We start from the raw sequence: 50,216 nt of genomic DNA, 5'->3' as shown, positions 1-50,216 counted from the left end.
TGCGAGTACTTCCTCGGTGCGGCCATGGTCAGAGTTCCTCTCATGAACCCCATCTGACCCGATGTCAGCAACCTCCGCATCTCGGGGGAACCTCAGGTCTGAGCGGTCACCGCGTCCAAGGCCCCCTCAACGCCGCCGCTGTCCTTGCAGGGCAGGGTGAGACGTACGCCCACCAGTGCGTTTCCCACCGAGGTCGCTTGATCGCGGCCGCGTACGGAGAGCGGCACGGTGACAGGCATCGGCGGATGCCCCTGGTGTGTGCCTTCCCGGTGGCGGCGCTGCACCGCTTCGGACAAGGCGGCCAGGTACACGTCGTTGACCGTGGCCCCGCGGGCCCGTGCGGCCCCGCGCAGCAGAGCCATGGGGAGGTCCCGGTGGAACAGCTGTGGAGTGCCGGACTGCGCGCCGGCGAACGCGGGGGCCGGAGTCAGGGGGAGCATGGCCCTGGTGCTCTGGCCGAGGACTGCGACGAGTCCGCGGAGCCCGGTGCGCGCCGAGGCCGGAGAGCGCGGCGACCATCCCACCGGCTCGTCCTCGATGAGCAGGCGAAGGATGGTGACTGCGGCGATCCCGTCCCGCAGGCAGTGGTCGGAGCGGAAACACACGGTGAAGGACTCCTCCGCGCACCGGATCAGCCAGACGTCCCACGGCGGACGGTCTTTGGGCAGCGGGCGGGTGAGCATCTGCCGCCGGGCCGCGTCGAACTGCTCGCGGCGTGGGACGGGCAACTGGAAGACGTGCGCCCTCGGTTCGAAGTCCCGGGCTGCGTACGCCATCCTGTCGCCTCTCCCGGCGCGATAGCGCAGCGACGGAATGTGGTGGGCGCGCGCGGCAATCCGCGCCCGCAGAGAGGTCAGGGGAGGCGCCGCGCCGTCGAAGTCGAACATGACGCCCATGGTGAGCGGGCCGCCCGCTGCCCTGCGGAACGAGAGGTCGACAGCGCGCAGCGGGACCGGAGGAGGGCAAGGGGCACCGGTGGGGCAGGCCGCAAGCACAAGGGCACCTCTCGCTCTGTCTGCAGGCCGGTGATGGACGGCGTTGCGCGCGCGGCATACGGACGCGCGAGGATCAGCCGTCCCGCGCGGTTTTCCACATACCCCGATCCGTGGCCACGCACTGCCTTGTCCCTGTATGGCGCAACCAATTCATTCCATCGGCGGCGTCGCTCGGTTACACCGGGCGCTGTACGGAGGGGCTCGCATCGGCGCTCACCCGGATGACCGGCGCGCCTTGCAGGCCGTGAGGGGAGACCGCAGGGTCTGAAGGGCACTCAGTCCTTCGCACCCGTTCGTCCCGACCCGTGTCACGCCCGGCCAGCGTCCCGGCTGAGTTGCGGGCGCACGCCCTGCCTTCCCGCAGGAACCCCTGCAGGTTTTCCCCCGGACGAAAGGTCGCTCGCATATGTCGACCGCCACGTACGACATGCTCGTCACGAAGATGACGGAGAACCTCGGTGTGGACGCCTCGCGCGTCCGTCCCGACGCCACCTTTGCGGACCTTGAACTGGACTCCCTGGCCGCTCTGGAGTTGGGGGTCATCCTCGAGGAGGACCTCGGGTTGACCTTCGACCTCGATGAACTGAGGCGCGAAGAGATGACGTTCGGCCAGTTCAGCGCACATGTCGAGCGTCTCCTCGCGGAGAAGCGGTCCGCAGCGGTGGACGCCGTATGAGCGCCTCCGACGTCGCCGTCACCGGCCTCGGACTGGTGACTCCGGCCGGACTCGGCGTGGCGGCCACGTGGGAGGGCCTCTGCGCGGGCGTACCGACGGCAGAGACGGACCCCAAGCTCTCCGGGCTGCCGGTCGACTTCTCGTGCCGTCTGCCCGGGTTCGACCCGGTCGCCGAACTCGGCAGGAGACTCACCTGGCGCATCGACCTGTTCACCGAGATGGCACTGGTCGCCGCCCGCGAGGCCGTGGCCGACGCGGGCCTGGACCCAGGGACCTGGGACGGTGCACGCGTCGGCGTGGTGATCGGCAACGGCAGCGGCGGGAACGTCAGCCTGGAAGCCGAGTACGGCAAGCTCCGCGACAACCGCATCAGCGCGATCTCGCCCCTGACCATCCCGCGCTCCGTGCCCAACATGGTAGCCGGGGAGATCGCCATCGACATGCAGGCGCTCGGGCCGAACCTGGTCACCGCGACCGCCTGCGCGTCCGGGGCAACGGCCCTCGGCACGGCGCGCGACCTCCTGCGGCTCAACGCCTGCGACATCGTCATCGCAGGCGGCAGCGAGAGTGTCTGCTCTCGCATCGCCAGCGCCGGATTCAGCCAGGCGGGGGCGCTCTCCTCCCGGACCCACGACCCGGCGGGCTCCTCCCGGCCCTTCGACGCAGAGCGCGACGGATTCGTGCTCGGCGAAGGCGCCGGCATCCTCGTCCTGGAGCGCGCCGAGCACGCACGGGCACGCGGCGCACGAGTCCAGGCCCACTTCTCCGGCTACGGCGCCACGGCAGACGGCCACCATCCCACCGCGCCCGACCCGGCAGGCGGCGGCGTCCGCCGAGCGATCTCCGCCGCACTGGCCGACGCCGGGCTCGGCGTCGCCGACATCGACCACGTCAACGCCCACGGCACCTCGACCGAGAAGAACGACCTGGCCGAGGGGCGGGTCCTGCGGACAGTGTTCGGCAGCCCACCTCCCGTCACGGCGAACAAGAGCATCATCGGGCACTGCATCGGGGCCGCCGGCGCGATCGAGGCCGCAGTGACTGTACTGACTCTGCGCCACCAGCTGATCCCTCCCACGGCCAACCTGCACCGTCTCGACCCCGAGATCGACCTGGACGTCGTGACCAAGACCGCCCGGCCCCACCGCATGCGGGCGGCGCTGTCCAACTCGTTCGCCTTTGGCGGGCAGAACGCGGTCCTTGTGTTCAAAGCGGCGTGACCCGGCCCCTACACGCCCCCTCTCCTCCGCGCCACGGACGCCCCCTCCCCCCTCCGCGCCCCATGACCGCCCCCGACAGCTCCGCGCCCCCTATGAAGGAACAGAACATGACCGCGTTCGAATCGCTTTCCGACCACGAGGCCGCGGCCGCAGTCCCCCTGGACGTCGAGGACCTTGTCTGTGTCTCGCGGCCCTACTTCGCTCTGGAGGATCTGCGGCGCATCGGCCCCGGCCGGGTCGTCGCCACCGTTCCCATCGAGTCCGACCCCGGGCGACAGGCGGCGGTCATCGGCGTCGGGGAGGTCGGCCGCCACCTCGCCATCCTGGGCCTGTGCGCCGCGTCCACCGTCAACCGCCGACCCGGCCGTTTCGCCTACCTCGCCCGCGGCGCGCGCGTCGAGTGGCTCGCCGACCCGACCCTCGCCCCGCAGGAAAGCCCGCTGATCGGCCACGCGAAAGCCGCCTTCACCACCTCACGCAAGGCCACCGCGGACGCCCGACTTACCGACGCCTTCTCCGGCGAGATCCTCGCCCGTATGTCCGTCTCCTACGACGTCCTCCCGCACCGGCTCCTCACCCGCCTGCTCGAGGCCCCCGTCCCTGGGGAAACCTCGACATTGCCCGCGGCCGCCCCCTCCCGCGGGGCCGTTCCGCCCGCCCGTCCGTACGGCGAGCCGGTCCCCCTGGAAAAGTTCCGTCTCGAACCGGCCACCGGCATCCTCTCCGCCGAACTGCCCGTCACTGCCGCGCTCTGTCCCGGGCACTTCGACGGCCATCCGGTCCTCCCCGTCGCCATTGCTGCGACCGCGATGACCACCCTGGTCGACCGGGGCGTCGCCGAGCTCTACCCGCACGCCCGCTGGCTGGCCGGACCGCTCACCCTCACGGCGGACGCATTCGCGCGCGCGGGCGAGACCGTGACTTTCACAGCGACGCCCACCCAGGCAATGACGTACCAGTGCGTCGCCCGTACAGAGAGCCGGACCGTCGCGTCCGTCAACATCCAGCTGGTCCTGGTGGATCCCCGCACGCTCACCCAGTCCGTGCCGCCCGTCGCCGCCGCGACCCGGTGACGGTTCCGACGCACACCCATGCCCCTAACCCTGGTGACCGGCGCCACCGCCGGAACCGGCCGCGCCGTTGCTGACCGACTCGCCCGCGACGGCTACAACCTCGTCCTCGCCGCCCGCACCGGTGATCAGTGCCAGAGGTGCCTTCGCCCAGCCCTTGGGCGGGTTGTGCGTCTCCTGCGGGCCAGCCCGGACATACTCTCGGCGGTCGGAGCCTCACCCGGGTTCGGCTTCGGTCTCACGGTGGACTGATGCCCCTTTCCACTTGCTGAAGGTGCTTGGGTTCGGCCTGGCTGACAGTGGGGTGATCGATGCCACTCTCGTTCGTTCGCTCCTCGTTCCCGCGTGCATGTGCTTGGCGGGTCGGGCCAACTGGTGGGCGCCCCTGCGGCGGCTCCACTCCCGGGCCGCCAAACGAAGGAGGCACCGGCTGCACGCCTGATGATTGCCGAGTCCGAAGTGAGGTTCCACCATGCCGAGGTATCCCGTACGGGGCAGAACCGCCCTTGTCACCGGAGGCGGTGGAGGTATCGGTGCGGCCACCGGGCGGGCGCTGCATGCCCGGGGCGCGAACGTGGTCCTGGCCGGCCGGAGGCTGGAGGCGGTGAGCGCCGTGGCACGGGAACTCGGCCGCGAGCGGGCCATGGCAGTGAGCGCGGACGTCACCGACCGGGCGGCGCTGGACGACTTGGTGGCGCGTACGGTCGAACGGTTCGGCGCCCTGGACATCGTCTTCGCCAACGCGGGCATCGCTGCACCGGGCACCATCGCAGGGATCGATCCGCAGGCCTTCGAAGAGGTCGTCGAGGTCAACCTGCTGGGCGTATGGCGAACCGTTCGCGCAGCACTGCCGCAGGTGATCGCCGCGCACGGTCATGTCCTGGTCTGCGGCTCGGTCTACAGCTACGTCAACGGCTTCGCCAACGCGCCCTATGCAGCATCCAAGGCTGCGATCGAGCAATTCGCCCGGGCTCTGCGCGTCGAACTGGCCGGTCACGGCGCCAGCGCCGGCGTCCTCTATCCGGGGTGGGTCGACACGCCCATGACGCGCCCCGTGTTCGGCGGCGACGACATCCTCACCAGGATGCGCGAAACGGCCTGCCCGAAAAGGATGCGCGGGGCCGTCCTGCCCCAGCACGTGGCATCCCGGGCCGTTGACGGTATCGAAAGACGTGCGGCCGCCGTCACCGTCCCCGGCCGCTGGCAGATCCTTGCAGCCCTGCGCGGCGTCATCAACCCTCTATCCGATCGCCACTTGGCCCAGCACACCGAACTCCGCTCTCTCCTGCGGCAACTCGAAGCCACCGGCAGGTAAGGAACCCTGCGACCGCGACGCCAACACCTCACTCAGCCGGCCTCGCGGAATCTCGTGGCAACCGCGTCGCCGAGCTCCGCCAGGGCCTCCAGCCCTAGCTGAGACAGAGCCTCAGCGCCAGGCAGCACCCGATCGTGCACGACCGCACACCGGGCACATCACCGACTCGGGCGTAACAGAGCAGATCCTGTTCCAAGTTGCCCTGGCGGTGCGGGGCACGGTCATCTCCACACCGGGCCCACATCAAGGCGCACGATCCTGGCGAGGGTGCCGTTGCGTGCGTTGCCGCCGTTCCTCCCGACTGGATCGTCCCTGCCGTAGCCGAGGTATGTGGTGATCCCACCGACGTGCCGGTGGGTGATGAGGCAGGTGCGGCAGACCGCCGCCGGACGACCCGGGCCGGATGGGACACCGCCGGAACCACACCCGGAGCCCTTGGAACCGTCGTGATTGCCGGACACGTCGACACCCACGCAGGACCCGCAGTCTTCTACCCGCTGGGCTCCCTGGAAAAGGGCACCACCATCACAGTGGTCCGCGAAGACGGCATCATCGCAGAGTTCACCGTCGACGCCGTCGAGGAGTACCCGAAGAACGACTTCCCCTCCACGGCCAACGATGCCGCCCCGAACTACGCCTCATCACCTGCGGCGGCGCGTACTCCAAGACAGACGGCTACACCGGCAATGTCGTCGTCTACGCACCTCACCCACGGAGCCTGAAATGTGCACCCGGCCGCAAGCGAAGGGCTGCCCACCACGGCAGGAGAGGTCCTGCGCCAAGACGCGGATCGCGAACTCCGCCATCTGAAAACCTGTTGGGGCAGGAAGACCACACGGGTATGACCCGCGCGGGCCACCGCCCGCACAATCCTCCCCCTCACCACCTCGGCCCGGCGGACTTCCTGCTCTACCTGACCGCGACCCCGCGCATCCTCGCCGCGGCCCGCCCACAACGGGGCATGGAAGGCCAGGAGGCGGAACTCGCGACCATGACCGACGAGCCGGAGGGCACGTACGGCACGTGGCTCTCGGAGCTCGGGCTGTCGGAGGTGATTGAGCGGGAGATCCTCGCGGGGTTCGAGATCGACGTGCTGGAGATCCGCGACCCCTCCCCCGTCCGCGGGGAGTCCGAGGAGGCGCGGCGGGGCAGGCGCCTCGCACTGCTGCAGACCGCGCTCCTGGAGCACGCCGCCGCGTGGAATCTGCGGACGGTCATGACGTTCCACCAGAAGGTCGAGGAAGCCGCCGCGTTCGCGGAGAAGCTGCCGCAGACCGCTGCCGAGCTGTATGGCGACGCGCCTCGGACGCCGATCTGGCGGCCGCGGGCCGACTCCCCGCGTCGTCGATCGACGCGGAGTTCTACGAGCTGGAAACCGGCCGCCACGTGCCCCCGGACGGGGTGTGGTCGGCGTGGCTGTGCGGCGAGCACCTCGTGTCCGAGCGGCGTGAGGTGCTGCGGCAGTTCGCCAACGGCATCGACGCCAACGACCGCCGGGTCCACCGGGCGTTCCTCGCCAGTGTTCGGGTGCTCGGGGAAGGGGTGGACATCTCCGGCGAGCGGGGAGTCGAAGCGGTCTGCTTCGCGGACACCCGCAGCTCGCAGATGGAGATCGTGCAGAACATCGGCCGCGCGCTGAGGCTCAACAAAGACGGCAGCACGCAGGTGGCCAGGATCATCGTGCCGGTGTTCCTGGAACCCTGCGAAGACCCCACCGACATGGTCGCCAGCGCCTCGTTCCGCCCCCTTGTAGCGGTCCTCCAGGGTCTTCGTTCGCATGACGAACGTCTGGTCGAACAGCTCGCCTCCCACGCGCTGACGAGCGGGAAGCGCAAAGTCCACGTCCGGCGTGACGAGGACGGGAGAATCGTCGCGGCCAGCGGTGAGGGTGACGGCAAGGTCCAGGAGGACGGCGCCACGCAGGCCGCCTCCGAAGCGGCCCTGCTCCACTTCTCCAGCCCACGGGACGCGGCGACCATCGCCGCGTTCCTGCGCACGCGGGTCTACCGGCCCGAGTCACTGGTGTGGCTGGAGGACTACCAAGCCCTCATCCGGTGGCGGAAGGAGAACGAGATTACCGGCGTCCACGCCGTCCCGTACGACACCGAGGTCGAGGTGGGGGTCACAAAGGACTTCCCCGCTTGGCCGGTGGGTGCATCAGCAGCGGAACGCGTTGCGGGCCGGGGAGCTGGAGGAACGGCGCAAGACCCTGCTCGACGCCCCGGAGGCCGGGATGGTCTGGGAGCCGGGCGAGGAGGCGTGGGAGACCAAGCTCGCCGCGCTGCGGTCCTACCGGCGGGTCTCGGGGCATCTTGCGCCGCGTCAGGACGCGGTGTGGGGCGAGGGCGAGGCGATGGTGCCCGTCGGGCAGCACATGGCGAACCTGCGCCGGAAGGGCGGCCTGGGCAAGGACGCGGAGCGGGCAGCTCAGCGCGCGCAGCAGCTGACGGCGATCGACGAGGACTGGAACTGCCCCTGGCCGCTGGACTGGCAACGCCACTACCGCGTGCTCGCGGACCTGGTCGACGCTGACGGCACCCTGCCAGCGATCGCACCGGGGGTGTTGTTCGAAGGCGACGACCTGGGCAAGTGGCTCCAGCGGCAGAAGAACCCGGGCACCTGGGCGCAGCTGTCGACCGAGCAGCAAAAGCGGCTGTCGAAGCTGGGCGTACAGCCCGACCCGGCCCCGGCGGCCACGCGCGCGACGAAGGGCCCGAACAAGGCTGTGCTCACGGAACAGGTCACTGGTGGAGATGTGTTCAATCGACAGATGCTCGGTGAGAGACGCACTGCTTGCGTGCCCTTGCCAGCTCCGGGCAGCCCGATGAGGAGGATACGCATCGATGAGGTGTCCCTTCGTCATGCGTGGCCTTCACGCCGACCCAACCCCAGGATCGCCGTGCACCAACGTCCTAGACCATCTGGCAGGCCACCCTCTGAGGGTAGGGATAGCCCCCTGAGAGCTCGTCACACGATCTTGCTGCAACGTCACGCACTGATTCAACGAGGGAGCCAGGAACGGGACCAGGCCTTGCACACGAAGAGACACCGCGCAGCTGCGCGGTGTGCGGGCCGCGGCTGGGCGGTGTGGCGGGGAGGCCGTCGCTACAGCGGGTCCACGGCATCGCGGTGCGCGCGAGAGAGTGCCGGGCATCGGATGCTCGACATCGTGGTGCGCGTGCGAGTGCCGGGCGTCGTCGGGAGGCGGTGGCAGTGGCGGCCATGGCCGCGGCGTGCGCCGCCGGCGTCAGCACGAACACGTCCCCGTGCTTCAGGACGTGCAGGATCTGGTCGATCTGCCAGGAGGCCATCTCGTTCGTGCGACGCGAGCCCGGTCGCGGTGAGCTTGGCCCGTTGGATGTCCCCCGCCCCATGCGTCGCGATTCCGAGCGTCCACCCCGCGCTACACGGCGCTTCGAGCCCTTGCCGCACCCCTGGGAAGCAACGTACCGACCGCGCGACGCCGTCGACGTACTCGCGCGAGAGGTCGCCGGGGTCGTCGCTGAGCCCGAGCGCCTCCCGCAGATGGACGAAGTCCGCCGGATAGGCTCGCTCTCGGAGCTGTTCACAGATGCCGGACTCCGAGCCCTCAGGCAATACCCGCGACCACGCGAAGTCACGGGCCCAGTTCTCTAGGCCCGCGCGTCGATCGATCAGGGTGTTGTCGAGGTCGAAGAGTGCCAGCACACAGCGACGCTACGCGACCGCTGTGCAGCGGTAGTGGGCGCTGCCCAAAAAGGATCAGGGAATGGTCTCAGTTGTCCCTCGTTCCGCCGTCATCCGCTAGAGTCCGCCGGGGTCCGGAAGCCCCTCTGACCAGGCATGAAGCACGTTTCGTGGACGCCCACGGACGCCTCCGGGCCAAGATCGGACAACCCGTAATGCGTAGGTCTCGGGTTCGAATCCCGAAGGCGGCTCGGATCAGCTCCAGGACTCACTCGCCGTGACCTGGGGCTTTTTCATGCCCGGAATCGTCTTGGCAGCGGGGGGACGGCGCCTGCGTTCGTGCCGGGAAGGCCGCAGGGGGCGCGGGCCGTCGCGTACTCTGGCCGGCTGGGAGGGGGTGGGGTCGTGAACGGTGCAGGCAGCAGCGGGTACTTCGGCCAGGCGAGCTGGTCGTGTGCCGAGAGCTCGACAGGCGTGAGTGGCCGGCCCGTCCGGTGACAGTGACCGTCGTGGCAGACAGCCCAGGTCCGCGCGCGGTTCGTCCGGTGCAGGGGAGCCCCTGACCTTCGGCACCGGTGGCGACCCTGCGGCATATGGGTCTCGCCGGGGCGGCGGCCGGCGGACCGGTCCTCGCCTCTCCCGACTGCAGTCTGCTCTTCACCTTCATGGGGCTGGGCGGCCTCGCTGCCCGGGCGGTCGTGCGCTGCACCCCAAAGAGAGCGAAGCCGCTCCCAGCGATCACGCACCCCGACCGGTGCGAACAGCCGAGCCAAACAGGCCCTCCCGTCCAGACCGAGGAATCAGACCATGAACCACCCCATCCTCAACCGCAGGCGTCCCGCCACCCGCCGCTCCCAGCAGCGGATCGGCGACGATCAAAGGATCACCGGTGCAGCGGGGACGGCAGGGATGCGGGCCGCTGCTTCGATGGCCGCGAACCGCACGCCCGCAAAGGCAGGAAGTGCACGCAGCGGTCTCCGGAGCGACGACTTGCGAACACACTTCCTGACCGTGCTGCGCGGGGTCGCCCAGGTCTTCTTCCTCCCCAGCGCCATGGCCGGCGCCCTTTTCGCGGGGGCTCTCTTCATCGGCGACTGGCGGCTCGGCTTCTACGGCATGGGCGGTGCAGCCGTGGCAGGGGCCACCGCGCACCTGCTGGGCCTCGACGCCGACCGCACGCGCCGCGGACTGGAAGGCGTGAACGGCTGCCTGGTGGCCATCGGCCTGGCCGCCGCTCTGGGGCCCGAGCACCGGTCCACCATGGTGGTGACCCTGATGGGCAGCGCGATGGTGGTCATCGTCACGAACGCCCTGGCCCAGGTTCTGGGCACCTGGGGTCTCCCGCCCCTGACCGCACCATTCTGCACCGTGGTGGGCGTCGTGGTCGCCGCTGCCCCCGGACTGCCGTGGCTCCAGCGCCAAGGGCTACCGGTCTCCCCGCAACCTGCGTCCACGGCGACGGTGTTGACCTGGGGCGATCTGGCCCAGGGCTTCCTCGCCAACATCAGCCAGGTCGTCTTCATGCCTCAGTGGTACATCGGTCTGCTCCTGCTCATCGGTATCCTCGCAGCCGACCGGCTTGCGGGCGTGATGGCCTGCGTGGGCAGCCTCACCGCGCTCGTGGTCGCCGCTACGACCGGCATACCCGCCACCGCCGTGCGACAGGGCCTCACCGGCTACAACGCGGTACTGGTGGCCATGGCCCTGGGCGCCGTGTTCCTCACCCCCGGCCGACGGAGCGCGCTCTACGGGACCGCGGGGGCGGCGGTCGCGACGGTGCTCGCAGTGGCGTGCGGCCGGCTCTTCCCCGCCCAGGTCCTCACGTGGCCGTTCGTACTCACGACCATGGTGTTCCTGGCGGCCGCACCCATGTGCCACCACCTGACGCCCAGGCACCTGCTTCCCTCCTCGGGGCCTACGCCTGAGGGAACAGGACATACAGCTGAGGGGTGGGCGAGGAAACCCGGGGACTGACACGGCAGTTGGGGAGGCGGGGGCGATCTTTGCGTGCCCGGGTCGGCAACCCGGCCGAGCCCGGACGGCTGTTCCGTTGCCCGGTGTTATCCCTGTGCCGTCGCGTCCTGTGGGTACCAGCGCAGCTCGACCGTGTTGCCGTCCGGGTCCTGTACGTAGATCGACTGGGCGTCGCCGCGGGCGTCGAAGCGGGGGACCGGGCCTTCCAGGACCGTGAACCGGCCCGAGTCGATCACCTCTTGCCGGGTCGACGACCAGGCAGATGTGGTCGACGTTCGACTCGCCGCGGGGGCGGCTGAACAGGCCGATTATGGTCGAGGGGGTGACCCGGACCGAGGGGAACGGGACCTTGCCGGCCCGCCACTCCTCCACCCGGACGGGTTCGAGGCCAGCTCGCTCAGTCACATCTGCGGGTGAGGTGGCAACGCGCCCGCTGGCGTCCAGTACTCGAACACGCATGCGATCTGGGGTGTGGCCACCTACGACTTCCCCGCCGACCTCCTCGACGCCCAGACCAAGCTCCACCAGGCCTGGGCCGACCTCTCCCATGAGGGTGCGGAGACGTTCCACCTCGGCGGCCTGCTCTTCGGTGTAGCCGGGGCTGTCCGGGAACACCTTGGCGCTGTCCGGGCAGGTCCGCGGGCACGCCTTCTGGGATTCCCTCGCCGGGACCGGTGACCTCGTCACGGCCCGCTCCGCCCTGAAGGCCGTCACCCGCGACGGCGTCGGAGCGGCCTGAGCGTCATGTCCCGTCCGGCACCCCGCGGCCCCGGCGCACCCCGCCGCGGCCCCTCCCCCGGTGGCAATGGGCCGTTGCCGGAGATACGGGTGCGGCTGCCCGACGGCCAGGAGGTCACCGGCCGGCTCATCCGCCGGTGGCACACCAGCACGGGGCAGTGGGCGTACCGGGTCGGCCTCAGCGCGTGGGGCAGCAGCGCCCGCACCGGGTACGACGTCCTGGAGGCGCAGGTCGCCGAATTCGACGTACCGGCCTCCCAGGTCCAGCCCGTCCCCGGCGCCCGGTACGACATGGTCCCCGCCCTGCGATCCAGGCCCCCTGCAACACCGGGCGTGTCCGGTGCGGCCCCGGCTGCCACGCCCGGCAGCGCCAGGCCAGGTGCGGAGACCGTCACCGTCGTCCCGCCTCGCGACGCGGAGGCGGGGTGGACCGCCGAGCGCGTCCGACAGGTCGGCGGACCCTTCCCACGCTTCCACGCGCCCGGCTGCTGGATCGTGCAGGGGCCCATTGGCGGCACCCTCTCCACGGGCGATGCCTGCCGGATGATCGCAGCCGGGGATGCGGAGGCGTGTGACGTGTGTGCCGCCGAGCGGGAGCTGACACAGCCGGACAAGAGCACGGACACGGACGCGGTGGCGTAGCCCCGCAGGCAGCAGAGGAGTCGACAGCCTCCCCACCGGCCCCGGCCTCGCCGGCTCTGCTGCGTTTCGGCAGCCTCCCGTCCGCGCACGCGCCACCGACGTTTCCGGGAGCCCAGGTACGGCTCCAAGGCCCGGGCAGCCAAGCTGGCGCAGAGTTCCTGCCCGACAGGTCAGGACAGTGGTCCCCGCACCCCACAGCGGGTACGGGGACCACTTACCAACTCACCGCTGAGCGGCGAGTTGGCTGATCAGGCAGGCCGGACCTGCACTTGTTCTACTTTCCGGGCCCGCCTTTCCCCTTCTTGGCGTTGTTGCTTCGCCAAATGCCGATCCCGCCCGTGATGAGGAGGATGACGACAATCATTACGGCGCCGGTGGGCCAGAAGCCGGTCTTCTCCTGAGCGGCGAGATAGAGGAGTTCCACAGTTTCTCCCTTTGGTATCTGTGGGTGATCAGGTCCAGTCCCAGCCACCGATAGCGGCGCCGCCGACGTAGCTTCCCACTTCGTAGGCCGCGTCGGTGGCGAAGCCGGTCTTTCCGGCTACTCCTGCGGCTTTCATCGCTACGCCTGTTCCGCCGCTGGCTGCGCTAAGGATTCCCGTGGCCGCAATCTGGCCGGCCGAATCGCCCTCCAGAACGCCTCCAGCAACGCCAAGGCCGGTGCTCAGTGCGGCTGCTCCGACAGCGAGCCCCACTCCGCCGACAGGCGCCAGGGCGGCCGCACCGACGACTGTGCCTGCGATGCCCAGGGCGTTGCCCCAGCCCTTCTTGTCCAGGCCGAGGAAGGCCAGACCGCTGGGGTCGATGTGGTTGACCGGGTCACCTGCGGCGTAGAGGTAGGGGTTCTGTTCCTGGCCTGAGGGGTCCTGGCTGGTGAAGCGGCCGATGTTGGGGTCGTAGTAGCGGGCTCCGAGGTGGTACATGCCGGTGGGGTCCTGGTGGCCGCCGGCGAACCGGTAGGGCTGGGAGACGCCGGTCTTCTCGGTGATCGTGCGGTTTACGCCGCGGGGGCTGTAGGAGTACGTGTTCACTTTCGTGCCGGTGTCGTCGGCGAGCGCGACGACGGAGCCGAGGGCGTCGGTGAGGTAGTAGTACGCCTTGCCGGCACGGGTCATGGAGTTCAGTGTGCCCTGTGCTTCGCGGACGAATCCGGTGTCGACGCCGGCGGTGGTTTCGGCGGCGAGGCCGATGGGGCCGTGGTGGAAGTAGGTGTCGCCCAGACGGTGACGTTCGCTGGAGTCGGTGGAGCCGTACTCACCGGCGTACGTCTTGCCGCCGACGGTGGTGGAGGTGAGTTGGGAGAAGTCCGACCAGGTGCCGCCGGTGCGGGTGCCTTCGGGGGTGGAGGCACCGGCGAGTTCGTGGCCTTCCTTGTCGTAGGACCAGTTGGCGGTGGAGCCGTTCTTCGAGGTGACCTGCTGGGCGTCGTTGTAGGTGTAGGTGGTGCCGCGCGGGCAGCCGGGGTCGACGCCCTGGGAGGTGAGGTTGCCTGCCAGGTCGTAGCAGTACTGCCAGGAGGAGTTCAGGGTGGTGCCCTTCTCCTCCTTGGTGTAGGAGGAGCGGCCCTCGGTGTCGTAGCTGTAGGTCGTCTTCATCCCGGAGACGGCATCGGCGGAGGTGCGGATCTTGGATCCGTCCTTGCCGGTGCCGTAGGCGTAGGTGTAGGTGAGGCTGGTCAGGGTGCCCTTGGGGGAGGTGGCTTTGATGGCCTTGGGACGCCCGGAGGCATCCGGTGTCATTGCCTGGACGGTGCCGCCGGGGTAGGTGGTCTTCGTCCGTACGTCGTTGTTGTTGTACTCGTACGACGTGGTGCGGCCGGCCTGGTCCTTGAGGGACTTCAGGTTGTTGGCGGCGTCGTAGGTGTAGTCAATAGTGCCGCTGGGGTCCCTGAATGTGTCGACGTTGCCGGCGGGGGTGTAGGCGAGGACGGTCTGGGAGCCGTCCTGGAGGGTCCGGACGGTCTCGCGGGACAGCGGGTCGAAGTCGTACTTGATCGTCCCGATGTCGTCCACGCGCTGCTTGAGGTTGCCATCCCCGTCGTAGAGGTAGGTGACGGTGGTGTTCGTCGTGGAGACTTCCCTGATGCGGTCGCGGTTGTCGTAGGTGTAGATGCTCTGGATGCCGCGCCCGTCGGTGGTCATCGCGGTGCGGCCCAGGGCGTCGTAGGTGTACGTGGTGGCACCCAGCGGGGCGGGCGGGGTTGCCTTGACCAGGTTGCCCTTGGAGTCGTAGGTGAAGGAGGTGTTCACCGACTTGGTCGCGGTGAGCTTGGTGATGGCCTTGCAGCGCTGGCCCTCGAACCCGCCGCAGGTCGGGGTGGCCTTGTTGTACTCGAAGGATTGGTTGCCGCCGCCGGTGCCTTCGGTGGCCACCGACAGGGTGTTCCCCGCCGTGTCGTACTTCATGGTGGTGGTCTGGTCGTCGGCGTTCTTCATCGTGTTGGGCAGTTCGATGCCCGCGATGCTCTGGTAGCCGGCGGTCGAGCTGGCCCCGGTGGGCAGGGTGGCGGAGGTGGGGTTGCTCTTGGTGTCCCACCCGTACTCGGTAACTTCTCCGAGGCCGCCGGGACCGCCCACGCCTGCCGCGTCGGTAGCGGTAGCGACGTTGTTGTTCGCATCGTAGGTGCGCGACCGCGAGTGGTTCAGCGGGCCGGTGACCTTGGAGACCTTGCCCTTGGCGTCATGGACGTACTTCGTGGCGTGGGTCTCGGGGTCGGTGACCGTAGTCGTGCCGGCCGCCTTGGGATCGGTGGCGCTGTAGGCGTAGCGGTAGGTGGGCCCGGTGTGGGCTCCGTTGAACTGGGTGGCGCGCAGCATGCTGGTAACGCGGTTGGCGGCGTCGTAGGTGAAGACGGTGACGCGCCCCTCAGGCGTAGTGATCTTGGTGAGGCGGCGTGAGGTGTCGTACTCGAACGCGGTGGCTTTGCCTTCAGTGTCGGTGGTCTTCGTGAGGTCGCCGGCCGGGTTGAGGTCGAAGACGGCGGTGCGGCCCATATGGTCCTTGGCCTGCCACTGCGACGGGTTCGTCTTCACCAGGTCCACCCACCGGCCCGAGCGGGTCTCGGTGACCTTGAAGCCCTTGTTCTCACCGCCCTCGTCGTGCTGGTCGACGGTGATGACGCCCTTGTTCTTGTCCGTCACCTTCGTCAGCGTGCCGTACTGGTTGTAGGTGTCCTTCGATCCCGACTTACGGTCGGTCAGCGTGAAGGAGTAGTCAGCGTTCTCCTTCAGATCCTTGGAATACCCGGCAGGTGTCTTGAAGTTGCCGCCTGCGTCCTTGCCGAATGTCCAGGAGGCGCCGGTGGAGTCGTAGAGGACGAACTCGGTGTCGCTGATCTGCGCGTAGCGCTCGTAGGTCTGCCACCACCTCTGGGAGACCTTGCCCCAGGGCGCGTCCATCGAGTTGTACGTCCGGGCCAGGGTGATGCTCTGCCCCACTCCGCCGACGGCGAAGTCCGTACCGGCCAGCAACAGGTTCCCGGTGGAGTAGTTGACACTCGCCACGAGGGAGTCGGTGATCCGGAAATCAGAGCTCTGGTGCCACGGCACCTTGCCCTGCCCCTCAGGCACATACGCGGCCAGGGCCACCTCGTCCACAGCCGCGCCGGCGGCCACCGAACGCCGCGCCCCTGGTGTGGCGGTGGCGCGCTGCTCCTGCGCCATGCGCCACTGCGCGCGCTCGGGGGAAAGCTTCGCTTCCGGGGCCGGGGTGGCCGGCTTCGTCGCGCCGACCTTCACCTCCGGCATCTCCTGGGCCGTTCCACCCGAACCCCACACGGAGACCGGCCTCGGATCGGCGGGGTCGGCCGGGCCAGCGAAGGCCGGAACCGCGGTTGCGGTTAGCGACAGAACAGCGAGCGAGGCCACCAGACCATGTCTGGCACGGAAACGGGCATGACGATGCGCATCAGAACGCGGCATTTTCCCCCCAGGGAACGTGAAGCTCAGTGACCACTCGGCCACCAGGTGCGCACATCCTTCACCACGGCCCCATGGAAAGCGACAGCGTTCCCTCGAACAAAATTTTCACTCCTGGGAAGTTCAGGGACCTCCCAGGGCATATGCACACCCATAGGGCCCGGAGCGTTGCCAGCCGTCCTCACGAGCTGCCGGACGCAGCAGCCCGCGCTACGTAGTCGAGCATCCGGCGTCGCGGTTCAATCCTGGCGAAGCAAGTTCCGGCTCGCAGGCACAAGTTCTCGATTCCATGCACCAGATGCTCGTAGGCACCTCATTGCTCACAGCCACCGACTACTCGATTCGCTGCCACTACATACTGCGTGGTCACACCTCTACGGGACGGCTCGCCAAGACCCCCCAGCACCCCAACCCACCCCGCTACACCCCTCACTCCCATGCCGCTGACCAGCAGCAATGGAGAACAACTGAGAACTAACCCCCCATAATGCACAGCGGCCAGCCGCGCAGTCCTCACCGGATGGGCGGGGAGCGCGACCGTGCCGGGTCGGTGAGAAGTCACAGTCAGCAGGAGTGCGACGCTTCGCCGGGCTGACCCCGGAGCGGGTGGAACAGCTGTCCGCGATCGGGATGCAGTGGTCGTGATGGCCGTCGTCGTCACCGTGGTCGCACCCGCGGGCTCCCCGCAAGCCCGAGGACGCCGCCGAGACGGGCCCCCCTCCAGGCCGTGCCGGAACCGCCCGCCACGAAGGACGAGGAGCCCCCGCGCCGAGGCCGGCACCTGCACGTGGCGTGAGGCCCCCTGCGGATCCTGAAGCCGTCGGGGCCGCGCAGGCAGACTTCAGCGCGCTGCGCCAGCGGTCGGCAACCACGCCCACCAGCGCCTGCCGGAGCCGCTACTCACGCGCGGTTCACGTGCGCTTCGACGACGGTATGACCGAGGAGGTCCTGCCGGTCCTGTGGTCAGTGATCCCGGAAGCGGAGCGGGGGCATACCCGGCCCCCCGGCTGGAGGAGTTCGTGGACGCCTCTACCTGGCACGTCGGCAAAGTGCTGTGACCAGTGCGATCCGCACGGGTCGTCATGGAGCAGGGGCAGAATCAACCCATGGACAACGGCATCCCACGCCCGGAGACCGCAGTGATCACCCGTACCGACTGTCCCTGCTGCGGCGCCCGGGTCGAGGGGCTCGACGGCCGCTACGCCTGCGCACTGTGCGGGTGGGTCAACCACTGGACCCAGGGACACCACGAACTTCACCATGCAGAAGAGAACACGGAACAGCGGCCCGCCCCACCCCTGACCTCCAGCGGCGGAGCACCATAAGGAAGACGGGGCATCTGTGACAGGGCGGGCGTCCGCTCACCGGCCGCGCGGATCCCGCACGCACTTGCGAGGCAACGCCGGAAGGAAGGGCAACCTGACAACACCGCTCCGTGTTCGGGCGAACGGGCATACGCTCAGAGGCACTTGCCACGCGCGAATGCCGCAAGGCCAGTGTGTCAGGTCAGATCAGAGAGGGCGGCACTGTGGGGACTTTCGGTGAGGAGTGGGGCGGACAGGCTAAGAGGGCGTTTTCTCCCGTTGTTTCATCCCTGATTGCCTAATTGTGGGCGGTTCATGTGCCGCGCCAGCTCGGGGTGGTTTCGGCGGTGATTCTGCGGGTCATGAGGTTGATCATCGCGAGGTGGACCATGGCTTCGGAGCGGTGAGGTTTGGCTTCGTAGTCGCGGGCCAGGCGGCGGTGGATCATGAGCCAGCCCAGCGTGCGTTCGACGGTCCAGCGGCGGGGCAGGACGGTGAAGCCCCTGGTGGTGGGATCGCGGCGGACGATGTGCATGTCGATGCCAAAGGTGGCGGCGTGCTCGACGAGGTGCTGGCGGTAGCCGCCGTCCACCCAGGTCTTGCGAACGGTGGGATGTTCGGCGGCGATCTTCTCGATCAGGGTCTGGCCGGCGATTGAGTCCTGCACGCTCGCGGCAGTGACCAGCACGCCGAGGAGGAGTCCGACGGTGTCGATGACGATGCTCCGCTTGCGTCCGACGATCTTCTTGCCTGCGTCGATGCCCTGCCCGGCGGCGGGGACGTTGGTGGAGGTCTTGATGCTCTGGGAGTCGATGACGCAGGCGGTCGGTTCTTCCTCGCGGCCCTCCTGCCTGCGGACTTGGCGCCGCAGGAGACTGTTGAGCTGGTCGAAGACGCCTTCTTCCTGCCAGCGGGCGAAGTAGGCGTAGACGGTGTTCCAGTGCGGGTAGTCGTGCGGCAGGTACCGCCACGGGATCCCGGTCCGGTTCACGTAGAGGACCGCGTCCAGCAGAGCCCGCAGGTCGTGGTCGGGCGGCCGGCCGATGTCCAGGCCGCGGCCGCGGCGTTCGGCCCGCCAGGCCGTCAGGACCGGCTCGACCAACTCCCATCGGGCATCGGACAGATCACTCGGGTAACGGCGGCGTTCAGACACGATCCGGGACTACCCAGCGGCCCCGGGCGCTCAGACCGGCGCTTGAAGCACACGGCGCACAACACGACGTGTTGGGATGAAACAGGAGCAGCAAGGCGAAGACGCCCACGAAAGCGTGACTTCTGCACCAAGGCTCCCACTGGTCTCAGTTGCCCCACTCTTGCCGATGCAGATACCGACTTAAAGGTCTACTAATAGGAACTAAACACCCTCTAACTGATCGTTTCAGAAAGAGATCGGTGTGGTGGCTTGGCAGTTGGGTGTTGGGTCGGCAGGATCTGGCGGGTGTCTGCTGATCTTGTGCCTGATGACCTGTGGGAACGTATAGCCCCGCTGCTGCCGACTCGGCCGGCGCGGCGGCATCGGTATCCGGGGCGGTTGCCGGTGGATGACCGTGCTGCCTTGCGGGGCATCGTGTACGTGCTGCGCAAGGGTGTGAGCTGGCGGGACGTTCCCGCGGAGCTGGTGGGCTGCAGCGGGGTGACGGCCTGGCGGCGTCTGCGGGACTGGACCGAGGCCGGAGTGTGGCCCCGCCTGCATGAGGTTCTCCTGGCGGAACTGCGTACAGAGGGCCTGCTGGAGATGGACGACGCCTCGATCGACGGCTCGCACGTCAGGGCCCTCAAAAGGGGGCTCACACCGGACCTTCGCCGGTCGACCGGGCCCGGCCCGGCAGCAAGCACCACCTGATCGTCGACCGGCACGGGACTCCGCTCGCCGTCTCCCTGACCGGCGGAAACCGTCATGACGTCACGCAGCTCATGCCGCTGCTGGACGCCATACCCCGCATCTGTGGACTGCGAGGCCGGCCACGCCACCGGCCCCGGCGGCTGTTCGCCGACCGCAGCTACGACTACGACAAGTACCGGCGTCTGGTCCGCACGCGCGGGATCACACCCAAGATCGCCCGCCGCGGCACCCCGCACGGCTCCGGCCTGGGCAAAACACGCTGGGTTGTCGAGCGGACCTTCGCCTGGCGCCGGACAGCCCGGGACCGCGCTGCCCGGCAGGCGGCCGACGCACAACTGGCCGCCCGGATACGGGCGGTGCACCAGAAATCCGACGGCACCTACGGAGTTCCCAGAATCACCGCCGAGCTCCGCGAGACGAGCGGCGAGGCGGTCAACCACAAGCGGGTCGCCAGGATCATGCGGGAGTCCGGGATCGAAGGAGTTCGGTTGCGCCACCGGCACCGCACCACCGTCCCCGACCCGGCGGCGGCCAAAGCTCCGGACCTGATCGGCCGCGACTTCACCGCCAAGGCCCTGAACACGAAGCACGTCGGCGACATCACCTAATCCCTTGTTAAGGGCAGTGCTGGAGGAGATCGATTTCTTCTGGTCTGTTCGAGTGCAGGGCTGCGACATCCTTCGATTCCCGGGCTGCTGGAAGCCTCTCCGTAGATCGGTGCGCAGGTCTGCACTCATGGTGGTGACGGGAGCCCAAGAGGATGGCGCCGGCGGCACAAGCCTCCTGCGGGCCCGCCGCTTCGAGGCGCCTGTCGGCCACCACCGATGTCTCGTACTTCGTGGTGGGGGTGTTGGTGCCCGTGGGTGCCGGTCGGACGCCTGGATATCACCTGGCCCCGCGCCTACAGGTAGGGCGGCGGCGTCCGGCACCTGCGAGCGTCAACACCCAACCCTTGATCACTCGTTGGTGTTGGTGGTGCGAGCCCGCGCCACGGTGACCTCTTGTGAAGCCCGAGCTGTCCGAGCTCCCGTTTAGACCGAGGCCCGTGGGGTGAGCTGGTGCCACGAACAGCTACTGAGGTGGCGGACCAGCCATGACGGCTGAGTCCTGGGATTAGGTCGCTGCGTGGTTCCGCATGAGCTCGTGACCAGCACAAACGCACATAGAATCCACTGGGAGGGGCCTTGATCTACTGCGGCATCGACTGGGCAGAGAAGACACACGACTTCGCGCTGGTCGACGACAGCGGGCAGCTGCTGGCCAAGCGGCACATCGCCGACGACACCGCTGGCTCCCGGATCCTGCTCGACCTGCTTGCCGAGCACGGCGACAGCCAGGAGAGCCCGATCCCGGTCGCGATCGAGACCTCCCGCGGCCCGCTGGTGGCCGTGCTCAGGACCGGAAGGCGGCAGGTCTTCGCGATCAACCCGATGGCCCGCCGCCCGCTACCGCGACCGGCACTCCGTCTCCCGCAAGAAGTCCGATCCGGGCGACGCCCTCGTGCTGGCCAATATCCTCCGCACCGACATGCACGCCCACCGGCCCCTGCCCCAGGACGGCGACCTGGGCCGGGCCATCGCCGTACTCGCCCGTGCCCAGCAGTACGCCACCTGGAACCGCCAGCAGATCTCCAACCAGCTCCGATCACTCCTGCGCGAGTACTACCCCTCCGCCCTCGCAGCCTTCGACCCCTGGCGCAACGGACTCTGCCGACGCGAGGCTCACGAGCTCTTCAAGGCCGCCCCGACACCGGCGAAGGCCTCGAGGCTGACCCGCACGCAGTTGCAGGCCGCACTGAAGCGGGCAGGCCGCCAGCGCGGCATCGACGCCGAGGCCGAGCGGCTCCGGGAAGTCTTCCGCGCCGACTGGTCCCACCAGCCGCAACTGGTCGAGGACGCGCTCGGCAAGCAGATGCTCGCGCTCCTGGTCCAGCTGGAAGCCGCCTGCACGGCCGCGGATGACCTCGCGACGGCGGTGGAGGAGACGTTCCCGCAGCATCCGGACGCTGAGATCATCCTCAGCTTCCCCGGACTCGGCACGCAGCTCGGCGCCCGGGTGCTCGCCGAAATCGGCGACGACCGCGGGCGGTTCGCCGACGCCCGCGGCCTGAAGGCATACGCCGGCGCCTCGCCCATCACCAGAGCCTCCGGGAAGAAGTCCAGCATCACCCGCAGGTGGGTCAAGAACGAACGGCTCAACCACGCTGGATACCTCTGGGCGTTTGCCTCCCTCACCTCTTCACCCGGTGCCAAATCCCACTACCGCCGACGCCGCGACGACCACGGAGACTGGCACGCCGCCGCCCAGCGCAACCTCTTCAACCGCATGATCGGCCAGCTCTACCACTGCCTCCAGCACCACAAGCTGTTCGACGAGCACACTGCCTTCCCCGTCGAACTTGCCGCCGCAGCTTGACGAGTTACACGCCTGAGGTGTCTACCTGCCCATCGACGGCGGAAGAATCTGGTACCTGGCGACCGTCATCGACCTCGCATCACGCCGTCTGGCCAGCTGGGCGATCGCCGACCACATGCGCGCGGATCTCGTGACCGACGCCCTGGCCGCAGCGGTCCGCACCCGCGGCAGCCTCGTCGGATCGATCATGCACACCGACCACGGAGCCCAGGGTGGATTCAACTGGTCGTCCCAACACACTGATCTCGGAGGTGCGCGACGTGGCCACGGCAGACTGGAGCTTGCAGACCAGCGATGTTCCGGAGGGTCGGCGTCGGCAGTGGCGCGCTGATCGTGCGTTGCGGCCGGCGATGCGTTCGCCGGGGCGGCCTGATCAGTCTCGAGTCGTGCAGCGCCAGTTCTGGCGGCTGATCGCTACGGGGGTCACGACGGTGGAGGCGTCGTTGGCGGTCGGCGTGTCGTGGCCGGTGGGTGCGAGGTGGTTTCGTCACGCTGGCGGCATGCCTCCGATCTCGTTGGCCGAGCCCACGGGCCGGTAAAAGCATGGCCGCTATCAGCCGTCCTTTCGTGTACCTGCCGGTGTCTGTGACGTACGGTCATGAGTTTTGGGTGCTGGTCAACGCGTCGACCAGCTGGGCGAATCGGCACGCTGCCGGGCGGTCAGCGCGGCGTAGAGCGGCGCCTGCAGCTCGTCCGTGAGCCGCTCAGCGCGCTGCCATTGGGGGACCAGGGCCGCGGCGGCCGGGCCCGGCTCGCGCCAGCCGTAGTGAGTCGGCGTCGGCGGCGTCGATCAGCCACTGTGCCAGGCCGTTGAAGTGCTCCACGTCGACGTCAGCGGGGAAGTGGGCGCGCCCCCACGCCCGGACGGCCTGCGCGTAGCAGGCGGCGGCCTCCTCCGCCGGCATCACGGGCCGACCGGCCCGCCAGCCGATGGCGATGAGATCGGGGCCGAGGAACCCCTGCACCGCCTGGACCACAGCGGCCGGTGCCTCACCGAGCACCCCGAACCGGCCTCGGCAATAGAAGCCGCGCCCCGGGGCGAACCCGGCGCGCAGGCCGATGGCGGCGGTCGCGTCGTCGGACATGAACTCGTCGCCGAAGTTGTGGACCGGCCTGGCCACGGCGGCGATGCAGTCGAAGATCTCCATGCGCAGAAGGTCGCTCACTTCGACTCGGCAGGTCAAGGGGGTGATTCCTGATGGAACCCTTTAGGTAGTCTATCGAGTCATGCTGGATATCCGCCGTCTGCACATGCTGAAGACCGTCGCCGCCCGCGGCTCCATCACCGCGGCCGCCCAGTCCCTGGCGCTGTCCGCCGGTGCCGTGTCCCAGCAGCTCGCCGCACTGAGACACGACGTCGGGGTTGATCTCCTGCGTCCCGACGGGCGAACCGTCGCGCTCACGGAGGCCGGCCGTGTCCTCCTCGAACACGCCGACCGGATCCTGGCCGCGATGGAGGAAGCCGAGTGCGCCGTCGCGGCGGTCAAGGGCATGGTCGGCGACACCGCCACGCTCGCCGCGCTGCCGTCGACCGTCGCCAGGATCGTGGCCCCCGCGCTGACCGCGCTGGGCGCGGACCATCCGCAGCTCGCCGTCACCTGTCTCGTCACCGACCAGGCACAACTGCGCGAACTCACACTCGGCACCGTCGACGTGGTGCTGGGGCAGCGCTACCACCACGTGCCGGAGACCATGCCCAAGGGCATCGCGGTCTGGCCGCTGCTCGACGACCCGCTGCTCGTCGTCACCGCCGACGACGGATCCGACGAACGGCCCTTCGGCCTGCGCGAACTGGCCACGCACCACCTCGTCGTGCCACCGGCGACCACGGACTGCGGACAGGCCATCCTGCGCGCCTGCCAACAGGCCGGCTTCACCCCCACGACGCGCTACATCACCGCCGACATAGCCGCCCAGATCGCCCTCGCCCGGTCCGGCCTCGCTACCGCGCTCGTCCCTCAGACGGCCATCGACCCAGCCACACCAGGAATCAGCGCGGCCCCCATCGAGGACCACCCGATCCAACGCCTCCTGTTCGCCGCGACCCGCCACACCGAAACGACTAACCCGACCACCGCGGCCGTCATCGCGGCGCTCGGCACTGCAGCGGCCCGGCCCCGTGGCTACGCACTCCTCGATGGATGACGCCACGCACGCCGACAGCAAGCGTCCAGGACAGAAGGGGGGCTGCGACGGAGCGTCCCCGCGCGCTGGTGGGTCAGTAACGGCTGGCTGGAGCGCGGGGTCTCGGCTGGTCCTTGGGCTGGCTAGGCTGCGGTTCATGAATCCGGCCATGACCAGCGGTGTGACCTTTGAGTTCGCCATCCTTGACGCCATGGAGCTGACTTCCGATCCGGAGCTGGAGGTTCGGTTCGCGGAGTCGGCCCACCAGATCCTGGCGGACCTGGTCAGTGAAGGTGCTGCGCTGGGCTGGGTCGAACCACCCTCGCGGGATGAGGTGGCGGAACTCCTCGGCCACGTCGTCTCTGCGGTGCAGGCCGGGGACGCGTCCCTGCGTGCCGCTTACCTCGATCGTCGGCTTGTCGGGCTGGGGTACTGGCTCCGCTACGCCCGACCGACCCATCGGCCACACGCCGATCTTGAGAAGATCGCGGTAGATGCTGCTGCCCATGGTCATGGTGTCGGTCGGGCGCTGACCGCTGCCTTGATCGCTGACGCCCGGGAGGCGGGTATCGAGGTCCTCGCCCTGGACGCCCGTGGCGACAACACCAACGCCCTTCACCTCTACCGGTCACTGGGCTTCACCGAATACGGCCGCCTGCCCGACTTCGTCGCCGTCGGCGAACACCGCTACGACAAGGTCTTCTACATGCTGGATTTCCGCCAACAGGGCTGACCACTGCCACGCACCAAGGCTCGGCGGCGACCCGCCGGCGCTCATGCGAGATGATCACGATATGCGTGGTGGGGGCGGACTGTTCGAGGTTGCACCGGTCGAGAAGAAACGGCCGCAGGGCCGCCCGGCGGCGGTGGACAAGACGTTTCGGGCTTCGACCCGCACCAGGTCCTGTGTTGCCGCCGTCGCTGAACGAGTGGCTGCCCGAGGATCATCTGGCATGGTTTGTCGCAGGACCCGCAGATCGCCAACACCGGGCGGCCGGGCCGTGGATACACCCTGCGCCCGGGGCTGCTACTGGCCCTGAAGCCGTGGTTCATGTCGGACACCGCCGAGCTCGTCACCGACGCCGACGGATGGACGCTCCGCAGCGCGACCGGTTGCCGGACGGCACACAGCGAGCACACGATCGCCGTCACCGAGGACGGGGCCGAGATCCTCACGCTGCCGCAGTCGTCCCGGCGGTAGGGCCGACAGCAGGCCGAGCACCGTGTGCTGTGCCCACCCGGCCGAGGCCCCCCGGGGTGGATTCGGCGGCGGGCAGGCGCCGTGGGTCCCTTTCGACCGCACACTGGAGGCATGGACGTCATCCGGCGCGGGAGCGAGGTTCTGCGGAACCGAGTGGGAAGCCAGCTGTTTGCGCAGGTGGCGGGCCCGGACGGGCCGAGGAACCGGGAACGCATCCACCAGAGTCCGGGACCCCGCTGGTTCGGCCCCGAGCGCGCGATCCGGGTCGTGCACGGGGATGCGGCCATGTTCGTCGGCGGGTTGCGTGCGCTGCTGCTGCAGTCCCTGCATCCGCTGGCGATGGCGGCCGTCGCGGCGCACTCGGGATTCCGGGGCGACCCGTGGGGGAGGCTCGCCCGTACGAGCACGTTCCTCGCCGTCACGACGTACGGCACCGCCGACGACGCGGAGACGGCGGTCGCACAGGTACGCGCGGTGCACACCCGGGTGACGGGCACCGCCGAGGACGGCCGCCCCTACCGGGCGGACGATCCGCACCTGTTGGCCTGGGTGCACGCGGCCGAGGTGGACAGTTTCCTCACCGCGCACCAGGCCTTCGGCGCCCAACCGCTGACCCGGAACGAGTGCGACGCCTACGTGCGCGACACCGCGCGCATCGCCACGGCGCTCGGTGTGGCGCAGCCGCCGCTGGACGTCGAGCAACTGCGGGCTGTACTCGACCGGTTCCGCCCGGAACTGCGGGCGACGGCCGCCGCGCGGGACGCCGCCCGCTTCATCGTCAAGGAGCCTCCGCTGCCGCGGGCCGCCCGCGTCCCGTACAAGGCGCTGACGGCGAACGCGGTTGCTTTGATGCCCGCGTGGGCGTCCTTGGCACTGGGTCTGCCCACGGCGCCGCGCCTCCTCGCACCGATGACGCGCAGGTCGGGGGACGTCGTGACGGGCCTGATCCGCTGGGCGATGGCCCCGCCCGCCTCGTCGCGCACACCACCCGCCCCACCGAGCACAGGGCGGTAGCGGCGCCCTTCACCGCTACTGCAGTACGTGGACGGCTGCCGCGAACAGCGCGGGCATGCGGGCCGCTCCCGGGGCGATAAGGCGGGCGGTACGGGGGCGGTGGCTCGCGGTCAGCAGGGCGCCGGTCAGCAGCCGGTGCCGCCGGGTCAGCCCGGCCCAGGCGCGTTCATACTCCTGCGGCCGCCCGGCGGCCACGCAGCGGCCCCGGCCGTCGCCAGTGCGAGCGCGATGCCCTCTCCGGTGAGGGCGTCCACATACCCCGCGGCGTCGCCCACGAGCAGGACCCGGCCCGCCGTGCGGCGCCGTACCCGCTGCCGCAGGGGCCCGGCGCCGCGCACCTGTGTCGCCGCAGGGCCGCTCAGCGACGCGGCGAGAGCCGGGAAGCCGGCCAGGTGCTCGTCGTACCGGCCACGGGTGCCTGGATGGGAATGGCCGGAGCCATAGCAGGCGGGATCGCCTCGACGGCGGTGTGGGCGGCCCTGCTGTGGCTCCTGACCTCCGGGCGGATGAGCCTGGCGGCCGGCGGCGGCGCCGTCTTCGTACTGCAGACGGCCACCGGCTCGGTACGCGGCATCATCAACGGCGGGGCCCGCCTGGTGCGCACCGGCCGGTACGGGCAGGAATGGCAGAACTTCCTCGACAACGCCCACGGCCAGGCCATAACCGGCTCCCGCGGCACCGCGCCCCTGACCGCAACCCCGGAACGCTTCGAAGTCCGCGACGTCACCTACCGGTACGACGGTGCCCCCCAAGGACAGTCTCAGCGGCGTCTCCCTCCATGTACAGCGCGGCGAGATCGTGGCGCTGGTCGAGGAGAACGGCTCCGGCAAGACGACCCTCTCCCGTCTGCTGTGCGGACTGCTGCTGCCCACTGGCGGCGAAGTGGCCTGGGACCACGCTTCCACAGCGGACCTGGACCCGTGGCGGTCGTGGAAGCACGTCGCGCTGGTCCCGCAGAAGTTCACCTACCTGCCGCTGACGATGCGCGACAACATAACCTTCGGTCAGGGCGACACCAGCGACGCGGCCCTGCTCGCTGCGTGCGAGGCGTCCGGCGCCGCGGAAATGCTGCCGGGCCTCCGCTCCGGCCTGAACACCCTTATGACCAGCGAATGGTTCGGCGGTCAGCAGCTCTCCGGCGGCCAGTGGCAACGCCTCGTCCTCACCCGCGCGTTCCACCGGCAGGCAGCGCTGCTGCTGATGGACGAACCCACGGCCGCCCTCGACGCCCGTGCTGAACACCGGATCTTCTCCGGCCTGCGTGAGCTGGCCAAGGACCGCGCCATCCTGCTGATCACGCACCGGCTCACCAATGTAGCCGTCGCCGACCGGATCGTGGTCCTGGACGAAGGCCGGATCGTCCAGGAGGGCACCTACGCCCAGCTCACCCGCCAGGACACTTCCGGTCTTTGTGGGAGCTGCAGCGACGGATGAGCGGAGGCACCACCTGATCACTGCTCTCCGGTTTGCGCCGTACACACGCCCGTCCACAGCCCTGAAAGGCAGAGCCACGTAGGAGGTGGCGGGGGCTCGGCCCGCGAAGCCTGAGGGGAACGAATCCTTCGCGCTCCCCCTCAACGGGGGGTTTCAACTCAGACGTGTCATATGGATGTGGATCGGGTTGCTTCGATGGTTGCACTCTCGTGATCTGGCGAGATACGAGGAAAGGACACATCCATGTCTCTGCATCGTCCTGCCCGGGCCTTCGCAACTGTCGCGGTGACGCTGGCCGGCCTCACCGCAGCCGGCGTCGCCCCCGCCTCCGCAGCCCCCAATCCCGATCGGGATGTCGTCAACAAGATGAGCGGAGGGCGACTGGCCCTGTTGAGCAACAACACCGGGGAGGGCGCCCCTGCCATCACGCTGCGCGACCCCGCCTGGAACTACAGCACCGAGAGCTGGGAAACCGACTTCTCGGCCTGGGGGGCAGACGCACCCAACACGTACACGGCCACGTTCAAGAACGAGGCCGCGAACAAGTGCCTCCAGCCCAGCTCCGCCACACCTGCACGAGGAACCACCATCGTCGTGAAGACGTGCGATGGATCCCGGCTCCAGAAGTGGAGCCTGATCCGCGAAATGGCCGGCGACACGCACACCGGCTGGTGGATCTACCGTCCCATGGTCAACAAGGATCTCGCGATGTCCCTGAACCGCTACAACGACGGCAGCTGGGACACCTTGCACTTGAACTACGCGCAGCCAAGTTCAGACCGCCTGTGGCGACTGGCAGCCAACAACTCGCCGGTCGCCAACGGCTGATAACCCCACCCTGACAGAACAGGATCGCCGTGGCCAAACGGCGATGACGGGCTGCGGTCTATGAACCCATGCCGGGCCGCCTTCGTAGCAGGGAGGCGGCCCGGGCAGCGCAGCGACAACGAAGGGAAGACAGCGCGCGCCCTTCGTCCCGCCAACTCCGGTGAGCAAAATCCCGTGGCAATTTGTTCACGATTCGCGAACCCGGCCTCGTCCTTGAAGACGATCCAGGCCCTCAAAGCCGCCGCGAGACTCTTACCCGAGGCCACGCCTCCCTCTTCCACAACTCCACCGCATGCTCCTCGCACTGCGCGGGACGGCAGGGCCACCGGGAGAGGTGAACCGGCGGCCCCGCGTACGTGCGAGGGGCGCTGGCTCTGTCGGGGATTGTCGGCGACGCCTGAATTATGGACCAGTCCCGACGCGTGAAAAGAGACCCCCGGTAGGTCAGTTGATGTTGTTCCTCGCCACCGCGATCCTCGACCGACTCCTGCACCACTGCGGAGTCGTCCCGATCAACGGCCCCAGCTACCGGCCCAAGAACCGTCTCCAGGCCATCGAGCGCGAGACCGAAGCCGCCTGACTCCTCTGCACGTTCATCCGTACGCACCTTTGTATTTCCATGGCTCTGGCAAGATTTTCGTAGCCGGAGATCATCTCGGGGTGAGGGTCGGCCGGTCCGCATCGCGGGCAGGATCTGAGTGTGCCTGTTGAACTGTCCTGTCTGTTAACGCACTTGACGAGGTGCTGGTGGTGTCGGTCGATATCTCCGCGGCGGTAGTGGTAGTCCGTGCCCGGACGAGAGCTCGCGCTCCCGCAGCCTGTACGGGGTGCGACATGCCGAGTGCGTGGGTTCACAGCCGTTACGAGCGGCAGCTCGCGGATGCCGCTGTGGGTGGCCGTCCGGTCCGGATCGATCTGTGCGTGCGCCGCCTGTACTGCGAGAACCCGGCCTGCCTGAAGCGGACGTTCGCCGAGCAGGTTCCGGGTCTGACCGTCCGCTACCAGCGGCGCACGCCGCTGCTGCAGCAGGCTGTCGAGGCGGTCGGTGTCCTGCTGGCTGGCCGCGGAGGTGCCCGGATGCTGCGCGTCATCGACATCGCGCTCTCCCGCTGCACGGTGCTCAACCAGCTGATGCTGGTGCCGCTGCCGCCGCTGGTCACGCCCCGGGTGCTGGGGGTGGACGACTTCGCGCTCTACGGCGACACCTACGGCACGCTTCTGGTCGATGCCACCACCGGCCTCCCGCTCACCCTGTGGGAGGGCCGGGACGCCGAACGGCTCGCCCGGTGGCTGCGCCGGCATCCCGGCGTCGAGGTCGCCTGCCGCGACGGCTCCCTCGTCTACCGTCAGGGCATCACCTCCGGCGCCCCCGACGCACTGCAGGTCAGCGACCGTTTCCACCTCTGGCAGGGACTGTCCCGGCAGGTCCAGAAGATCGCTGCCGCCCACCACGGCTGCCTGCCCGCAGCCCTCCCCGAACCCGAACCACCGCCCGCCGAGGCGCCAACAGCAGCACCGGACCCGGCAGAGACTCGCGCGGGCCGGCACGCCCGACGGCTGTTCGAGACCGTGCACACTCTCACCCGAGGGTGCGCGGCTCGATGCCGGATCCCAGACTGACGAACGAAACGGTACCGACCCCCGGCCGAGAGGGCAGCGCGGTATCCGCTGCCGCCTGGGGTAGGAGACCATGGCCCGGCCCGGATGCCGGCTGTGCCGCAGTTCAGACACGGCACGGTTGTGCGGGAGGCAGTGGCAGGGACTCGTAAGTGAAAACGACCGGGCAGCACCGCCCGCCAGAGGGCAGTTGAGAGTGAAGGGCCGACTTGATGAAGAGCGCGGATATCCGTGAGTGGCGCGACCATGACGTGGTGGACCCCGACGGGCGGAAGATCGGGATCCTGGAAGCGGTTTATGTCGACACCCGCAGTGACCAGCCGGCCGTGGCCACCGTCCAGGTCGGTCTGCCCACGCGTCACCGGCTGGCCTTCGTCCCTTTGGCCGGGGCGATCGTCGGCCCCGGTTACGTCAAGGTCGCCTACGCCAAGGCAATGGTGAAGGACGCGCCGTCCATGGGCACCGACGATGTCCTGCCCGCCGAGGACGAAGAGGCGATCTTCCTCCATTACGGCTTGCCCTACCAGTCGGGCGCCGGGGGCGAGCGCAAACTCGCCCGCCGCTGAAACTATCCCTTCTGCCGGAAGGCCCCACCCTCATGGCCCTGATCCTGTTTCTGGTTCTCGTCGCCCTCGTCCTGGGCATCATCGGCGTCGTGGTCAAAGGACTGTTCTACCTTTTGATCATCGGCATCGCCGTCCTGGTCGCCGCCTTGGTGTACGCCGCGCTACGCTGGCGCCGCACCGGCCGACGCCCCGCCCGCTGAGGTGAGTTCATTCCATGTCGTAAGCACCTTTCTTCGCCGGTCGGGAGAGCGGCGGTAGAGTCTGCCGTGGGCAATACGGTCGTCGTCCTCGAAGTTCTGCTCGGACCGTGCGGAGCACTGCTCTCGAAGATCGAGGTGCGCGCGCCGAGCACCGCCCCGGCCTCCAACTGCGGCACGAGCTCGTCCGCCTGCTCGGGGAGGCTCCGACGGTGGCAAGTGCCTCGAAGACAGTGAACCGCACCGTCACAGCCTCGCGCTGGTGTCGGCCGATGCGGGAGGCGTTTCCCCGTACGCGTCACACACTGCTCATGACGTCCACTCCAGACCGAGGCCAGCCAACTGCTGGTGTCCGCGCCAGCGAGTGGACGACCCTGGGCAAGGCGTGGTAGCACCACGGACAAGTGCTCGTGCCGGTCGACACCCGAGTCACCGCCGCCGTCACGGGCCCCTTCCCCGCATGACTCCCCGGGGCACTGTGGCAGGTCACCGCCTTCCCCGACGCTGCCAGGTCGCCCAAGTCGCCAAACAAAACTTCTCCCCCACCGCGGACCGCATAGACAGGCGCACAAGGAAAACACTCTGTACCGGAATCGCCCTGGCCGCCCTCGCCCGGTGGAGAGCCGAACACCTCCTCGCGGTCCTGTGCAGTAGACGGATTGGCCGGGGGCGTGGCTGTTGGACCAGAAAACCCACGCAACCGGCAAACCGCCCTGAGCTGCCCGAGTTTCGTAGAGCACGGTGATCTTGGTTCAGGCGGACTACGAGTTCCCCAGTGTCCGTGCCCATCGCGAGCAGCCGGAACGAACGCGGAAGCACGGAAGAAGTATTCACCCCACGCGCCCCAGTGGCTGCTCAGCCGCTCACGGCAAAGGACCGCCTGCGGTGAACCGCGCGCCGCTGCACGCCCTGAGTTTCGCCTACGCGCCCTGGTGGCCGCGTTGAAGGCCGGTCTTTACGGCGCACCGCGCGGAGGCAAGCCGGACGAGGGACCCCGCAGGCAGTGGGGCGGCAGGTAAGAGGGAGGAGTATGAGGCGATCGGAATGGTGGCCGGAATTTGGGCGTGTCGGGTCATTTTTTCGGGGGAAGGGGTGGACACCTTCCTGGCAGACGCCATGATGGCGGAAGGGAAGTTTTCTCGTGTTTGTAATCTTCTCTGACGCACAGAATTCGTTCCGACACCCGTCAGCGCCCCAGCTCTCGCCGGGCAACCGGCTGAGCTGCACGTCGGCCCGATCCGTGCCGACAGCGTCGACAGGCGAGGGGCCGGACGGGGCTTCGAGCTGGATCTCATCCATACCGTCGCCACAGCATCAGGGCTTGCCCGTCATCGCCTCCGGAGGGTGCGGCAGTCTCAGCCATCTCCAGGAAGCCCTCAGTGCCGGCGCCGCCTCGTACGTCCTGGTGAACATCGTGCTGCCCAACGGGCAGCACACCATCAGCGAGGTGCGCGACCACCTGTTCGCCCATCCGTCCTTCGGCACAGACAACAGCTGACAGACCAGGAACGACTGCCATCCGAGCCGACCGCGGCCATCCAGCAAGTCCGCTGCCGAACCCACCGGAACTGCTGCCAAGGGCCACGCAACAGCACTCCGCACGCCCGGCGGATGCCCGTGCCGGCGCAGCCCCGTCGGCATACCCGTTCCTGCCCGTCCCCATTGGATGCATGGCCCGGGCGCTCCGGTGTCCCGCCGTTCTCGAAGCCGCTGAAGGTGAGCAGACAGCATCGGCACCGGCTCTCCCGGGCCCTGACCCCTTACGGAGCAACCATGCGTGTGCCTATAGACGACGAACTCGTGATCGGGGACCGTCCCCGCTCCCCGGACGGTCTGCGAGCCGACCGTGCCCTTCTCGAGGAGATCGCGGCGCAGATGGATGAGGCGCGTTTCCAGTCAGTGGGGGCGCCGGTCAACCTCGACTTCGACTACCGTCACCTGGCACCGTTCCTGGCCGTTCATGCCAACAACGCGGGCAGCCCGTGCGGGACCAGCGAATACCGCCTCCACACGAAGCACTTCGAACGTGCCGTCGTCGATTTCTTCGCACACCTGGCGAAGGCTCCCCCGGACACTACCTTCGGTTACGTGACCAACGGGGGCACCGACAGCAACCTTTTTGGCGTCTTCGTCGGCCGTGAACGACACCCGGACGCCGTGCTCTACGCCTCCGAGGATGTCCACTACTCCGTCCCGAAGATCGCCCGCCTGCTGCGCATGGACTTCGTCCCCGTAGCCACCAACCAGCACGGGTCCATGGATCCTCACGCGCTGGAAACGGTCTGCCGTCAGAAGGGGGGCGCGGCCGTCGTGGTCGTGACGGTCGGCAGTACGGGGACGGGGGCCATCGACGACCTCCCCGGCATACGCCGCGCCCTGGCATCCGCCGGCATCGCACGGACTCATTTGCACGCGGATGCCGCGTTCGGTGGACTTCTGGCCGCCTTGGCTCCCCGGCCCGTGCCATGGGCGTTCGCTGACGGGGTCGACAGCGTCGCCATCAGCGGGCACAAGATGATCGGCAGCCCCATCCCCTGCGGCATAGTGCTGGCCAACTCCACTCACGTGGAGGAGATTCGCGTACCCGGGGCTGCGGTCGGCGCGGACGACGACACCATCAGCGGCTCCCGTGACGCCCTCTCCCCTCTCCTGCTCTGGCACGAGCTGCGACGCCTCGGACGCGAAGGACTGACGGACAGGGTTCACGAGTGTCTGCGCGTTGCGGAATACGCTGCGCAACGCCTGGAGGCGTGTGGCCGCAACCCGAGCCATCTGGCGGGAACCAACACCGTGCTCTTCGACGCCCCCTCAGAGGAGCTGTGCGACCGGTGGCACCTCTTCCGGCAGAACAAACGCGCCCATATGGTGACCATGCCGCACGTCAGCGAAGAGCTCATTGACCGGCTTTGCGCCGATCTGGCTTCTGAAACAGGGCAGCTCCCCTGACAACGGGAGCCCGACGTCCTCGTTGCCTTTTTCGCGGTCCTGCAATGGGGCCGCTGGCCTCCGGACCCGGTATGGCTGTGTCCCCTCTGTCGAAGGCATGACCTGGGGGGTGGTGTCGCCGGGTCCGTGGGGTGCCGTCGGAGACGCTGATGAGAGACCCGGCCACCGCCCGGTCCGGCGCAATGCCGGGCAGTTCGCGGGCAGCAGGTCTGCATAACGTGGATGCGCGAGCACGGTGCCGTTGCCGCGAGGTCGGCGTGGTCAACGACCTGGAGAGGGTGTGATGTTCGACATCGAAGGCGTGGGCGTCTTCCTCGGGATGGACGTCGGCAAGACGGCCCATCACGGTCACGCGCTGACGCCGGCCGGCAAGAAGGTCTTCGACAAGCCGATGCCCAACAGCGAACCCAAGCTGCGGGACGTCTTCGACAAGCTCAAGGCCAAGTTCGGCACCGTCCGGGTGATCGTCGACCAGCCCGCTCGATCGGCGCCCTGCCGCTGACCGTCGCCCGGGATACGGGCTGCGAGGTCGCCTACCTGCCCGGACTCGCGATGCGACGGATCGCCGACCTCTACCCGGGTGAGGCGAAGACCGACGCGAAGGACGCGGCGGTGATCGCGGACGCCGCCCGGACGATGCCCCACACGCTGCGTTCGCTTCAGCTGACCGACGAGATCACCGCCGAGCTCACGGTGCTGACCGGCTGCTCACCCAGTTCCACCCGTCGCTGGAGCGCGTGCTCGGGCCGCGGCTGGACCACCCGGCCGTCACCTGGCTCCTCGAGCGCCACGGGTCCCCGGCCGCGCTGCAGAAAGCCGGCCGGCGCAGACTCGTCGAACTCATCCGCCCGAAACCCCGCGGATGGCCGGGTGGCTGGTCGACGAGGTCTTTGACGCTCTCGACGAACAGACCGTCGTGGTGCCGGGAACCGGGACCCTCGACATCGTGATCCCGTCCCTGGCCGCCTCCCTCGCAGCGGTTCACGACCAGCGCCGGGCCTTGGAAGCGCAGATGAGCACCCTGCTGGAGGCCCACCCTCTTCACCCGGTCCTGACCTCGATGCCGGGAGTCGGCGTCAGGACCGCTGCCGTCCTGCTGGTCACCGTCGGCGACGGCACCAGTTTTCCCAGTGCCGCCCACCTCGCCTCCTACGCCGGCATCACCCCGACGACGAAATCGTCCGGGACCTCGATCCACGGCAAACACGCACCCCGAGACGGAAACCGGCAGCTCAAACGCGCGATGTTCCTCTCCGCCTTCGCCTGCATGAACGCCGACCCGACCTCACGCACCTACTACGACCGGCAAAGAGCCCACGGCAAAACCCACACCCAGGCTCTCCTCCGCCTCGCCCGCCAACGCATCAGCGTCCTGTTCGCCATGCTCCCCACCATCACCCTCGCCGCATGACCATCCCAAACAGCCTCATCCCCGGCACCACGTCCTTGACGAAGAACATAGAGACACCCCCGCCGAAGCCCATGACGGCCGCTACGTGCGGTACGCCCTCCCTGACAGGCGCACGATACGGCCCTGCTGCACGACGAAGGAGACGCCTCCGACGACGGAAATGTCATCGAACGGGTCGCCGGGGACAGCGATGACGTCGCTCGCCGCACCCGGGGCGATATGCCCTAGGTCGGGACGCTGCAGCAGGTCAGCCGCATGTTCGGTGGCGGCGGCCAGCGCCTGGCGGGGTGAGAACCCATTGGCCACCAGCGTGGGAAACTCCCGCCAGTTCTCGGAGTGCGGGAACAATCCCGCGTCCGTGCCGAAGGCCACCGTCACCCCGGAGTTCGCCGGCAGCGCGAAGCCGGACTGCAGGGCGGAGGCGTGGGCGCCGTAGGACGCTCGCACCCCTTCCGGCTGACCCTGACGGAATTCCTCGTCCTCCATCTGGTCCAGGAAATACCGCTGGGCGTACTGCGTGGGCACCAGGTAGGCGCCAGCCTTGGCGAGCAGCTCCAGGGTGTCCGCAGAGGCGAGGCAGCCGTGCTCGATGCTGCGCACCCCCGCGCGGACCGCGCGCCGGACGGCCTCGTCGCCGAAAGCATGCGCGGCCACGTCCAAGCCGCGGTCGGCAGCGGCCCGAACCATCACGTCCAATTCCTCCTGGGTGTAACCGACATCGACTAGGCGGTCGCTGGGCGAAGTGAAGCCGCCTCCGACGGCGACCTTGATCCAGTCAGCGCCGTAGCGCACCTGCTCCCGTACCGCCCGGAGAACAGCCGCGGTGCCATCGGCGAGACTCCCCACCGCCAGGCCGTAGCGTCCGGCAAGACCGGGAGTTTTGTCACCGTGCCCGCCGGTGCCGGAGAGCATGTTGGGCGCGACCACCATGCGCGGCCCGACAATGTGCCCCTGCTCGACCGCACGTTTCAGTGAAATGTTCACCGGCTGATCTGCGCCGCCGAGGTCGCGGACCGTCGTGAAGCCGTGCATCAGCAAGGTGTGCAGCGCGGGCAGCGCGCTGAGAGCCTGATAGGCAACCGGCTCGGTGTCCAGAGCTTCGTCGACCACGTGGACGTGGCAGTCGATCAGCCCGGGAAGCAACGTGTGTCCGGGCAGGTCCACCGTCCTAGCGCCTGGCGAGGGCGTCAAGTTGGCCCCCATCTCCACGACCTGCGCACCACGCAGGCGTACGTCGATCCGGGCCACTGGTTCGGCGGTCCTGCCGTCCCAGAGCCGGGAGGACCGGACCAGCAACTCGTTCTGGTGTGCTTCCATGTCCATCTCCTCGACTGGTAACGGAGGCAAGGGCCTGCGTAGATCTCTGAGAAAGCGCGGTCCTGCACAGGGCCCGGATCTGAACTTGCTCAGTTGTGCCGACGTGGTGCGGGCGGCGGTTGCGATCTCCTCGCCGGGGCGTGGGGCGTGGCTCTGTGCCCTCTACGGCTGAGGCTGAGACGTGTCTTGAGTTGCGCAAGGGTGCGGCCCGCCAGGCGGGGGGGTGCCCAGATGGTGACGCCTTCGAGCCAGGCCTCGTCGATCTCGTCGGCGAAGTCCACCACTGCGCGGCCGGCGCGTCGGCGACGAGGAAGACCTCGACCATCCGGATCAAGTTCGAGGAGTTCTTCGAGCCCACGACGACTCCGTCAGTGCGGCCTCGACATCCTACGGCCCGGTCCACTCCCGCGCACCGGCCGCGGGCGGGCGAGGAGAGCCCAGCGACGGTGGTGACTCTGCGGGGTGTTCAGGCGGACCGCGTCACGGCTTGGTGGGCGAGGAGGCGCAGTGCGTTTGCGCCTGCGGTGTCAAGGTGGATGGTTTCTTCCAGGGCGGTGAGTGCTTGGTGGTAGCGGTGGTTGATCATGTCTTCGACGGTGTGGGGGGCGTCTGTGGCGGTGATGATGTGCCGGGCGGTCTGTGCCTGGTCTTCGGTCAGGGTCGGGCAGCCCAGCAGGGAACGTAACTGTTCGCGCTGGCCGGGACTGCCTCGCTTGAGGGTGAGGGCGATGAGGGGGGTGGCTTTGCCTTCGCGCAGGTCGTCCAGGGCGGGTTTGCCGGTGGTGTCGGGGGTGCCGAAGACGCCCAGGAGATCGTCGCGCAGTTGGAAGGCCTCGCCGACCGGTATGGCGTAGGCGGACAGGGTGTGCAGGAGGTGCCGGTCGGCGCCGGCCAGGGCCGCCCCGAGGTGCAGGGGGCGTTCGATGGTGTACTTCGCTGTCTTGTAGCGGATGATCCGCAGGGCGCAGTCGAGGTCGGTCTCGGTGTGGGGGCCGGTGTGGGCGAGGTCGAGGTACTGGCCCAGGGTGATTTCGGTGCGCATCTCCTCCAGCAGGGGCAGCAGGGCGGCCAGTTGTGCGGGGGTGGGGTGGCCGTGGTGCAGGAGCTCGTCGGACCAGATCAGTGCCAGGTCGCCGGTGAGGATGGCGGCGCTCTGGCCGTACTGGTCGGCAGCCTGAGGGGGGCCGCCGTGCTGCTGGGCGAAGGCCCGGTGGACGGTGGGCCGGCCGCGTCGGGTGTCGGAGGCGTCCATGACGTCGTCGTGGATCAGTGCGAAGGCGTGGAAGAGTTCCAGTGACGCCGCCAGGTGCAGGGCGGTCCGGTAGCTGCCGGTGGCTCCGGCGATGTGCCAGCCGACCAGGGCCAGGACCGGGCGGATGCGTTTGCCTCCGGCGGCCAGGAACTCCTGCAGCGCCAGGGTGAGGTCGGGCAGGCCAGCGTGGTGGGCGTCGCGCTGGGCCTTGCCCTGGAGGAAAGCGGACAGGACATCCTCGACCTGTGCTTTGAGCTGCTGCAGGTCCAAGGCCGCAGAAGCCCGGACCGGAGCGGGGGCGGGGGGTGAGAGCGTCATCGCGGAACCTCGTTGCTGGAAGGGGACGGGCGGGGGTGCTTCGCCGATCAGGGCCAGGACCGCCAGAGGAAACGGACGCTTCGCACGGGCGGCCCCGGGGGAGCTGCGCTGCAGGGAGCAGGGGCGGGCGGATGCGGTGGCAGAAGCCCCCAAGGCGTCACCGAGCGGCACAGGGACACGAGTGAAGGACTCCTTGCGCCGCGTACCGCACCTCGACCAGACGCACGTGCGCCTTTCGTGACCTCATCAACGCAGTAAGAACAGGACTTCCATACGCCTGCCCCCGGCCGACAACACCACCGGTCGACCAGGGGGCGCACAAGGAGCACCAGGCGCATCCGGGCGCGAACTTTCGCTCCCCCAGTGCCCGCAGCGCGCACCGGCAGATACCGCAGACCTGTCCGTCACCCCGAGAGTGGAGGGCTGGGCTGGCACGTCTGCGGTCTGGACCGGTGCTCTCGCCTGCGCAGAGCTCGCCGTGCTCCGGCCCTACCAGGGGGGTGCTTCACCGCCCCGGCTGTGCAGACCGAGGTGACGGGTCTGCTGCCGCGGGAGGTGACCTGGAGCCACGCCGAAAATCGACCCGGCCGCGGGGACAATGAAATGAGAGACGTCATCCGTTTGACGGAAAGGCAGGCAGGGTCCGCCTGCTTCTCCGTTCCCTGGACAGCACATGAAATCAACGTCTCCCTGCCACCAAAGGACCTCGATGCCCCTTCCAGACTCGCTCAAGGCTGGCGATGTCCTGCTGACCCGAGGTACGGGGTGTATATCACGTGCGATCTGCCTCCTCGACGGCAGCGAGGTCAGCCACGCCTTGCTCGTCCTTGACCGCGACACCATCGCCGAGGCCGTCGGCCAGGGCCTGCGTACCGCCTCGTTCGAGCAGGCCCAGGACAAACACGACTTGGTCGTCGGCCGCACCTTGACCACGGCGCCGGCTGACATGGCCCCGGTCCTGGACGTGGCACGCGGTTATCTGACACGAGGGGCCTCCTACGCCCATCAGCAGATCCTGCTGCTCGCGGTCTTGTGCGTGACCCGCCGGGCTCCCATGCCGCCGGGCGGGCGCAGAATGGTGCGCACGGTCCTGGACCAGGCGGCGGCCGCGGTCAACGCCATGGCCGAGCGCGGCCAGCAGCCAATGGTCTGCTCAGAGTTCGTCTACCGCTGCCACCGCGAGGCGCGCCCCCCCCCATCGCCGTACGCCCTGTCCATCGGCGACAACGGACAGCCGGACGGACAGACGCTCCTGCAGTGGGCCCACACCCACCCGGCCCTGCCCGGCGTGCCGTTGCGGCTTGCCGGGGTTTTCGATCCCGCCAGCGCGGAGAGCGCACTCGCGCCCCTTCTCCGCGCCTACGCCACGGCCGTCGACACCTCCGGCACGCTGCCAGCGGGACTGCGCCCGCCCTCGCCATCGGCCCTCAATGATCCCAGTGACGAGGAACTGCTGAGCTCGATGGTCACCTTCGGCAATGCCTCCCACCGGGCCCGGACCCGCCAGATGCACGAGGGCGGCCTGCCGCCGGAACAGACCCTGGACCAGATCAGGGCAATGGAAGCCCAGCCCGACTTCGTCACCCCCGGCGACCTCCTCCGCACCCTCTCCCTGACCGAAAGGTTCCGCCAAGCAACCGCCGGCACGGTGCCGGGCAAGCTGACCGGTATCCCACTGCCCGGGGCCCGGGCGCGGAAAGCAGTCTTCCAGGCCCCCGGCACCGACACCGAACAGCAAGAAACCCGGGGCCAGGACACCTGACAGGACCGCCAGGCGTAGTCACGACGCCGACGAGGGAACAGCCGCTCCCGGTGAGGGCAATCACCTACGACCGGGCCTATGTGCAGGAACGCGAAAGGCACAGTCGACCCCGCCACCCTCCCGGCGAGCCTCTTCTGGACCGCAACGGCCCCAGTCTGGCGACCAGTTCCGGTACCCAGGTCACGCCGTAGGCCCGTCCTGCCCCGGGGGCGGCTGCCGGATGTCGACGTACACCCGCGCCTGCACCCCGTGCTGCGCCGGCACCCGCTGGCCCCGCACCGTGGTGGTGGCCGCCCACCGCTCAGGGTGGCGCCTTCTGTCGTGCTCCAGGGCCTGAGGCTGTGTGATGTCGTGATCATTCGGTGGCCTTGAGTAGGTCGTCGATCCAGATCATTGAGGCACGGAGCTGGAGGCCGGCGAGGTAGCTTTCGGGCGTCTTGTCGAACGCTGTCATGCTCTGTCATGCTCTCGCTCAAGCTCATGCATTCTGGGGGGTCTCATGGCATGGAAGAGGTTGGCCGTGATCGTTGCAGCTGCCGCGATGATGACGGGGCTGAACGTGCCATCGGCGACCGCGGCGGCGGCGAGGTCGGCGTTCGAGGGCGTGCCACGCACGAATAAGTGTCTGGACTACCGGTCGGACCCGGGCTTCGGAGTGTATTTGACCGACTGCAACGGCGGCGGCTACCAGACGTGGTATTGGGACGATGCCCTCGACTACACGGCCCTGCGGCAGAAGGCAACGGGGTTGTGTCTGACGGTACGGAGCGGGCTGCTCGCGATGAAGCCGTGCCTGGCCGGTGATAAGGCGGCGTACTGGTCCGTGCAGCTGTACGCGGAGGGTGCGATGATCCTCAACAAGGCAACGGAAACGTGCCTGGCCAGGAACACGCTCGACCGGGTGCAACTGTCGTTTTGCACGGGTGGGACTTCGCAGCGGTGGACGGTCCGGAACCTCGGCTAGAGTCAAGCCGCGTGATCAATCTGTGGGATGTGCCTTGGCGGCACGGCCCGGTCCGATAGCCGTCTTGCGTGACGCGCCGGCGGAGTTCTTGGTCGACCGTCCACAACCGTCACGAAGCTCTCCTTGATCACAACCAAATACGCTCCCTATCTCGTACGGCACGACGGTCCCGTCGTGAGTGTGACGGTCGGACGTGCCGATGTGGGTGAACCGACGACGACGAGTAGGAACGACGAATGTCCGGGGTCCCGAATCCGGCTGAGGCCGTGCGGTCCTCATGCCCGGGCAGGCCCGCACGGCGGTCATCCGCGCCGCTCCTGGTGTGTGCGCCAGAAGGGATCAGCTGCTGTAGAAGCGCTTGACCGCCTTTTGGAACTCTGTGGCGTCGAGCCGTCCGTCACCGTCGGTATCGAGCTGGGCGAAGTATGCCTTGGCGTCGCGGTCGGACATGCACATAAAGTCCGCCGCCCGCAGGAAATCCTGGACGCTGAGGGTGCCGTCATTGTCGGCGTCCAGGAGCTCGAAGAGTGTCCGGCACACCTCGCCCTTCCCCGGCCGGCCGGGTGAGCGGAAGTCGGGGTGCGTCCGGGCGGCCACGTACTCCTCCACGGTCATGGCGCCGTCGCCGTCCATGTCGCCGAGCGGAAGGAGCGAACCCCACGGCGTCGTGTTGGCAGCGAGGAGTGCCTGGCCCTTGGCGGAGTTTTCCGCCAGGGGCCAGGTCTGCCAGGTCGGTGCAGTCCGCCGCCGGGACGCGGGGCGAGCGTGAGGGTTCCGTCGTGGGCCTCGGTGATCTTCTTGACGATGGCCAGGCCCAGGCCGACGCCCGCCCGGTCGCCCTGGAGCCGTTCGGTGCCGCGCTGGAAGGGTTCGGTGAGGGTCGGGACGAGCTGCGGGGAGAGCTGTTCGCCGGTGTTCTCCACGGTGAGCACCACCGTGTCGGCGCGGACGCCGGTGCTGACCCGCACGGTGCCTTCGGCGGGCAGGTTGTGGACGATCGCGTTCTGCACGAGGTTCGTGGTCAGTTGCAGCAGCAGGGCGGATGATCCCGTCGTGGCGGCGATGTCGCCGCAGGTCTCGACGGTGACGCCGTGGGTCTCCGCGAGGGGAAGGAGCGTTTCGGCGGCCTCTTCCGCGAGGAGGGACAGGTCGACGTGTTCCCGGTGGAAGGACCGCCCGCCGGCCCGGCTGAGCAGGAGCAGCGCCTCGGTCAGTTCGATGGCCCGGGTGTTGACCGCGTGCAGGCGGTCGACGAGGGCGCCGCTGTCGTGGTGCGGATCGGCGCGGGCCACGTCGAGCAGCGTCTTCGAGACGGCCAGAGGGGTGCGCAGCTCGTGCGAGGCGTTGGCCGCGAACCTCTGCTGTTCGGCGACGTGCGCTTCGAGCCGCGCGAGCATCGCGTCGAAGGCGTCGGCGAGTTCGCGGAATTCGTCCCGGCGTCCCGGCAGCCGGATCCGGTGGGAGAGCGAACCGCTCGTGGCCCTGCTGGTGGCGTTCGCGATGCGGGTCAGGGGAGCGAGCATGCGGCCGGCCAGGAGCCACCCGCCCACGAGACCGAACACCAGCAGGAACGCCAGGACGGCGGCGGCTCGCGGAACGAAGACGTGCAGAAGGGCGGACCGGATGGTGAAGACCTCGAGTTCGCAACCGATGTCGACCTTCTCCTCGAAGGGCATGCCCCCGAGGCGCCTGCGCAGCGCCATGCGCTTCGTTGAGTTGAGCAACGGCAAGGTCAAGGTCGTCGCCAACGCCAAGATCACCGACCCCGGGGAGGCGGGGGTCAGGTGCGGCGGGCGGCCCATACGGTGCGCTCGGTGCGTATGGCGAGGTCCTCGCGGCGCAGAAGGCTGTTCGGGCTGCTGGTGTCCAGGAGCTCGTCGAGTGCGGCGAGGTCCTCGGGGCTGAGGGCGGGGGCGGCGACGCTGCGGATGCGCTGCAGAATGCCGTAGGCGTAGCGGCCGATCGCTTCGCTGCGCGCACCTTCGATGTTGACGGTAAGGGTGCGTTCGTCCTCGACGGTGAAGCCGGCGGTTGTCAGCATCGGCCCCCAGTCGGCGCCGCGGTGTGGAACGTGCTCGGCGTGGAATTGGTTCGTCGCGGCATGGGCGCGCTCTTCGAGGCCGGGCCGGCTCTCCGGGGCGCCGGCCGGCAGGAAACGGGGGACGCCGGCGAGTTCGACGACGGCGAACAGGCCGCCGGGGGCGAGTAGCTCGCGGACGTTGCGCAGGGCACGGTCGGGGTTGGCCATGTGGTGCATCGAAGCGGAGGCCCACATCAGATCCGGCTGGCCGAGCTCGGGCCAGTCGTTGTTGTCGAGGTCGGCTTGTACGGTCCGTACGCGCTCCTGGATGCCGCGAGCGTACGCCTTCTCGCGCAGGAGCTGGAGATGGCTGGCCGAGGTGTCGACGGCGGTGACGTGCGCGTCGGAGAAGCGTTCGAGGAGCGTGAAGGTGCCCGCGCCGGTGCCGCAGCCCAGGTCCACGATGTGGCGCGGCTCGCTCGTCAGCGGCAGCGAGGCAGTGATGGATGCTGTGTGCTCGGCGAGCACCTCGGCGTCCAGATCGAGGATCTCCGCCTGACCGCGATCGCTGGGTTCTTGGTGGCCGCCATGTCCGTTGTCGGGGTGGTGATCACTATTGCTGTGGTGGGTGTGCTGATGAGTGTGGGTCATGGCTCCACCGTAAGCCTGCTATGCGCATCCAGCACGATCACTTGCGAAATGCGCAACAAGGTGGCTTGACCTGCTGCTCGCGACGCAACATCGCCCACCGCCTCGACCGCGGCCCGCTATTCGCAGCGGGCCTGGGCGCTTGTGCGGTCGGCTTCGGAGTCGTCGGAGCCGGCGTCCTTCTGGTGGCCGCGGCGGGCGTCGCGGTCGAAGATGCCGATGATCTCGCACGGTCCGCCCTCGGCGCCGATGGCGTGCGGCATCATGGTGGGGAACTCGGCGGCCTGGTTGGTCTCGATGCGAAAGCGCCGGTGGCCGAGCATGAGGACGGCGGTGCCGGACAGTACGACGAGCCATTCGCGGCCGGGGTGGGCGCGCATGCGGGCCGGGTTGTCGGGCGGTGGGTCGGTCATCCGCTGGCGCATCACGCTCATGCCGGGGTCGCCCTTTATGGGCCAGCGCATCAGGCCGTGGGTGCCGTCGATCATCGGGCTGATGATGACGTCGTCGGCGGCGTTCTCCACGAGCTGGTCCAAGGTGGTGTCCAGGGCGCGGGCGAGGGTGACGAGCTGGTCCAGGGCGAGGCGGCGCTGACCGTTCTCGATGCGGCTCAGTGAGGACTGGCTGAGATTGGCCCGGGTGGCAAGTTCCTCCAGGGACCAGCCCTGTGCGACGCGCAGTGCGCGGATTCGTTTGCGTACGAGGCTGTCCAGCTGCCCATCTTCTTGCGTCATAAGCAACATGGTATGCCCTGGATGCAACATGGGCTTAGCGTCGAATACAGAAGGTCCAGTACGGGGGACCAGGTACGAGGAAAGGGCGCGACATGTCTGCGCAGGCTAACCACTACGAGAGCGACGCACTGCCCACCGGGACCGTGGACGTGGTGGTGATCGGCGGCGGCGCCGCGGGCCTGAACGGCGCGCTGATGCTGGCCCGCTCGCGCCGCTCGGTCGTCGTGATCGACAGCGGCACTCCGCGTAACGCCCCCGCCGCTGCCATGCACGGCTTCATCGTCCTGGACGGCACCCCGCCACCCGAGATCCTCAAGCGCGGACGCGAGCAGGTACGCCAGTACGGCGGCCGGATCGTCTACGGCCAAGTGGCCACGGCCGAACCCGCCGCCCCCTCGGCGGACGGTGACCTGCGGTTCACCGTCACCCTGGCCGACGGCCGCACGCTGACGGCGCGCCGGGTCCTGGTGGCCACCGGACTGCGCGACGTGCTGCCCGAGGTGCCCGGCCTGGCCGAGCACTGGGGCCACAGCGTGGTGCACTGCCCCTACTGCCACGGCTATGAGGTGCGCGACGAGCCCATCGGCATCCTCGCCACCGCCCCCGCCTCCATCCACCACGCCTGGCTGTTCCGCCAGCTGACGGATGACCTCATCTACTTCACCCGCGGCACCGACTTGGACTCCGAGACCCGCGCCCGCTTCGCCGCCCGCAACATCCGCATCATCGAGACCGACGTCGAGGAGGTCGTCAACGACAACGACGGCGCCCTCACAGGCGTCCGTCTGACGGACGGCACCTTTGTCGGGCGGCGGGTCCTGGCTGTGGCCACGCGGATGCAGGCGCGTACCGAGGGCCTGGACGGGCTGAAGCTGCCCATGGAGGACCTGCCCGACGACATGGGCCGCCGCTTCTCCTCCGCCACGGCCGGCACCACCGAGGTCCCGGGCGTGTGGGTGGCCGGCAACGCCACCGACCTCACCGCCCAGGTCGGCGCCTCCGCCGCGGCCGGAGCCCTGGCCGGCTCCCACATCAACGCCCTGCTGGCCGCCGCGGACACCGACGCCGCGCTCGCCGCCACGCAGAAGACCACCGGCTGACACGTCAGCCCCGCTGCCGGACTTTCGCGCGACCGCCGTCCAGCGTCTTGGGCGGTCAGCAAGTCCTTCATCTCACCAACCCGGCGACCGGCCCTGCCCCGGCGCTGACTCAGCATGCCCTTTTGGAGGGAACCCATGAGCACCCATCAGCCTCCCCTGACGTCGGATACGCCGACCGTCGGGGGTACGCCGGACGCGCGTCAGCTGCGCGCGATCCTGATCACCGTCTCGATCGCGCTGATGGCCGTCATCGCCTCGGTGTCGGGGCTGAGCGTCGCCCAGACCCACCTGGCCGTCGAGTTCGGCGCCTCCCAGAACACCGTCCTGTGGATGATCAACAGCTACACCCTCGCCCTGGCCGCGCTACTACTGCCGCTCGGCGCCATCGGCGATCGCCTGGGCCGCAAGCCCATGTTGATAGCGGGGTTGATCATCTTCGCCGCCGCCAACGTCCTCGCGGGCTTCGCCCCATCGGCCGGGATAATGATCGCCACCCGTGTGGCTGCCGGCGTCGGCGCCGCGATGATCATGCCGATCACGCTCGCCGTCATCACCTCCACCTTCCCCGAGGAGGAACGCGGCAAGGCGATCGGTGTGTGGACCGGTGTCGCCGGAGGCGGCGGCATCCTGGGCATGTTCCTCTCCGCCCTGCTGGTCGACGTCGCCAACTGGCGCTGGCTGTTCGTGCTGCCCGTGGTTCTGGGGGCCGTGGCGCTGGCGATGACACTGAAGTCGGTGCCCAACTCCCGCGAACGCTCACCCCATTCCTTCGACACCATCGGCGCGCTGCTCTCCATCATCGCCGTGACCGGTCTCATATTCGTCCTGCAGGAAGGACCCGAGCGCGGCTGGACCGCCCCCATCACCCTGGTCAGCCTGGCCGTCGGCGTCGTCGCCGCCCTCGCCTTCGTGGCCTGGGAGCTGCACCGCCGCGATGCCTCACTGTTGGACGTACGCCTGTTCCGTGAGCGCGGCCTGGCTGGCGGCTCGATCACCCTGCTGGTCGTCTTCGGCGTCCAGGCCGGTATCGCCGTCGTCCTCTTCCCGTTCTTCCAGGCTGTGCTCGGCATGTCGGGGCTACTGTCCACCGTGGCGCTGATGCCGATGGCCGTCATAATGATGACGGGCTCGGGCATTGCCCCGAAGATGGCCGCCAGGATCGGCGCCCGCTCCACCATGACCTTCGGTGTCGGCCTGGCCGCGCTCGGCCTGGCACTGATGGCGCTGTTCGTCTCCGTCGACGGCGGTTACCTGTCCATCCTGGCCGGCATGATCGTCATGGGTATCGGCATGGGTCTGTCGATGACGCCCTCCACCGAGGCCATCACCAGCTCCCTGCCCCGCTCCAAGCAAGGCGTTGCCTCCGCGCTCAACGACGTCACCCGTGAGTTCGGCACCGCCCTCGGTATCGCGATGCTCGGCGCGATCCTGGCCAGCGGCTACCGCAGCGCCATCGACGGCAAGCTCGACCGCGTCCCCACAGACGCAGCAGACACCGCACGCGAAGGCATCGCCAACGCCATCGAGGTCGCGCCCACCACCGGCAGCCACGCCCAGGACCTGATCCGCGCCGCGCAGCAGTCATTCGTCGACGGCTGGCAGCAGTCCATGTGGGTCGGCACCGCCGTCATGGCCGCCCTGGTCGTCTACGTCGCCCTGCGCGGCCCGAAGAACACCGCACCCCTCCAGGCCGACGCCGCGGCAGCCCCCCAGACCGGAGTCGCGGACAACGTCGCCGCTCGCTGACCTCGCAGGAACTCCGTGCGGACGGAGCACGACACCGCCCGCACGGCAGCCGGCTGTCGGGCACACCGCGTCGGGTCATCGACCGCGGCCGCCGTCGATGGGGTTGAACCCCGGCGGCGAACACCCGGAAGCGCTGGAGTGTTTGCCCGTACAGCGCTCTGTACGTCGTCGGCCGCGCGCTCCGCACGGGCCGTGCGGAATAGCCCAGCGGCATTGTCACCCGACGTCTCTAACCGACGCTTCTCGAGCCTCCCATCGGCTGGGGCGAAGACGCACGTTCATCCTGCTCCGCCGTCGAGCAGCCAGCTGTAGCGCAGCCGCAGAGCTCGCTCGGTGCTGGCTGTCGCGGTGGCGAGGCCGAGCGCGGTGTTGCCCGACCACGGCAGGTCGATGGGCGAGGTGAAGGTCCCGGTGTAGTGGGCGATGCCCTCGGCCTTGGTGAGTTGTTCGGCGATCTGTGGGATGAGGAGGGCCAGAGCGGCGAGGAGCACGCCCAGTGAGAGGAGACCGATCGTGCGGCTCAGCGCGGGGTGCTCGCGTTCGAGGCGCGCACGGCGTCCCTCAGCGGAGTGGGGGTCCGGGACGAGCTGGTATTCGGTCCCCTCGGCGGTGATGTAGTGGCAGCGCTTGAGCCCGAAGGTGCTCATCCTCACCTCGACGGTGCCGCCCGGAACGGGGAAGGCGGCGGGAAGTTTGGACATGGCGTACTGCCGCCCGTCGCGGTAGAGGTGGGCCTTGAGGTTGTCGGACGCGTAGTTCGACCAGTGCCTGACGTCAACGGCGTAGGCGGTGGACCTGCCGTCGTCCTTCATCAGCCGAAGGGGGAACAGCGCGCGGATAGGCAACTGCCACCAGCGGAAACGGATCAGTGCTCGTCCGTCTCCGGGTTCGACCCGCTGCAGGGCCCGACGCCGCCTCCACTCTTTGATCATGCTTCCGCTCCCGTTTCTCGCTCGGCCCAACTGCCGCAGGTGCGATCCTGTGACGGGCGCTGCCCGGTGGTGAACAACGTATTTGTGTCTCGCGGCCGGGTCACCACCCATCACACTCCGTGCCCCGAGGGCATGGTCAAGTGCGTCTGGCAAGGAACCATCACCCGAGGAAAGGGCCTGCCGGTGGCGGAGGCGTGGAGTACCAGTCAGCTGGCCGAACTCGCCGGCACGACACTGAAAACCGTCCGGCACTATCACGAGATCGGCCTGCTGGGCGAGCCGGAACGAGCGGCCAACGGCTACAAGCGGTACGGCGTCAAGCACCTGGTCCGCCTGCTGCGCATCCGCAGGCTGGTCGACCTCGGCGTGCATCTGTCGGACATCCCCTCGGTCGAGGTCGCCGACGAGAACCGGGGCCTGATCCTGCGGGCTCTGGACGCGGAACTCGCGGCGAGTATCGAACGCCAGAAGCGGATGCGACGGGAATTGGCGGCTATTCTGGACAACCGGGCCTCGATCGACTTGCCCGCGGACTTCAACGCGCTCGCCGACGATCTGCCGGAGTCGCAGCGCTCCCTCCTGCTGGCGTACTCCAGCTTCATCACCCCCGCGGCGATGTCCGCTCTCAAGGAGCAGCTCTCGGCACCTCGCAGCGACGTCGGTGCACGGTTTGAGTCCCTCCCCGCGGACGCGCCCGATGACGTGCGGCGGCAGCTCGCTGTGCGCCTCGCGCCGGAAGCGCGCAACCAGCAGAAGGACCACCCATTCCTGGGTGACCTGGAAGCCTCCTCCCGCCGGAAAGGGGCGATCACTCAGTCGGTTGTCGTGCAGGCGCTGGTCGAGTTCTACAACGAGGCTCAGCTCGACGTCCTGCGACGCGTGCACGAACTGCTTTCGCAGGACGACGCAGCCGGGGAATGAACGCCGCTTGACCATGCCCCAAGGGCATGGTTTCCAATCGAGGCAGTCAGCGTGACCGGCTGACCCCATGCGAGATCGAAGACCAGGAGATCCATGCGTACACCCCGACGGCTGCGGGCCGCAGCCGTCGCCCCCGTCGTGCCCCCGACGTTGCTCGGCGCCTGCGAGCCGGGAGCAGAGGCGCAAGGCCAGCGCCGTCTGGTGCGCTCGACCGGTTCCATGAACAGAAGGCGGCGCACGCGGCACGTCGGGACCGGCAGGACAGACGATCAACGAGGCTTCCAGGCAGCGTGATTGAGACGTAAGCCGTTCCGCGAAGCCAGGCGTCTCAATGATCGCGAACGGGTAGCCAGCGGTCCGTCATCGCGAACTCGTAGCACCATCCCTTCAGTGTGAGGACTCACAGCCATGAAAAATGCTCTCCGCACCACACTGGCCGCTGCATTAGCGGCCGTAGCCCTCGCAGTAACCGCCCCCTCAGCTGTCGCCGCCCCCACCGGGGGCCCGGAGCCGGCTTGTTACGGCATTCCCAGGCCCGCCGCCGCACCCGCACCCCGCGTGGCGGCGAACCCGTCTACGATCTCCGCCGGGAAGTACAACCAGGCCCGGAAAATCCTGGAACGCGCCGGCAGCTACAACGCGTCCAAGTCTCACCTCGTCCACGGGATTTCTAGCGTACCGGTCTGGTACGGCACCCGACTCCTGTCCTGCTCGCGGGACGAGTTCCGCCAAAGGGACCGTAACGTTGCGATCAAGAAGTCGGGCATGTCGGAAGCTCACTGGACGGCCATCCACAACGCGGCGCGCGTGATGGGCATCTCCCGCTGGTGACATGACTGACGACGTTCCAGTCTGACCATGCCGTGGCCGGTGCGCCGTCGGCCAGCTGACGACGTGCACGCTCGCAGGCAGACCGACTGCCTGCCTGCGAGCGTGCACCGGCCAGTCGTACGTGTCGTCCAATCCATCCGGCCGGAGCAGACAGCGCCCCTCCTCCAGCGCTGCGGCGACCCGATGCGGGCCCGCGACCTGTGCGGGGCCCGCGATCTGCCGACTCTCCCGAAGAACACCGAAGGAATCTGGTCCAAACTGAAACGCCTGGTCACCCGCGGTGTCCTCACCGAGCCCGAACCCGGCCTGTTCGCCCAGCCCGGCACCTGAGCCTTATCCCGTCCCGGTGACCAGCAGCCCTCACTCGAGCCCCACCCCGAAACGGGCAACTACGCACGTCCCGCACTCTAAGAACTCCTAACGAAATGATCTTCAAGGTGGTTGGATCACTCCAGGAACGTTGATCCGGGGGTGTGGGGTGGCTCGGCCGAAGCCGTGGGATGTTGATGACGAGTTGTGGGCGGTGATCGAGCCCCTGTTGCCCAAGGTGGAACGGCG

Annotated in this window: 39 protein-coding genes and 12 pseudogenes; 36 read left to right on the top strand and 15 right to left on the bottom strand. The window is 68.7% G+C overall.

From position 1 onward, the window contains the following. Positions 1-92: 92 nt before the first annotated feature. Positions 93-887 (bottom strand): wax ester/triacylglycerol synthase domain-containing protein, encoded by a 795-nt coding sequence (locus HNQ79_RS30270; RefSeq protein WP_185036175.1) that lies wholly within the window; start codon positions 885-887, stop codon positions 93-95. A 514-nt stretch (positions 888-1,401) separates the two neighbouring features. Between HNQ79_RS30270 and HNQ79_RS30265 the strand changes: the two genes are divergently transcribed. The 7 genes and pseudogenes from HNQ79_RS30265 to HNQ79_RS30235 all read left to right on the top strand — a co-directional run. Next, positions 1,402-1,671, top strand: coding sequence for an acyl carrier protein (locus tag HNQ79_RS30265; RefSeq protein WP_185036174.1), 270 nt, complete (start codon positions 1,402-1,404; stop codon positions 1,669-1,671). After that, a complete protein-coding gene (locus HNQ79_RS30260) occupies positions 1,668-2,891 on the top strand; it encodes a beta-ketoacyl-[acyl-carrier-protein] synthase family protein (protein WP_185036173.1) in 1,224 nt (407 codons plus the stop codon). The genes HNQ79_RS30265 and HNQ79_RS30260 overlap by 4 nt, the downstream gene beginning before the upstream one ends. Before the next feature lie 107 nt (positions 2,892-2,998). Next, positions 2,999-3,964: a hypothetical protein gene (locus tag HNQ79_RS30255; protein WP_185036172.1), complete on the top strand. Its 966-nt coding sequence runs from the start codon at positions 2,999-3,001 to the stop codon at positions 3,962-3,964. An 18-nt stretch (positions 3,965-3,982) separates the two neighbouring features. After that, positions 3,983-4,213, top strand: coding sequence for an SDR family NAD(P)-dependent oxidoreductase (locus tag HNQ79_RS30250; protein WP_185036171.1), 231 nt, complete (start codon positions 3,983-3,985; stop codon positions 4,211-4,213). A 220-nt stretch (positions 4,214-4,433) separates the two neighbouring features. Next, a complete protein-coding gene (locus HNQ79_RS30245) occupies positions 4,434-5,276 on the top strand; it encodes a short-chain dehydrogenase/reductase (protein ID WP_185036170.1) in 843 nt (280 codons plus the stop codon). A 347-nt stretch (positions 5,277-5,623) separates the two neighbouring features. Continuing rightward, positions 5,624-5,998, top strand: coding sequence for a sortase domain-containing protein (locus HNQ79_RS30240; protein WP_311772323.1), 375 nt, complete (start codon positions 5,624-5,626; stop codon positions 5,996-5,998). A gap of 170 nt (positions 5,999-6,168) precedes the next feature. Then, a pseudogene (locus HNQ79_RS30235) lies at positions 6,169-8,001 on the top strand (helicase associated domain-containing protein); the annotation flags it as partial. 380 nt (positions 8,002-8,381) lie between these two features. Here the strand turns inward: HNQ79_RS30235 and HNQ79_RS30230 are convergent. Beyond that, positions 8,382-8,963 (bottom strand): HAD family hydrolase, encoded by a 582-nt coding sequence (locus HNQ79_RS30230; protein ID WP_185036182.1) that lies wholly within the window; start codon positions 8,961-8,963, stop codon positions 8,382-8,384. A gap of 786 nt (positions 8,964-9,749) precedes the next feature. Between HNQ79_RS30230 and HNQ79_RS30225 the strand changes: the two genes are divergently transcribed. Then, entirely contained in the window at positions 9,750-10,916 is a 1,167-nt protein-coding gene (locus HNQ79_RS30225) for an urea transporter (RefSeq protein WP_229923763.1), read from the top strand. A gap of 86 nt (positions 10,917-11,002) precedes the next feature. Here the strand turns inward: HNQ79_RS30225 and HNQ79_RS30220 are convergent. Next, positions 11,003-11,375: pseudogene (locus HNQ79_RS30220) on the bottom strand (VOC family protein). A gap of 12 nt (positions 11,376-11,387) precedes the next feature. Between HNQ79_RS30220 and HNQ79_RS30215 the strand changes: the two are divergent. Continuing rightward, positions 11,388-11,594 (top strand): hypothetical protein, encoded by a 207-nt coding sequence (locus tag HNQ79_RS30215; protein WP_185036169.1) that lies wholly within the window; start codon positions 11,388-11,390, stop codon positions 11,592-11,594. A gap of 150 nt (positions 11,595-11,744) precedes the next feature. Beyond that, entirely contained in the window at positions 11,745-12,296 is a 552-nt protein-coding gene (locus HNQ79_RS30210) for a DUF6233 domain-containing protein (RefSeq protein WP_185036168.1), read from the top strand. Between the two features lie 274 nt (positions 12,297-12,570). Here the strand turns inward: HNQ79_RS30210 and HNQ79_RS30205 are convergent, their stop codons facing one another. Together HNQ79_RS30205 and HNQ79_RS30200 are read right to left on the bottom strand one after the other, a co-directional pair. Next, positions 12,571-12,720, bottom strand: coding sequence for a hypothetical protein (locus HNQ79_RS30205; RefSeq protein ID WP_185036167.1), 150 nt, complete (start codon positions 12,718-12,720; stop codon positions 12,571-12,573). A gap of 28 nt (positions 12,721-12,748) precedes the next feature. Then, positions 12,749-16,042 (bottom strand): RHS repeat-associated core domain-containing protein, encoded by a 3,294-nt coding sequence (locus HNQ79_RS30200; protein ID WP_229923764.1) that lies wholly within the window; start codon positions 16,040-16,042, stop codon positions 12,749-12,751. Positions 16,043-17,319: 1,277 nt separating this feature from the next. Between HNQ79_RS30200 and HNQ79_RS30195 the strand changes: the two genes are divergently transcribed. After that, positions 17,320-17,538, top strand: coding sequence for a hypothetical protein (locus HNQ79_RS30195; protein WP_185036165.1), 219 nt, complete (start codon positions 17,320-17,322; stop codon positions 17,536-17,538). A 292-nt stretch (positions 17,539-17,830) separates the two neighbouring features. On the opposite strand, the gene HNQ79_RS30190 is transcribed toward HNQ79_RS30195, so the two are convergent. Continuing rightward, a complete protein-coding gene (locus tag HNQ79_RS30190; protein ID WP_185036164.1) occupies positions 17,831-18,670 on the bottom strand; it encodes an IS5 family transposase in 840 nt (279 codons plus the stop codon). 285 nt (positions 18,671-18,955) lie between these two features. Here HNQ79_RS30190 and HNQ79_RS30185 point away from each other — a divergent pair. From HNQ79_RS30185 to HNQ79_RS30165, 5 pseudogenes are all read left to right on the top strand, one after another. After that, positions 18,956-19,647, top strand: a pseudogene (locus tag HNQ79_RS30185) (IS5 family transposase); the annotation flags it as partial. 15 nt (positions 19,648-19,662) lie between these two features. After that, positions 19,663-19,965 (top strand): annotated as a pseudogene (locus tag HNQ79_RS30180) (IS3 family transposase); the annotation flags it as partial. Positions 19,966-20,544: 579 nt separating this feature from the next. Next, positions 20,545-21,775: pseudogene (locus tag HNQ79_RS30175) on the top strand (IS110 family RNA-guided transposase). Positions 21,776-21,797: 22 nt separating this feature from the next. Next, positions 21,798-21,983: pseudogene (locus tag HNQ79_RS34205) on the top strand (DDE-type integrase/transposase/recombinase); the annotation flags it as partial. A 73-nt stretch (positions 21,984-22,056) separates the two neighbouring features. Continuing rightward, positions 22,057-22,311, top strand: a pseudogene (locus tag HNQ79_RS30165) (IS30 family transposase); the annotation flags it as partial. A 168-nt stretch (positions 22,312-22,479) separates the two neighbouring features. On the opposite strand, the gene HNQ79_RS30160 reads toward HNQ79_RS30165, so the two are convergent. Next, on the bottom strand, positions 22,480-22,959 hold the full coding sequence (locus tag HNQ79_RS30160; protein ID WP_185036163.1) for a helix-turn-helix domain-containing protein: 480 nt from the start codon (positions 22,957-22,959) through the stop codon (positions 22,480-22,482). A gap of 43 nt (positions 22,960-23,002) precedes the next feature. Between HNQ79_RS30160 and HNQ79_RS30155 the strand changes: the two genes are divergently transcribed. The 4 genes and pseudogenes from HNQ79_RS30155 to HNQ79_RS30140 all read left to right on the top strand — a co-directional run bounded on the left by HNQ79_RS30155 (position 23,003) and on the right by HNQ79_RS30140 (position 26,114). Next, on the top strand, positions 23,003-23,920 hold the full coding sequence (locus tag HNQ79_RS30155; protein ID WP_185036162.1) for a LysR substrate-binding domain-containing protein: 918 nt from the start codon (positions 23,003-23,005) through the stop codon (positions 23,918-23,920). 148 nt (positions 23,921-24,068) lie between these two features. Further along, positions 24,069-24,632 (top strand): GNAT family N-acetyltransferase, encoded by a 564-nt coding sequence (locus HNQ79_RS30150; RefSeq protein ID WP_185036179.1) that lies wholly within the window; start codon positions 24,069-24,071, stop codon positions 24,630-24,632. Between the two features lie 225 nt (positions 24,633-24,857). Continuing rightward, positions 24,858-25,100: pseudogene (locus HNQ79_RS30145) on the top strand (type I methionyl aminopeptidase); the annotation flags it as partial. Positions 25,101-25,211: 111 nt separating this feature from the next. Continuing rightward, a complete protein-coding gene (locus HNQ79_RS30140; RefSeq protein ID WP_185036161.1) occupies positions 25,212-26,114 on the top strand; it encodes an oxygenase MpaB family protein in 903 nt (300 codons plus the stop codon). 15 nt (positions 26,115-26,129) lie between these two features. Here the strand turns inward: HNQ79_RS30140 and HNQ79_RS34200 are convergent. Further along, positions 26,130-26,527: pseudogene (locus tag HNQ79_RS34200) on the bottom strand (monooxygenase); the annotation flags it as partial. Here HNQ79_RS34200 and HNQ79_RS34630 point away from each other — a divergent pair. The 9 genes and pseudogenes from HNQ79_RS34630 to HNQ79_RS30090 all read left to right on the top strand — a co-directional run. Continuing rightward, positions 26,525-27,565 (top strand): annotated as a pseudogene (locus tag HNQ79_RS34630) (ATP-binding cassette domain-containing protein); the annotation flags it as partial. The pseudogenes HNQ79_RS34200 and HNQ79_RS34630 overlap by 3 nt on opposite strands. 226 nt (positions 27,566-27,791) lie before the next feature. Continuing rightward, entirely contained in the window at positions 27,792-28,376 is a 585-nt protein-coding gene (locus HNQ79_RS30125) for an RICIN domain-containing protein (RefSeq protein ID WP_185036160.1), read from the top strand. A 460-nt stretch (positions 28,377-28,836) separates the two neighbouring features. Continuing rightward, a pseudogene (locus HNQ79_RS30120) lies at positions 28,837-28,956 on the top strand (ATP-binding protein); the annotation flags it as partial. Positions 28,957-29,117: 161 nt separating this feature from the next. Then, positions 29,118-29,996 (top strand): ISL3 family transposase, encoded by an 879-nt coding sequence (locus tag HNQ79_RS30115; RefSeq protein WP_311772322.1) that lies wholly within the window; start codon positions 29,118-29,120, stop codon positions 29,994-29,996. A 206-nt stretch (positions 29,997-30,202) separates the two neighbouring features. Continuing rightward, a complete protein-coding gene (locus tag HNQ79_RS30110) occupies positions 30,203-30,559 on the top strand; it encodes a PRC-barrel domain-containing protein (protein WP_185036159.1) in 357 nt (118 codons plus the stop codon). 32 nt (positions 30,560-30,591) lie between these two features. Next, complete coding sequence (locus HNQ79_RS30105) at positions 30,592-30,759, top strand: hypothetical protein (protein ID WP_185036158.1); 168 nt, start codon at positions 30,592-30,594, stop codon at positions 30,757-30,759. 1,318 nt (positions 30,760-32,077) lie between these two features. Continuing rightward, positions 32,078-32,254: a hypothetical protein gene (locus HNQ79_RS30100; RefSeq protein ID WP_185036157.1), complete on the top strand. Its 177-nt coding sequence runs from the start codon at positions 32,078-32,080 to the stop codon at positions 32,252-32,254. Positions 32,255-32,556: 302 nt separating this feature from the next. After that, positions 32,557-33,702 carry a histidine decarboxylase gene (locus HNQ79_RS30095; protein ID WP_185036156.1) on the top strand — a complete coding sequence of 382 codons (1,146 nt, stop codon included), beginning with the start codon at positions 32,557-32,559 and terminating at the stop codon, positions 33,700-33,702. Between the two features lie 283 nt (positions 33,703-33,985). After that, positions 33,986-35,113: pseudogene (locus tag HNQ79_RS30090) on the top strand (IS110 family RNA-guided transposase). Between the two features lie 81 nt (positions 35,114-35,194). On the opposite strand, the gene HNQ79_RS30085 reads toward HNQ79_RS30090, so the two are convergent. Further along, positions 35,195-36,430 carry a metal-dependent hydrolase family protein gene (locus HNQ79_RS30085; protein ID WP_185036155.1) on the bottom strand — a complete coding sequence of 412 codons (1,236 nt, stop codon included), beginning with the start codon at positions 36,428-36,430 and terminating at the stop codon, positions 35,195-35,197. A gap of 466 nt (positions 36,431-36,896) precedes the next feature. Then, positions 36,897-38,000 (bottom strand): polyprenyl synthetase family protein, encoded by a 1,104-nt coding sequence (locus tag HNQ79_RS30080; protein ID WP_185036154.1) that lies wholly within the window; start codon positions 37,998-38,000, stop codon positions 36,897-36,899. 709 nt (positions 38,001-38,709) lie between these two features. Between HNQ79_RS30080 and HNQ79_RS30075 the strand changes: the two genes are divergently transcribed. Both HNQ79_RS30075 and HNQ79_RS30070 read left to right on the top strand, forming a co-directional pair. After that, the gene (locus HNQ79_RS30075; RefSeq protein WP_185036153.1) at positions 38,710-39,762 is read left to right on the top strand and encodes a C40 family peptidase; all 1,053 of its coding nucleotides are present in this window, start codon (positions 38,710-38,712) and stop codon (positions 39,760-39,762) included. Between the two features lie 520 nt (positions 39,763-40,282). Then, positions 40,283-40,726: an RICIN domain-containing protein gene (locus HNQ79_RS30070; RefSeq protein WP_185036152.1), complete on the top strand. Its 444-nt coding sequence runs from the start codon at positions 40,283-40,285 to the stop codon at positions 40,724-40,726. 339 nt (positions 40,727-41,065) lie between these two features. Here the strand turns inward: HNQ79_RS30070 and HNQ79_RS30065 are convergent, their stop codons facing one another. From HNQ79_RS30065 to HNQ79_RS30050, 4 genes are all read right to left on the bottom strand, one after another. Then, positions 41,066-41,359, bottom strand: coding sequence for an EF-hand domain-containing protein (locus tag HNQ79_RS30065; protein WP_185036178.1), 294 nt, complete (start codon positions 41,357-41,359; stop codon positions 41,066-41,068). Beyond that, positions 41,338-42,402, bottom strand: coding sequence for a sensor histidine kinase (locus tag HNQ79_RS30060; protein WP_308437374.1), 1,065 nt, complete (start codon positions 42,400-42,402; stop codon positions 41,338-41,340). Before HNQ79_RS30060 ends, HNQ79_RS30065 begins: the two co-directional genes overlap by 22 nt. 104 nt (positions 42,403-42,506) lie before the next feature. After that, positions 42,507-43,397: a methyltransferase gene (locus tag HNQ79_RS30055; RefSeq protein WP_185036150.1), complete on the bottom strand. Its 891-nt coding sequence runs from the start codon at positions 43,395-43,397 to the stop codon at positions 42,507-42,509. Positions 43,398-43,513: 116 nt separating this feature from the next. After that, the gene (locus HNQ79_RS30050) at positions 43,514-44,128 is read right to left on the bottom strand and encodes an XRE family transcriptional regulator (RefSeq protein WP_185036149.1); all 615 of its coding nucleotides are present in this window, start codon (positions 44,126-44,128) and stop codon (positions 43,514-43,516) included. 92 nt (positions 44,129-44,220) lie between these two features. On the opposite strand from HNQ79_RS30050, the gene HNQ79_RS30045 reads away from it, so the two are divergent. Then, positions 44,221-45,228, top strand: coding sequence for an NAD(P)/FAD-dependent oxidoreductase (locus HNQ79_RS30045; RefSeq protein ID WP_185036148.1), 1,008 nt, complete (start codon positions 44,221-44,223; stop codon positions 45,226-45,228). A gap of 135 nt (positions 45,229-45,363) precedes the next feature. Continuing rightward, complete coding sequence (locus HNQ79_RS30040; protein WP_185036147.1) at positions 45,364-46,974, top strand: MFS transporter; 1,611 nt, start codon at positions 45,364-45,366, stop codon at positions 46,972-46,974. A 278-nt stretch (positions 46,975-47,252) separates the two neighbouring features. Here the strand turns inward: HNQ79_RS30040 and HNQ79_RS30035 are convergent, their stop codons facing one another. After that, complete coding sequence (locus HNQ79_RS30035; RefSeq protein WP_185036146.1) at positions 47,253-47,906, bottom strand: hypothetical protein; 654 nt, start codon at positions 47,904-47,906, stop codon at positions 47,253-47,255. An 84-nt stretch (positions 47,907-47,990) separates the two neighbouring features. On the opposite strand from HNQ79_RS30035, the gene HNQ79_RS30030 reads away from it, so the two are divergent. The 3 genes from HNQ79_RS30030 to HNQ79_RS30020 all read left to right on the top strand — a co-directional run bounded on the left by HNQ79_RS30030 (position 47,991) and on the right by HNQ79_RS30020 (position 49,988). Then, positions 47,991-48,827: a MerR family transcriptional regulator gene (locus tag HNQ79_RS30030; RefSeq protein WP_311772320.1), complete on the top strand. Its 837-nt coding sequence runs from the start codon at positions 47,991-47,993 to the stop codon at positions 48,825-48,827. A 408-nt stretch (positions 48,828-49,235) separates the two neighbouring features. Continuing rightward, positions 49,236-49,658, top strand: coding sequence for a hypothetical protein (locus HNQ79_RS33320; RefSeq protein WP_221508303.1), 423 nt, complete (start codon positions 49,236-49,238; stop codon positions 49,656-49,658). A gap of 63 nt (positions 49,659-49,721) precedes the next feature. After that, the gene (locus HNQ79_RS30020) at positions 49,722-49,988 is read left to right on the top strand and encodes a hypothetical protein (protein ID WP_185036183.1); all 267 of its coding nucleotides are present in this window, start codon (positions 49,722-49,724) and stop codon (positions 49,986-49,988) included. Positions 49,989-50,216 lie beyond the last annotated feature (228 nt).

The organism is Streptomyces candidus, assembly GCF_014207445.1.
Classification (GTDB): Bacteria; Actinomycetota; Actinomycetes; order Streptomycetales; family Streptomycetaceae; genus Streptomyces; species Streptomyces candidus.
The sequence above is the reverse complement of the archived record's forward strand: the minus strand, read 5'-3'. Positions and strand labels throughout refer to the sequence as shown.

What these genes read in the sequence shown, in the direction of transcription:
- HNQ79_RS30080 (WP_185036154.1), bottom strand. Translation starts at nt 38,000, where the DNA reads ATGACGCTCTCACCCCCCGCCCCCGCTCCGGTCCGGGCTTCTGCGGCC.
- HNQ79_RS33320 (WP_221508303.1), top strand. Translation starts at nt 49,236, where the DNA reads ATGAAAAATGCTCTCCGCACCACACTGGCCGCTGCATTAGCGGCCGTA.
- HNQ79_RS30085 (WP_185036155.1), bottom strand. Translation starts at nt 36,430, where the DNA reads ATGGAAGCACACCAGAACGAGTTGCTGGTCCGGTCCTCCCGGCTCTGG.
- HNQ79_RS30055 (WP_185036150.1), bottom strand. Translation starts at nt 43,397, where the DNA reads ATGACCCACACTCATCAGCACACCCACCACAGCAATAGTGATCACCAC.
- HNQ79_RS30065 (WP_185036178.1), bottom strand. Translation starts at nt 41,359, where the DNA reads ATGGACGGCGACGGCGCCATGACCGTGGAGGAGTACGTGGCCGCCCGG.
- HNQ79_RS30260 (WP_185036173.1), top strand. Translation starts at nt 1,668, where the DNA reads ATGAGCGCCTCCGACGTCGCCGTCACCGGCCTCGGACTGGTGACTCCG.
- HNQ79_RS30040 (WP_185036147.1), top strand. Translation starts at nt 45,364, where the DNA reads ATGAGCACCCATCAGCCTCCCCTGACGTCGGATACGCCGACCGTCGGG.
- HNQ79_RS30255 (WP_185036172.1), top strand. Translation starts at nt 2,999, where the DNA reads ATGACCGCGTTCGAATCGCTTTCCGACCACGAGGCCGCGGCCGCAGTC.
- HNQ79_RS30225 (WP_229923763.1), top strand. Translation starts at nt 9,750, where the DNA reads ATGAACCACCCCATCCTCAACCGCAGGCGTCCCGCCACCCGCCGCTCC.
- HNQ79_RS30200 (WP_229923764.1), bottom strand. Translation starts at nt 16,042, where the DNA reads ATGCCGGAGGTGAAGGTCGGCGCGACGAAGCCGGCCACCCCGGCCCCG.
- HNQ79_RS30075 (WP_185036153.1), top strand. Translation starts at nt 38,710, where the DNA reads ATGCCCCTTCCAGACTCGCTCAAGGCTGGCGATGTCCTGCTGACCCGA.
- HNQ79_RS30195 (WP_185036165.1), top strand. Translation starts at nt 17,320, where the DNA reads ATGGACAACGGCATCCCACGCCCGGAGACCGCAGTGATCACCCGTACC.
- HNQ79_RS30035 (WP_185036146.1), bottom strand. Translation starts at nt 47,906, where the DNA reads ATGATCAAAGAGTGGAGGCGGCGTCGGGCCCTGCAGCGGGTCGAACCC.
- HNQ79_RS30050 (WP_185036149.1), bottom strand. Translation starts at nt 44,128, where the DNA reads ATGACGCAAGAAGATGGGCAGCTGGACAGCCTCGTACGCAAACGAATC.
- HNQ79_RS30140 (WP_185036161.1), top strand. Translation starts at nt 25,212, where the DNA reads ATGGACGTCATCCGGCGCGGGAGCGAGGTTCTGCGGAACCGAGTGGGA.
- HNQ79_RS30265 (WP_185036174.1), top strand. Translation starts at nt 1,402, where the DNA reads ATGTCGACCGCCACGTACGACATGCTCGTCACGAAGATGACGGAGAAC.
- HNQ79_RS30060 (WP_308437374.1), bottom strand. Translation starts at nt 42,402, where the DNA reads ATGCCCTTCGAGGAGAAGGTCGACATCGGTTGCGAACTCGAGGTCTTC.
- HNQ79_RS30245 (WP_185036170.1), top strand. Translation starts at nt 4,434, where the DNA reads ATGCCGAGGTATCCCGTACGGGGCAGAACCGCCCTTGTCACCGGAGGC.
- HNQ79_RS30250 (WP_185036171.1), top strand. Translation starts at nt 3,983, where the DNA reads ATGCCCCTAACCCTGGTGACCGGCGCCACCGCCGGAACCGGCCGCGCC.
- HNQ79_RS30270 (WP_185036175.1), bottom strand. Translation starts at nt 887, where the DNA reads ATGTTCGACTTCGACGGCGCGGCGCCTCCCCTGACCTCTCTGCGGGCG.
- HNQ79_RS30155 (WP_185036162.1), top strand. Translation starts at nt 23,003, where the DNA reads ATGCTGGATATCCGCCGTCTGCACATGCTGAAGACCGTCGCCGCCCGC.
- HNQ79_RS30045 (WP_185036148.1), top strand. Translation starts at nt 44,221, where the DNA reads ATGTCTGCGCAGGCTAACCACTACGAGAGCGACGCACTGCCCACCGGG.
- HNQ79_RS30150 (WP_185036179.1), top strand. Translation starts at nt 24,069, where the DNA reads ATGACCAGCGGTGTGACCTTTGAGTTCGCCATCCTTGACGCCATGGAG.
- HNQ79_RS30105 (WP_185036158.1), top strand. Translation starts at nt 30,592, where the DNA reads ATGGCCCTGATCCTGTTTCTGGTTCTCGTCGCCCTCGTCCTGGGCATC.
- HNQ79_RS30125 (WP_185036160.1), top strand. Translation starts at nt 27,792, where the DNA reads ATGTCTCTGCATCGTCCTGCCCGGGCCTTCGCAACTGTCGCGGTGACG.